At 67.4% G+C, this 57,671-nt stretch carries 43 protein-coding genes and 11 pseudogenes (1 of these 54 running past the window's edge); 29 read left to right on the top strand and 25 right to left on the bottom strand.

The annotated features are described in order from the left end of the window. Positions 1–597 carry the final stretch of a PLP-dependent aminotransferase family protein gene (locus OR16_RS36005; RefSeq protein WP_006163926.1) on the top strand. 723 nt of this gene lie to the left of the window's left edge, so only the last 597 of its 1,320 coding nucleotides appear in the window; the start codon falls outside the window, past its left edge; the stop codon is at positions 595–597. A gap of 234 nt (positions 598–831) precedes the next feature. Here the strand turns inward: OR16_RS36005 and OR16_RS36000 are convergent, their stop codons facing one another. After that, on the bottom strand, positions 832–1,269 hold the full coding sequence (locus tag OR16_RS36000; RefSeq protein WP_006163925.1) for a helix-turn-helix domain-containing protein: 438 nt from the start codon (positions 1,267–1,269) through the stop codon (positions 832–834). 74 nt (positions 1,270–1,343) lie between these two features. On the opposite strand from OR16_RS36000, the gene OR16_RS35995 reads away from it, so the two are divergent. The 3 genes from OR16_RS35995 to OR16_RS35985 all read left to right on the top strand — a co-directional run bounded on the left by OR16_RS35995 (position 1,344) and on the right by OR16_RS35985 (position 5,011). Further along, a complete protein-coding gene (locus OR16_RS35995; protein WP_006163923.1) occupies positions 1,344–2,225 on the top strand; it encodes a class I SAM-dependent methyltransferase in 882 nt (293 codons plus the stop codon). Then, positions 2,218–2,739 carry a DUF2938 domain-containing protein gene (locus OR16_RS35990; protein WP_006163921.1) on the top strand — a complete coding sequence of 174 codons (522 nt, stop codon included), beginning with the start codon at positions 2,218–2,220 and terminating at the stop codon, positions 2,737–2,739. Before OR16_RS35995 ends, OR16_RS35990 begins: the two co-directional genes overlap by 8 nt. 169 nt (positions 2,740–2,908) lie before the next feature. After that, complete coding sequence (locus OR16_RS35985; RefSeq protein ID WP_006163920.1) at positions 2,909–5,011, top strand: alpha/beta hydrolase domain-containing protein; 2,103 nt, start codon at positions 2,909–2,911, stop codon at positions 5,009–5,011. A 59-nt stretch (positions 5,012–5,070) separates the two neighbouring features. Here the strand turns inward: OR16_RS35985 and OR16_RS35980 are convergent, their stop codons facing one another. Then, positions 5,071–5,997 carry a LysR family transcriptional regulator gene (locus tag OR16_RS35980; RefSeq protein ID WP_006163918.1) on the bottom strand — a complete coding sequence of 309 codons (927 nt, stop codon included), beginning with the start codon at positions 5,995–5,997 and terminating at the stop codon, positions 5,071–5,073. Between the two features lie 216 nt (positions 5,998–6,213). Between OR16_RS35980 and OR16_RS46825 the strand changes: the two are divergent. The 3 genes and pseudogenes from OR16_RS46825 to OR16_RS35965 all read left to right on the top strand — a co-directional run. Beyond that, a pseudogene (locus tag OR16_RS46825) lies at positions 6,214–6,312 on the top strand (DsbA family protein); the annotation flags it as partial. A 338-nt stretch (positions 6,313–6,650) separates the two neighbouring features. After that, positions 6,651–8,747: a putative bifunctional diguanylate cyclase/phosphodiesterase gene (locus OR16_RS35970; RefSeq protein WP_006163914.1), complete on the top strand. Its 2,097-nt coding sequence runs from the start codon at positions 6,651–6,653 to the stop codon at positions 8,745–8,747. A 285-nt stretch (positions 8,748–9,032) separates the two neighbouring features. Continuing rightward, positions 9,033–10,443 (top strand): annotated as a pseudogene (locus OR16_RS35965) (trehalase family glycosidase). 1 nt (position 10,444) lies between these two features. Here the strand turns inward: OR16_RS35965 and OR16_RS35960 are convergent. From OR16_RS35960 to OR16_RS35925, 9 genes and pseudogenes are all read right to left on the bottom strand, one after another. Further along, positions 10,445–11,212 carry an alpha/beta fold hydrolase gene (locus OR16_RS35960; RefSeq protein WP_006163912.1) on the bottom strand — a complete coding sequence of 256 codons (768 nt, stop codon included), beginning with the start codon at positions 11,210–11,212 and terminating at the stop codon, positions 10,445–10,447. Next, positions 11,209–12,240, bottom strand: a pseudogene (locus OR16_RS35955) (M14 family zinc carboxypeptidase). The gene OR16_RS35960 and the pseudogene OR16_RS35955 overlap by 4 nt, the downstream one beginning before the upstream one ends. A 148-nt stretch (positions 12,241–12,388) precedes the next feature. Further along, on the bottom strand, positions 12,389–13,099 hold the full coding sequence (locus tag OR16_RS35950; RefSeq protein ID WP_006163910.1) for an HAD family hydrolase: 711 nt from the start codon (positions 13,097–13,099) through the stop codon (positions 12,389–12,391). A 137-nt stretch (positions 13,100–13,236) separates the two neighbouring features. Then, the gene (locus OR16_RS35945) at positions 13,237–14,106 is read right to left on the bottom strand and encodes a LysR substrate-binding domain-containing protein (RefSeq protein ID WP_006163909.1); all 870 of its coding nucleotides are present in this window, start codon (positions 14,104–14,106) and stop codon (positions 13,237–13,239) included. 148 nt (positions 14,107–14,254) lie between these two features. Next, a complete protein-coding gene (locus OR16_RS35940; RefSeq protein ID WP_043422477.1) occupies positions 14,255–16,423 on the bottom strand; it encodes a phosphocholine-specific phospholipase C in 2,169 nt (722 codons plus the stop codon). A gap of 79 nt (positions 16,424–16,502) precedes the next feature. Then, positions 16,503–16,679, bottom strand: a complete 177-nt coding sequence (locus OR16_RS44725; RefSeq protein WP_006163907.1) for a hypothetical protein — start codon at positions 16,677–16,679, stop codon at positions 16,503–16,505. Positions 16,680–16,709: 30 nt separating this feature from the next. After that, the gene (locus OR16_RS35935) at positions 16,710–18,725 is read right to left on the bottom strand and encodes a LamG-like jellyroll fold domain-containing protein (RefSeq protein WP_043422476.1); all 2,016 of its coding nucleotides are present in this window, start codon (positions 18,723–18,725) and stop codon (positions 16,710–16,712) included. A gap of 396 nt (positions 18,726–19,121) precedes the next feature. Beyond that, a complete protein-coding gene (locus OR16_RS35930; protein WP_006163905.1) occupies positions 19,122–20,438 on the bottom strand; it encodes an MFS transporter in 1,317 nt (438 codons plus the stop codon). Positions 20,439–20,488: 50 nt separating this feature from the next. Beyond that, positions 20,489–21,085: a TetR/AcrR family transcriptional regulator gene (locus OR16_RS35925; RefSeq protein WP_006163904.1), complete on the bottom strand. Its 597-nt coding sequence runs from the start codon at positions 21,083–21,085 to the stop codon at positions 20,489–20,491. Positions 21,086–21,237: 152 nt separating this feature from the next. On the opposite strand from OR16_RS35925, the gene OR16_RS35920 reads away from it, so the two are divergent. Then, positions 21,238–22,002 carry an SDR family NAD(P)-dependent oxidoreductase gene (locus tag OR16_RS35920; protein ID WP_006163903.1) on the top strand — a complete coding sequence of 255 codons (765 nt, stop codon included), beginning with the start codon at positions 21,238–21,240 and terminating at the stop codon, positions 22,000–22,002. 76 nt (positions 22,003–22,078) lie between these two features. On the opposite strand, the gene OR16_RS42225 is transcribed toward OR16_RS35920, so the two are convergent. The 7 genes and pseudogenes from OR16_RS42225 to OR16_RS35890 all read right to left on the bottom strand — a co-directional run bounded on the left by OR16_RS42225 (position 22,079) and on the right by OR16_RS35890 (position 29,648). Next, the gene (locus OR16_RS42225; RefSeq protein ID WP_006163902.1) at positions 22,079–22,243 is read right to left on the bottom strand and encodes a DUF2474 family protein; all 165 of its coding nucleotides are present in this window, start codon (positions 22,241–22,243) and stop codon (positions 22,079–22,081) included. Continuing rightward, a pseudogene (locus OR16_RS35915) lies at positions 22,243–22,838 on the bottom strand (cytochrome d ubiquinol oxidase subunit II). The gene OR16_RS42225 and the pseudogene OR16_RS35915 overlap by 1 nt, the downstream one beginning before the upstream one ends. 5 nt (positions 22,839–22,843) lie before the next feature. Continuing rightward, a complete protein-coding gene (locus OR16_RS35910; RefSeq protein ID WP_006163901.1) occupies positions 22,844–24,298 on the bottom strand; it encodes a cytochrome ubiquinol oxidase subunit I in 1,455 nt (484 codons plus the stop codon). Between the two features lie 417 nt (positions 24,299–24,715). Further along, a complete protein-coding gene (locus tag OR16_RS35905; RefSeq protein ID WP_006163900.1) occupies positions 24,716–26,257 on the bottom strand; it encodes an amidase in 1,542 nt (513 codons plus the stop codon). 75 nt (positions 26,258–26,332) lie between these two features. After that, on the bottom strand, positions 26,333–27,418 hold the full coding sequence (locus OR16_RS35900) for a DSD1 family PLP-dependent enzyme (RefSeq protein WP_006163899.1): 1,086 nt from the start codon (positions 27,416–27,418) through the stop codon (positions 26,333–26,335). A 214-nt stretch (positions 27,419–27,632) separates the two neighbouring features. Further along, positions 27,633–28,220, bottom strand: coding sequence for a Bug family tripartite tricarboxylate transporter substrate binding protein (locus tag OR16_RS35895; protein ID WP_006163898.1), 588 nt, complete (start codon positions 28,218–28,220; stop codon positions 27,633–27,635). Positions 28,221–28,271: 51 nt separating this feature from the next. Then, positions 28,272–29,648 (bottom strand): D-serine ammonia-lyase, encoded by a 1,377-nt coding sequence (locus OR16_RS35890; protein WP_006163897.1) that lies wholly within the window; start codon positions 29,646–29,648, stop codon positions 28,272–28,274. Between the two features lie 149 nt (positions 29,649–29,797). Between OR16_RS35890 and OR16_RS35885 the strand changes: the two are divergent. Both OR16_RS35885 and OR16_RS35880 read left to right on the top strand, forming a co-directional pair. Next, positions 29,798–30,771: pseudogene (locus tag OR16_RS35885) on the top strand (LysR family transcriptional regulator). A 74-nt stretch (positions 30,772–30,845) separates the two neighbouring features. Further along, positions 30,846–31,544: pseudogene (locus OR16_RS35880) on the top strand (sulfite exporter TauE/SafE family protein); the annotation flags it as partial. On the opposite strand, the pseudogene OR16_RS42220 reads toward OR16_RS35880, so the two are convergent. After that, positions 31,529–31,954 (bottom strand): annotated as a pseudogene (locus OR16_RS42220) (YhjD/YihY/BrkB family envelope integrity protein); the annotation flags it as partial. The pseudogenes OR16_RS35880 and OR16_RS42220 overlap by 16 nt on opposite strands. 369 nt (positions 31,955–32,323) lie before the next feature. Between OR16_RS42220 and OR16_RS35875 the strand changes: the two are divergent. Continuing rightward, positions 32,324–33,589 (top strand): AI-2E family transporter, encoded by a 1,266-nt coding sequence (locus OR16_RS35875; protein WP_237717354.1) that lies wholly within the window; start codon positions 32,324–32,326, stop codon positions 33,587–33,589. Here the strand turns inward: OR16_RS35875 and OR16_RS35870 are convergent. Both OR16_RS35870 and OR16_RS35865 read right to left on the bottom strand, forming a co-directional pair. Continuing rightward, positions 33,508–33,912 carry a 2-hydroxychromene-2-carboxylate isomerase gene (locus OR16_RS35870; protein WP_006163893.1) on the bottom strand — a complete coding sequence of 135 codons (405 nt, stop codon included), beginning with the start codon at positions 33,910–33,912 and terminating at the stop codon, positions 33,508–33,510. The genes OR16_RS35875 and OR16_RS35870 overlap by 82 nt on opposite strands. Positions 33,913–34,002: 90 nt before the next feature. Then, a complete protein-coding gene (locus tag OR16_RS35865) occupies positions 34,003–34,731 on the bottom strand; it encodes an SDR family oxidoreductase (protein ID WP_006163892.1) in 729 nt (242 codons plus the stop codon). A 194-nt stretch (positions 34,732–34,925) separates the two neighbouring features. Here OR16_RS35865 and OR16_RS35860 point away from each other — a divergent pair, with 194 nt between their 5' ends. Together OR16_RS35860 and OR16_RS35855 are read left to right on the top strand one after the other, a co-directional pair. Then, a complete protein-coding gene (locus OR16_RS35860) occupies positions 34,926–35,492 on the top strand; it encodes a TetR/AcrR family transcriptional regulator (RefSeq protein WP_006163891.1) in 567 nt (188 codons plus the stop codon). Positions 35,493–35,577: 85 nt separating this feature from the next. Beyond that, positions 35,578–36,210, top strand: a complete 633-nt coding sequence (locus OR16_RS35855) for an MlaC/ttg2D family ABC transporter substrate-binding protein (RefSeq protein WP_006163890.1) — start codon at positions 35,578–35,580, stop codon at positions 36,208–36,210. A gap of 22 nt (positions 36,211–36,232) precedes the next feature. Here OR16_RS35855 and OR16_RS35850 read toward each other — a convergent pair whose 3' ends face one another. Then, a complete protein-coding gene (locus tag OR16_RS35850; RefSeq protein ID WP_006163889.1) occupies positions 36,233–36,880 on the bottom strand; it encodes a LysE family translocator in 648 nt (215 codons plus the stop codon). 101 nt (positions 36,881–36,981) lie between these two features. On the opposite strand from OR16_RS35850, the gene OR16_RS35845 reads away from it, so the two are divergent. Next, a complete protein-coding gene (locus tag OR16_RS35845) occupies positions 36,982–37,848 on the top strand; it encodes a LysR substrate-binding domain-containing protein (RefSeq protein WP_006163888.1) in 867 nt (288 codons plus the stop codon). Between the two features lie 42 nt (positions 37,849–37,890). On the opposite strand, the gene OR16_RS35840 is transcribed toward OR16_RS35845, so the two are convergent. Next, entirely contained in the window at positions 37,891–38,283 is a 393-nt protein-coding gene (locus OR16_RS35840) for a hypothetical protein (protein WP_006163887.1), read from the bottom strand. A gap of 396 nt (positions 38,284–38,679) precedes the next feature. Between OR16_RS35840 and OR16_RS35835 the strand changes: the two genes are divergently transcribed. Beyond that, positions 38,680–39,270, top strand: a complete 591-nt coding sequence (locus OR16_RS35835; protein WP_237717353.1) for a hypothetical protein — start codon at positions 38,680–38,682, stop codon at positions 39,268–39,270. Positions 39,271–39,353: 83 nt separating this feature from the next. On the opposite strand, the pseudogene OR16_RS35830 reads toward OR16_RS35835, so the two are convergent. Continuing rightward, positions 39,354–41,623, bottom strand: a pseudogene (locus OR16_RS35830) (carbohydrate-binding family V/XII). 76 nt (positions 41,624–41,699) lie between these two features. Beyond that, the gene (locus OR16_RS35825; RefSeq protein WP_141639962.1) at positions 41,700–42,884 is read right to left on the bottom strand and encodes a BamA/TamA family outer membrane protein; all 1,185 of its coding nucleotides are present in this window, start codon (positions 42,882–42,884) and stop codon (positions 41,700–41,702) included. A gap of 295 nt (positions 42,885–43,179) precedes the next feature. Here OR16_RS35825 and OR16_RS35820 point away from each other — a divergent pair, with 295 nt between their 5' ends. From OR16_RS35820 to OR16_RS48580, 14 genes and pseudogenes are all read left to right on the top strand, one after another. Continuing rightward, entirely contained in the window at positions 43,180–43,911 is a 732-nt protein-coding gene (locus OR16_RS35820; protein ID WP_237717352.1) for a hypothetical protein, read from the top strand. Between the two features lie 274 nt (positions 43,912–44,185). Continuing rightward, positions 44,186–45,090 (top strand): annotated as a pseudogene (locus OR16_RS35815) (formylglycine-generating enzyme family protein); the annotation flags it as partial. A 223-nt stretch (positions 45,091–45,313) separates the two neighbouring features. After that, positions 45,314–47,686: a hypothetical protein gene (locus tag OR16_RS35810; RefSeq protein ID WP_006163881.1), complete on the top strand. Its 2,373-nt coding sequence runs from the start codon at positions 45,314–45,316 to the stop codon at positions 47,684–47,686. A gap of 84 nt (positions 47,687–47,770) precedes the next feature. Beyond that, positions 47,771–49,228, top strand: a pseudogene (locus tag OR16_RS35805) (sulfatase-like hydrolase/transferase). 109 nt (positions 49,229–49,337) lie between these two features. Further along, entirely contained in the window at positions 49,338–50,039 is a 702-nt protein-coding gene (locus tag OR16_RS35800; RefSeq protein ID WP_006163880.1) for an AAA family ATPase, read from the top strand. A 29-nt stretch (positions 50,040–50,068) separates the two neighbouring features. Then, entirely contained in the window at positions 50,069–51,052 is a 984-nt protein-coding gene (locus OR16_RS35795) for a DUF58 domain-containing protein (protein ID WP_006163879.1), read from the top strand. A 19-nt stretch (positions 51,053–51,071) separates the two neighbouring features. Further along, positions 51,072–51,626, top strand: a complete 555-nt coding sequence (locus OR16_RS35790) for a DUF4381 domain-containing protein (protein ID WP_006163878.1) — start codon at positions 51,072–51,074, stop codon at positions 51,624–51,626. Next, positions 51,613–52,428 (top strand): annotated as a pseudogene (locus OR16_RS47960) (vWA domain-containing protein); the annotation flags it as partial. The gene OR16_RS35790 and the pseudogene OR16_RS47960, both read left to right, overlap by 14 nt. A 205-nt stretch (positions 52,429–52,633) precedes the next feature. Continuing rightward, positions 52,634–54,085, top strand: coding sequence for a VWA domain-containing protein (locus tag OR16_RS42210; protein ID WP_158001407.1), 1,452 nt, complete (start codon positions 52,634–52,636; stop codon positions 54,083–54,085). Continuing rightward, entirely contained in the window at positions 54,082–54,336 is a 255-nt protein-coding gene (locus OR16_RS43240; protein WP_006163875.1) for a hypothetical protein, read from the top strand. The genes OR16_RS42210 and OR16_RS43240 overlap by 4 nt, the downstream gene beginning before the upstream one ends. 17 nt (positions 54,337–54,353) lie before the next feature. After that, complete coding sequence (locus OR16_RS35770) at positions 54,354–55,427, top strand: BatD family protein (RefSeq protein WP_006163874.1); 1,074 nt, start codon at positions 54,354–54,356, stop codon at positions 55,425–55,427. Positions 55,428–55,556: 129 nt separating this feature from the next. Continuing rightward, positions 55,557–56,351, top strand: a complete 795-nt coding sequence (locus tag OR16_RS35765) for a MipA/OmpV family protein (protein ID WP_237717351.1) — start codon at positions 55,557–55,559, stop codon at positions 56,349–56,351. A 64-nt stretch (positions 56,352–56,415) separates the two neighbouring features. Further along, entirely contained in the window at positions 56,416–56,994 is a 579-nt protein-coding gene (locus OR16_RS48585) for a DUF2252 family protein (RefSeq protein ID WP_423739708.1), read from the top strand. Beyond that, on the top strand, positions 56,927–57,671 hold a 745-nt coding region (locus OR16_RS48580; RefSeq protein WP_423739707.1), incomplete at its 3' end, for a DUF2252 family protein. The genes OR16_RS48585 and OR16_RS48580, both read left to right, overlap by 68 nt.

Below are 57,671 nucleotides of genomic sequence, written 5' to 3'. Positions count from 1 at the left end.
TTCGCGCAGGCGCGTGGCGCCGTCATCGTCGAGGACGATTACGACGGCGAGTTCCGCCACGGCGAGCGCCCGCTCGACGCCTTGCAGACCCTGGATCGCGCCGAATCCGTGTGTTACGTGGGGACCTTCTCCAAAAGCCTGTTTCCCACGCTGCGGCTGGGCTTCGTGGTAGCCCCACCCTGGGCGCGTCAGGCGCTCACGCTGGCCAAGCAATGCAGTGACTGGCATTGCGCCGTCACCGCGCAGGATACGCTCGCCGCCTTCATCGCCGAAGGCCACCTCGCGCGCCACGTGCGCAAGATGCGCCGGCTCTATGGCGCGCGCCGGCAGCTTCTGCTCGATACGCTGCGCGCGGATTTCAGCGGCCGCCTCGATCCGGTGCCCTGCGCCGCTGGCCTGCACCTGGCGGCGCTGTGGGCTGGCCGCGCCGATCCCGAGCCGCTGGCGGCGCGCGCGAGGCAGCAGGGCATTGGTGTCTGGACCACGCAGGAGTACTACCTCGGCCCGCAGGATCGCGCGGGCTTGCTGTTCGGCTTCGGGGCGATCGACGAGGCGGACATCGCGGCAGGGCTTAAGGCGCTGCGCAAGCTTTGGTGAGGGCGGGCGCGGCCAAGGGTTCCATCAAGGACGCTAGCGTCGCCATTGGCACGCGTCCCGCATGGATTTCCCACGACAGTTTCGCGCAGCGTAAGGCGGGGGATCTACCCATCGGCCTGGCGCATTCCGGTCCACTTCGTTGAGCAACAAGCGGTTCTCGACATTGCACAGCTTGCAGTCAGCTCCGATCCGCGCCTGGGGCGGCGAGTCCGAAGGGCACGGAGGTTCCAGGAGCTATTTTCGCGGCGATCGTGGAGCCTTCTTCGGCGGCGCGCCAATGGCGCCGGACGCGGCGGCCCGCACGATGCGGCGGAAGGTGGGGCACTCCATGTGGCTCGGCGCGGGACAGGCGGCGGCGTGGCGCAGGCCATCGCGCATGGCGCTGAGCTTGCGGATCGCCCTGTCCAGTTCATCCGCCTTGGCCGCGAGCATCTGCCGGTCGATGCGCGGCTGCCCCTGCGGTGCGAACATGAGGGCAATCTCGTCGAGCGAGAAGCCGGCCGCGCGCCCCAGCGCGATCAGCGCCAGCCGTTCCAGCACGCTGGAACCGAACTGGCGGCGCAGCCCGCGCCTGCCGGTGGAGGCAATCAGCCCCTTTTCCTCATAGAACCGCAGCGTCGATGCCGGAACGCCGGATTGTTGCGCCACTTCGGCTATGTCCAGGTTGTTCACCCTCTTGACCTCAAGTCCACTTGAACAGGCACAGTGTAGCTTCCACGCCTTGAGCACTGCAAAGGAAAACAATCATGGATACCACCCAACAGACCGGTAGCGAGCAGTCGGCGCTTTGGCGGGGCCCCTCCGGGCGCGCCTGGGTCGAGGCTCAGGTGCCGCTCGACCAGATGTTCAAGCCCTTCGAGGACCTGCTCGTCGAAGCGGTCTGCGTGGGAGCCGCGCGCCATGTGCTGGATGTGGGCTGCGGTACGGGCAGCACCACGCTCGCCGTTGCGCGGCGGCTCGGCGCAAAGGGCCACTGCGTCGGCGCCGACATTTCGGATCCGATGATTGCGGCCGCGCGGGCACGCGCCGGACGGGAAGCCATCAAGGCAAGTTTCATCCGCACCGACGTGCAGAACCACGCTTTCGAACCGGCAAGTTTCGACATGATCATCTCGCGCTTCGGCGTCATGTTCTTCGATAACCCGGTCCTGGCCTTCAGCAACCTGCGGCGCGCCGCGAAGGACGGCGCCGAGTTCCGGTGCATCGCCTGGCGGAGTCCCGCGGAAAATCCGTTCATGACGACGGCCGAGCGCGCCGCGGCTGCGCTGCTGCCGAACATGCCCACCCGCCGGCCGGATGCGCCAGGACAGTTCTCCTTCGCGGACCGGCAGCGGGTCTCATCCTTGCTGGAAGAGAGCGGCTGGGCCGCGATCGAGATCCGGCCGATCGAGGTTGACTGCCTCCTGCCCGAGAAGGATCTGACCGGCTACCTCTCCCGGCTCGGTCCCGTTGGCCTGATCCTTCAAGAGGCGGATGAGCGCACGCGCACGCAGGTCATCGACACGGTCCGCGCCGCCTTCGATCCCTATGTGCGCGGCGCTGAAGTTCACTTCACCGCGGCCTGCTGGATGGTCAGCGCCCGAGCGCCGTCTGCGTCAGGCGGGCTGAAGGGGGCCCCCAATGCCTGAAGCCGTGAGCTACCTGAAGTGTGCTTTCCTGATCGGGGCGGGCGCGACCTTGGTGATGGACATCTGGGCCACGGCTCGAAAGCGGCTGCTCGGCATTTCGCCACTGGACTATGCCCTGGTTGGCCGCTGGCTCGCCTATCTGGCGCGAGGGCGCTTTCGCCATGATCCCATTGGCGCCTCGGCACCCGTGAAGGGCGAGCGCCTGAGCGGCTGGATCGCTCACTATCTGATCGGCATCGTATTCGCGGCTGCGCTGCTCGCACTCTGGGGCCTCGACTGGGCCCGTCATCCGACTCTCGGCCCCGCGCTGCTGGTCGGCATCGGCAGCGTGGCGGCTCCCTTCTTCGTGATGCAGCCAGGCATGGGCGCTGGCGTTGCTGCCAGCCGCACTCCGCATCCCGCCGCCGCGCGGCTCCATAGCCTCGTCACCCATGGGATCTTCGGCTTAGGTCTTTACGGGGCCGGCTGGGTGACAAGTTGGCTGGACACGTTTCAATGGCGGAGCTTCTGGTAGCGGCGCCAAGTGCGTTGTTCCCGCTCGATCCGTACGCGCCCCAAAAAAACGATTCAGCTGCTTATCCGCTTAATCCATCGAAACTATCCATTTACCTTATATTGCCACGCTCCCTACACTTTGCGCCAACGCCCCCTTTAGCAGGGCGTACGACAAGAGAGGAGCAAGTATGGAGACCACCTTGGCGCGCCGCACGGCGGCGCTGGCGCTAGCTTTGCCGTTGATTGCCTGCGGCGGAAACGACGACGGCGCAAACGCGGGCACCGCCGCGACGTCCACCCCGGCGGCCACCCCGGGCACGACGCTGACCATCACCGCACGGGAAGACATGGCCGGTTCCTACGGCAACGTGGGCCCCTATGAAAAACTCACCGGCACGCTCAAGGGCGAAGTCGATCCCGCCGATGCGCATAACGCGATCATTCAGGACCTGGCGCTGGCGCCGGTGAATGGCCGCGGCCTGGTCGAGTACACCACCGAGTTCGTCATGCTCAAGCCCAAGGACATGAGCAAGGCAGGCGGCGTACTGCGATATGACGCGCCCAATCGCGGCAACATCCTGACCATGCCGAACCCTACCGCGGTGCCCGGCGATTCGCTCTACTTCGAGCGCGGCTATGTGCTGCTGTACTCGGCCTGGCAAGGTGATGTGCCGAAGAGCTCGGCGGCACGGCTGACGCTGACGGTGCCGGTGGCAAAGAACAAGGATGGCAGCAGCATTACCGGCCCCTACGCCGCAGAGCTGATCCCGAGCGTGGCCAGCCCGTCGATGAGCCTGCCGGGCGGCGTGTTCAACAGCACGATGATTCCCTATGCGCCGGCCAGCCTCGACAATACCTTGCCGGGCTATACGCTGACGCGGCGCGTGAACGAGACCGACCCGCGCGTGGCGATTCCCGCAACGGACTGGAAGTTCGCCACCTGCGATAACGCAAGCAATCCGTTCCCGGGCAAGGCCGACGCCGCCAACATCTGCCTCAAGGGCGGTTTCGCGCCGGGCTACCTTTACGAGATTACCTACGTGGCGAAAGACCCGAAGGTGATGGGCGTGGGGCTGGCGGCGCTGCGCGATACCATCACGTTCTTCCGGCACCAGGCCGCGGATTCGGCTGGCACGCCCAATCCGGTGGCGGGCGCGGTGCGCTTTGCCATCGGGCAGGGCACCTCGCAATCGGGCAATGCGATGAAGACCTTCCTGCATCTTGGCTTTAACCAGGCGCTGGATGGCAGCAAGGTGTTCGACGGCATCTATGCCCATGTGGCCGCGCGCCAGACCAACATCAACACGCGCTTCGCCGTGCCCGGCGGCGGCGGTGGCTTGCGCACCGACCATCGCGCCTTTGGCCAGACCGCGCCGCGCGGGCTGGCCGCAGACTACCAGGACACGCTGGCTGGCCGCAGCGGCGGTGTCATGCAGCGCTGCACCGCTACGCAAACCTGCCCGAAGTTCTTCCTCGGCCTGTCGGGCACGGAGTTCTGGCAGCTGCAGGGCTCGCCGGTGCTGACCGATCCCTACGGCTTTGCCGACCTGAAGCAGCCTGACAACGCGCGCATCTACTACTACGCGAGCACCCAGCACGGCGGCAAGTCGCCACTGATCAGCTACGCGCCTGCCGCCACGGTGTACCCGGCTGGCTCCATGGTCGACTTTGCCGATACCTTCCGCGCGCTGTTCGTCGCGCTGGAGGACTGGGTGGCGCGCGATGTCGCGCCGCCGGCCAGCCAGGTTCCGGCCATCGCCGATGGCACGCTGGTACGGCCCGACCAGCTGACCTTCCCCGTCGCCAAGGGCATTACCTGGGCCGGTGCGGGCAGCAATGCCGCGATTCCCACGCTGCAGTATCTGGCGCGCTACAACGGCTTCCCGTTGCTCGACTACGGCCCGACATACCGGCCGCAAGATGAGTCCGGCATCCCGACCCTGTTGCCGCCGTCGTACATGGGGCGGGACTACGCCATCATGGTGCCGCAGGTGGATGCGCAGACCGGGCTGACCAAGGCCGGGATCCACTCCGTTGACGTGGACGCACCGCCGGGCATTGTGGATCTGGTCAACCTGAGCGGTAGCTATATTCCCTTCCACAAGACCGAGGCCGCGCGCATTGCGGCTGGCGATGCTCGGCCCTCGCTGGAGTCGCTCTACACCGAGCAGGCCGGCTATGTGGCCAAGGTGCAGAGCGTGGCGGCCGGGCTGGTGGCCAGGCGCTTCTTGCTGCAGGCGGATGCGGATCGGCGCGTGGCGAGCGCGCAGGCGAATCCAGTGTTGCCCTGAGTGAGCGGATTATGAGGGGGCTGTGATGCGGCGAAGCGGGGCGCTCCGCCCCGCTTCGCCTAGCCCGGCAGCCTCTGCGCAGTCCCTGCGTGTTGCCAGCCGGGATCCGCGGCGAAGCGCTCCGCGAGGAAATCCAGCATGGTGCGCAGGATCGCCGGCATTTGCCGGCGCGATGCGTATACGCCGTGGATGCCCAGCGCCTGCGGCCGCCACCCGGGCAGCAGGGCCACCAGTTGGCCGTTGCGCAGTAGCGGCGCGGCAGAGTAGAGCGGCTGCATGGCGATGCCGGCGCCAGCCACCGCAGCGGCCAGCAGCACGGCCGATTCATTGGCGCTGAGGTTGCCCTGCACCGGCACCGCCAGCGTTTCCCCCGCGCGTTCCAGTTGCCACAGGCTCTTGCCGAAGTACGAGTAAGTGAGGCAGTTGTGCATGGCGAGGTCCTGCGCCTTGCGTGGCATGCCGTGGGCGGCAATATAGGCGGGCGCGGCGCAGATCACCGAGGCGCAACTTGCCAGCGGGCGCGCGATCAGGTTGGGATCGAGGTCGTTGGTGATGCGGATCGCCAGGTCAATGCGTGCCTCCACCAGGTTGACCGCCTGGCTGCCGATATGCAGGTCGACGGCGGTCTCCGGATAACGCTTCAGGTAGGCCGCCACGGCCGCGGCCAGCACGGACTCGGCCAGCGATTGCGCGCAACTGATCCGCAGCATGCCGCGCGGCATGCCCGCGCGTTCATGCTCGGGCCGTGCCATCTGCGCGGTGATCTCCAGCATCTGGCGGCAGCGCGCCAGCGCTTGCTCTCCCGCGGGCGTCAGGCTCAGGCTGCGCGTGGAGCGGTGCAGCAGGCGCTGCTCGGCCCAGGTTTCCATCTGCGCGAGATAGCGGGTGACCATGGCGCGCGACATGTCCAGCGCCTCGGCGGCGGCCGTCATGCTGCCACGTTCGGCAATGGCGACGAAGACTTCGGCGGCGGTGATGCGGTCCATGGGATGGGTCGACGGGTGACGTTGGCGTAGCTTGTCACCCTATATGGTCGATTAATGCAACAAAGATGTTTATTTTATGGGGTTTTTGTATCGATCCGTGCAAATTAAGCTGGTGACTTCCTTGATCCCCCGCCATGTGAGGAAGTAACGGCCGTGAGCCAAGTCACGATCCACAATGCGCGCGACGCCACCAACCAATCCCAGGAAGCACTGATCATGTCCGGCCTCACCCTGCATTACATCTACGACCCTCTGTGCGGTTGGTGCTACGGCGCTGCGCCGATGTTGCGCGCCGCGCGCGCCGTCCAACCTTTGCCCTGCAAAGCGAAGCCGATCGTTTCGCCGTGCTCGACGTGGGCCCGTTCCTCGGCGAGGCGGCGGCGTGGCAGGAGAGCCTGGCGCGGGCGGTTGCGCAGGCGGGTGGACCCATCGAAGCGGGCGGCCCGGATCGCGTGGACGGCCCGGTGTGCGACGCGCAGGGCTGCGCTTTGCCCGCGCGAGGGTAAATTTCGGGCCCGCAATGCCGTTATACCAATCGACGTCCCGGCACACAGGCCGCGCCGGTTCCGTCGATTGTCGTGCATGTGCGGCTTGTCCTCTTCATCGGGGCAGGCGCTGCACGAGACGGCATCGACCCTATCTTCGTACCCTACATGCCGCACATCCAAGGCCCTCCCGGCGAGACCGAACTTTTTCGCACGCTTGTACTGGGCGTGACCGATTACGCGATCTACGCACTGGATCCTGCGGGGCGCGTGAGCAGTTGGAATGCTGGCGCCCAGCGGGCCAAGGGATACACCCGGGATGAAATCCTGGGCGCGCATTTTTCATGCTTCTACACTCCGGAGGATCGCATCGCGGGGCTTACGCGCTTCTGGGCCCACGTGCTCATCACGCCGATCTTCGATCGCGCCGGCAAGCAGCTTGGCTATGCCAAGGTCACGCGCGACATGACGAAGCAGAAAGCCGATGCCGAACGCCTCGCCGAGGTGACGCACACGCTTGACCTGGCACTGGAGAACATGTCGCAGGGCTTGTGCCTGTTCGATCCGGCCGGCACGATCATCCTGACCAATCGGCGCATGGAAGAGATCTTCCGCGGCGCGGGCGCGGCGCTGGCGCCAGGCGCGGATTTTCTGGCCCTTTGCCGCACCATGGCCGGCGTGCGCGAGAGCGAAATGGCGGCGCCGAACGCGCTGGCCGGCCGCCTTGGCGGCGATGCGCAGGCCGAGCCGGGCCACCCCGACGGCCGCGCCGAGCAATACGCGCAGGCGCTCTTCGATCGGCACCGCGAGATCCTGCGCCGCCACAAGCAGTGGCGCAGCGTGGAAGCCCTGCCCGACGGCCGCGCCATTGCGTTGTCGCACAGTGCCATGGCCGACGGCTCGTGGGTGACCACCTGCGAGGACGTGACCGAGCAGCGCCGCATCGAAGCCAAGATCCAGCACATGGCGCGTCACGACGGGCTGACCGGCCTGCCCAACCGCAGCTACTTCAACGACTACCTGGATGAGGAGCTGCTGCGCGCGCAAAAGCAGGGCAGCCGGGTGGCAACGCTCGGCATCGACCTGGATCGCTTCAAGGAAATCAATGACCTGCATGGGCATGCGGCCGGTGACACGGTGCTGCGGGCCGTGTCCCAGCGCATCGCCGGCCAGCTGGAGCCGGGCGAGTTCATTGCCCGTATCGGCGGCGATGAGTTCATTGCCGTGAAACGTTTCGAGCGGCAGGCCGAGCTAAGCGACTTCAGCGCGCGCCTGGTCACTTGCCTGAGCGAGCCGGTGCGGCTCGAGGGCTTCGACCTGACCACGGGCGCGAGCATCGGGATTGCGATCTATCCCGGCGACGGCGCGCATCGCGACCAGCTGGTCAGCAATACCGACCTGGCGATGTACCGCGCCAAGGGCAGCTTGTCCGAATCGATCTGCTTCTATGAAAGCCGCATGGACGAGGCCGAGCGCGAGCGGCGCGCGCTGGCCGGCGAGCTGTGGACCGCCATTGCCGCCAACCAGTTCGTGCTGGACTACCAGGTGCAGACCGCCATTGCCAGCGGCGAGGCGATCGGCTGCGAGGTGCTGTTGCGCTGGCTGCACCCCGAGCGCGGCCTGATCCCGCCCGACAACTTCATCCCCCTGGCCGAAGAATGCGGCGCCATCCTGCCGATCGGCGAGTGGGTGCTGCGCACGGCGTGCCGGGAAGCTGCGCAGTGGACGTTCCCGCGCAAGATCTCTGTCAACCTGTCGCCGGTGCAGATCACGCACGGCAACCTGGTCACGCTGGTGGCGCAAGTGCTGGAGGAAACCGGGCTGGCGGCGGGCAGGCTGGAGCTCGAAATCACCGAGTCGACCATCATCGGCGACAAGGAGCGGGCGCTGGATATATTGCGCCGCATCAAGGCGCTGGGCGTGACCATTGCCATCGACGATTTCGGCACGGGCTACTCTTCGCTCGACACCTTGCGCGCCTTTCCGTTCGACAAGATCAAGCTGGACCGCACCTTTATCGCGGAGATCTCCGACAGCCAGCAGGCCAAGGCCATCATCCGCGCCATCCTGGCCCTGGGCCAGAGCCTGGCAATCCCGGTGCTGGCCGAGGGCGTGGAGACCGACGAGCAACTGAGCCTGCTGCAGGCCGAGGGCTGCGACGAAGCGCAGGGATTCCTGCTTGGCCGCCCGCAGCCGCTTGAGCATTTTCGTCGCGCCCATGCCGTGATCGGGCCGGGTCTGGTGAGGGAGACGCTGGCACCTTAGGTGGAGCATCCGCCATGCTTGTTCGCCGCGGTGGAACTCGCCTGCGTGCCAGCCACTCTCACCCCCATGCGGCGGCGTCCAGCGCCGCCGCATGGATAAGAAGGGGCGGCAGTGGCATCACGCACCACCATCGAGGAAGGCGGCTCGGCCAGCTCGCCCCATGTGCGCGAAGTGGACGATCCCACCGGCGGCCAGGCACTCGCCCCGCACCGCTTGCCGGGCTGCGCGCACGCCGACCCCCTCACGCCCGCCGATCGCTACCAGGAGCTGTTCGTGGCGGTGCAGATGGGCCGCGTCTTCCCCGACAGCAAGACCTTCACCGACGCCATGCCCCGCCAGGATCCGGCAACCATCCTGGCCGCCTATCGCGCTCGCGCCGGCGAGACCGGCTTTGACCTTGCCGCCTTCGTGCATGCGCACTTCGTGCTGCCGGAGGTGCCGCGCCGTTGCTACGAATCCGACCCCGACCAGCCGCTGGCCGACCACATCGACGGGCTATGGGCGGTGCTGACCCGGCATCCCGCGCGGCACCCGCCGCAATGCTCGCTATTGCCGCTGCCGCATGCCTACGTGGTGCCGGGCGGCCGTTTCTCCGAGCTCTACTACTGGGATTCCTACTTCACCATGCTCGGCCTGACCGGCAGCGGGCAGGCCGGCCTGCTACGCGGCATGGCGGATAATTTCTCCTACCTGCTCGACACCTATGGCGTGATCCCCAATGGCACGCGCACCTACTACCTGAGCCGTTCGCAGCCGCCGGTGTTCGCGCTGATGGTGGAGCTGTTCGAGGACCATGGCGTGCAGCCGGAACTCGCCTATCTGCCGCAGTTGCGCAAGGAGTACGCATTCTGGATGCGCGGCGCCGGGCATCTTGCGCCCGGGCAGGCTTGCCGGCGGGTGGTCCGGCTGGCCGACGGCAGCCTGCTGAACCGGTACTGGGACGAGCGCGCCACCCCGCGCGAGGAAGCCTATATCGAGGACGTCAGCACGGCCGCGTTGTCCACGCGGCCCGCGGCCGAGGTATTCCGCGACCTGCGTGCCGCGGCCGAATCGGGCTGGGATTTCAGCTCGCGCTGGCAGGAACCCGGCGGCGGGCTGCAGAGCGTTCGCACCACGGCAATCCTGCCGGTGGACCTCAATTGCCTGTTGTTCAAGCTGGAACACAAGCTCGCCGAACTGGCGCAGGCTGCTGGCGACGCCGACGCACCGGTCTTCCTGCAGCGCGCGCAGGCGCGCTCGCGCCAGCCTGACGGCGGCCACGGTGGTGCCGCTCTACGTCGGCGCAGCCAATGCCGCGCAGGCGGCCCGCGTGGCGCAAACCGTGGCAGCACGGCTGCTGCAGCCGGGCGGGCTCGCCACCACCGAGCACATCAGCGGCGAGCAGTGGGACCAGCCCAACGGCTGGGCGCCGCTGCAGTGGCTGGCGATCGGCGGGTTTGCGCGTTACGGGCAAGGCGCGCTTGCGCACGAGATCGCGCATCGCTGGCTGCTGACCGTTGCGAGCTTTTACCAGCGTGAATACAAGCTGGTGGAGAAGTACGCCCTGTATGCCGCGGAAGATGGCGCGCTGGGCGGCGGGGGCGGGGAGTATCCGTTGCAGGACGGCTTTGGCTGGACCAACGGTGTGGTGCGCAGGCTGCTGCAGGAGCACCCCGCGCATGCGGCTTGCCGCTGCCGTGCGGGTGTGAAGCCGTAGCCTATCGTTGGCGCTGGCCGGGGGCCGCCAGCCATCGCGCTACCGTCGCGGCCAGCCAGGCCGGATCGTCGTGCGGCAGATCATGCCCCGCCCAGGGATGGCGGCGATGCTGTGCGCCCCATGCCTGGGCAAGGTGCGCGGAGCACACCGGGTCGACCAGATGATCCGCCGCCGACGACAGTACCAGGGTCGGGCAGGCCGGCGGCGTGCGCGGCGCGTGATAGCGCGCCGCGGCCCATAGCTGGCGCAGGGCATTGGCCCGGCTCACCGGCGCGCTGCCGCGAATCGCGCGCCATGCGGCGACATCGGTCTCGATGGCCGCGCTGGCGTTGCAGGTCAGCCGGTAGACGATGCGCTCGCAGTAAGGGGCGTTGTGCCAGCACAGCGCCATGCCGAGCAGTGCCGGCCAGTTGCGCGGCGGCAGCCGCTCGGCCACGCTGCAGAAGGGCCGCATGCTGGTGTTGACCAGCACCAGCGCGCCGATCTCCTCCGGGTGCCGCTGCGCCCATTCCGCCGCCACCATGGCGCCCAGCGACATCGCCAGCAGCCGGTACGGCCGCGCCAGCCCCTGCCTGGCGGCCCGCTCGCGCAGGAACGCCACCATCGCAGGCACGCCGGACGGCGCGCGCCCGGCCACCTCCACGCCGTTGCCAGGCAGGTCCAGCATGGTGACGGGCCCGATGCCGGCGCTGGTTTGCAGCACCCCCGGCAAGACGCCCCAGTGCCGCGCTTCGCGCGTCAGGCCGCGCAGCAGGATCCAGTCGCTCATCCGGGCGGTCCCCAGGGCCACTGCGCGTTGGCGCGGTCGAGCAGTTCCTGGCGGCGTTGCCCGCGTGGCAGCCAGCGCTCGGGCGCGTAGGCCACGCGGGCCAGGAAATCCAGCAGGTTGGCATGCCGGCGCAGCACGCGCGCGGTGCGATGCGCCTTGACCGGATTGAAGAAGCCCTGGCGCGAGAACAACTGGCGGGGATTCTTCTTGATCCACAGCCAGGAACCCAGTTCCAGCGTCATCGGCAGGAAGATGTTGCCGGGCGGCGTGTGGTCGTAGGCCCAGTCCCACAGGTCGCCGTGCAGCAGGTACTGGCGGCTCTGCGGCTCGAAGGCGTAGCCGTGGTGTGGATGCGCCTGCTCGAACATGGTCTTGAGGGCATACATCTCGGGCAGGTGCGGCATGGGAGCGGCGGTGCGCGCGTAGGGAAACCAGATACTGTCGCCCCAGCCGTAGCCGGAGTGGCAATCCAGCGCGAAGCTCAAGGGCCGCCCCTGCAACTGCTGCTCCACCACTTGCAGCATGACCGCGCTTTCCACCTCCATGGGCGCGCCGAGCTTGCCGCGGTACCACGGCAGCCAGGCCCCCACGCGCTGGCCGCCCGCCAGTGGCGGCACCCGGCCAATCGCGTCCTGCGGTGCGTTGCGCATCAGGTCCACGCCATTGGGGTTGGCGCGCGCGCCGGCCCACATGCCGCCCGGGTTGACGATCGGCATGAACACGAGCCGCACCGATTGCAACTGGCGTTCCAGCAGCTCGTCCCACTCCAGGCGCCACAGCAGCATGCGCATATAGTCGAGCAGCAGATGCGTGCCGATGCGCTCCAGGCCATGGATGCCGGCAAAAAAAACCGATGGCGGGCGCGCGTGGATCGTTCGCCCCGATGCTGGCGGTGTAGAGGGGAAAGCGCTGGCCGCCGCGTGCACCTCGCCGACGCGGCAGGCATCCAGGCGGCTGGCGCCGGCTTCCAGGATGCTCTCCAGTTGCTGCATTTCAGCGAAACTGCCTGCGTTGGGTGGCTGCGCCATGGGCGAGGGCGGCTCCTTGGGGGGGCGATGCGATAGTCGATTGTCAGGGCGTCAACGTCAATATAGGCGCTGGCGGCCAGTCGGGTTACAAAAGCGTGCCCGCCATCATCCCCCCGTTTTGTGAAAGCCCCGTGACTGGCGCGCAGCGTCAGGCCGTGGCTAGTGCCGGCGCGGGCTCGGCCGTGGGTGAAGCAAACAGCATCAGCAGCGGCCAGCCGCGCGTGTCCGCCAGCGCGCGCAGCGCGGCATCCGGGTTGGTGGCCACCGGATGGCTGACGGCTTCGAGCAGCGGTATATCGTTGCGCGAGTCGCTATAGAACACAGTGCGCTCGAACTGCGCCCACGCCATGCCGAGCGAATCCAGCCAATGCGTCACGCGCTCGATCTTGCCCGCCCCGAAGCTCGGCACGCCTTCCAGGGCGCCCGTGAAATTGCCCGACGCATCGCATCCGGCCTCTACCGCCAGCAGGTGCGCGACGCCGAGTGCCTCGGCGATCGGCTCGGTGACGAAGCGGCAGGTGGCGGTGACGATGCAGCAAAGATCGCCGGCGTCCTGGTGCGTGGCCAGCAGCGCGCGCGCTTCCGGGCGGATGGCCGGCACGATCACGTCGCGCATGAAGCCGCTGCGCAAGGCCTCCAGGTGCGCGCGCGGATGGCGTGCCAGCAGGCCTAGCGCAAACGCGGCATGGCGGTGGAAGTCCAGGCGTCCGGCGGTGTATTCGGCTAGCCATAGCGCGTTGTTGGCTTCGACCTCGCTGGCATCGGCCGCGCCGGCGTCCACCAGGTAGCGTGCCCATTCATATTCGCTATCCAGCGGTAGCAAGGTGTGGTCAAGGTCAAACAAGGCAAGGCAGGACATGCGCCGTCTCCGGTCGGAAAAGCGGCAAGCATGCCTACCCGCAATGACCCACGGATGAAGCGCGGCGCAAGAATCCCAATACGGTTATCAGGGATTTTTGCCGGCGTTGCGCCGCTTGCTCACGCCGCCGATGGCACTTACGCCGCCTTGCGCGGCGCGAGGCATTCCAGGAAGGCGCCAATCAGCCGCGTATGCGTGCGGCCCTGCAAGCAATAGAGGTATTCGTGCAGCACTGGCGGCTGGCTGGCAAACGGCACCACGCACAGCGCCGGGTCGCGCGGCACTTCCCCCAGGGGCACCACACTCGCGCCAAGCCCCTGGCGAATGGCTTCGTAGATGGCTTCGCGGCTGCCGATCACGGTGCTGGACGGCAGCGGCAGGCCGGCGTCGTCCAGCGCGGTCTCGGTGGCCTTGCGCGTCATCGAGCCGTGCTCGCGGATCAGCAGGTGGCAGGTTGCCAGCTGCGCCAGGCTGACGCTGGGCGCGCGCGCCAGCGGGTGGGCGGGGTTGACCACCAGCACCATCGGGTCGGAGGCCAGGGTGATGCGGGCCAGGCGATCGTCGTCGACGGCATGCGAGGATACGGCGACGTCGATGCGGTACTCGATCAGCGCATCCAGCATCTGCTGCGAATTGCCGATATCGATGCTGATCTCGATGGCGGGATAGCGCTCGCGAAACGCGGCCACGCTCTTCAGGATGTAATAGGGCCCGGTAGCGCCGATGCGCAGGTGGCCGAGATGCAGGTTGCCGGCATTGCGCAGCAGGAAATCCGCGCTGCCTTCGTGCTGCATCAACTGCTCCACCACCGGCATCAGGGCCACGCCGACGTCGCTCAGGTCGACGCGGCCGGCGCGCCGGTAGAACAGCTCCACACCGTAGTTCTCTTCCAGCTGGCGGATGCGGCCCGTGACCGTGGGCTGGCTTACGCGCAGTTGCTTGGCGGCGGTGGTGATGCTGCCTTGCCTGGCCACTTCATAGAACGTCGTCAGCAGGTCGCCGAGCATGGGGGGTTTCCGTGGGGATTACGAGAAGCGCGCCAGTCTAGCGGCGATTTATGACAGTTCTTCGCCGCGCGGCCACGGGCGCGGCGGCGCGGCGAAGAAGCAGGGATGGCAGGCAAGCCCGGGCCGGCGCGTGCGGCCCGGGCTGCGTTCAGGGCACTGCCCGTGCGGGCTTGCCCTGGGCGGGGTCGGAGACGCCGTCGGCGCCTGTCTCCAGCCGGCCGGCGAAGCGGCGCCGGAAGCTGCCCTGGGTGGTGGTCACGACGAAGTCGTACCAGTTGCCTTGCAGCCCCACGGGCCAGTGCTGGTCGAGCTGCTTGCCCGCCGGGATGTCGAAGGTCCAGGGGCCGTCGTCGCGGTAGGCGGCGGGCGTGACGGTGAAGGTGCAGGCCGTGGCGCCGGTATTGATCATGGTCAGGTAGACCGCGGCATTGGCGATGTCGTAGCACACCCGGATTTCCGGCGCGGTGCCGCCGGCTGCAGTCACGGTGCTGACGTCGCCCTGGAAGGCGCGATGGAAGCCATTCGGGCCCAGCACCCACAGGTCGTATTTGCCGTTGTCAGCGGCGAAGACGTCCCAAACGCCGTTAAGCTGCTTGCCCGGTTCGACCGCATAGCGGCGCGGCACGCGGTCCAGGTGCAGGCGGTCATAAACGTGGAAGACCGCGGTGGCGGTGCCGGTGTTGCTGAACAGCAGCCACATGCCCTTGCTGTTGGGATCCTGGCGGCCCGGATCCTCGCGGCCGCTGACATGCAGCTCGTAAGGCAGCGCGCGCGAGGGCCGCGTGCCCACCGGCTGGGTGGCCGGGTTGGCGGTCTGGAAGGCCACGGTGGGCAGCGCTACCTGTGCCTTGGCTTCCTGCGCGGTGCGCACGCCGTCGGCAACGGTCTTGGTGCGGTTGGGGATCGCAGGCAGGGCCGCGCTGTTCGGGCTGACGAAGTTGAATGCCGACAGCATGTCGCCGCAGATGGCGCGGAGGTACGGGCTGATATTGATCTCGGCGACGCCGAAGCGCGCCTCCAGGAAACGCAGCACCGAGGTGTGGTCGAACACCTGGGAGTTGACCCAGCCACCACGGCTCCACGGCGAGACCACGTACATCGGCACGCGGGGGCCAGGGCCGTAGGGATGCAAGTCGGTGTGGTACTCACCGTCGGTGGCGACGGTGGACTTGCCGGCGAGCACGCCGTTGGCGTCATAGGCAGGCGCGCAGGGCGGCGGCACATGGTCGAAGAAACCGTCGTTCTCGTCGAAGTTGATCAGGAGCACGGTCTTGCTCCAGATGTCCGGGTTGGCCGTCAGCGCATTGAGCACTTCCTGCGTGTACCAGGCGCCTTGCACCGGGCTGGACGGCCCCGGGTGCTCGGAGTAGGTCGCCGGCGCCACGATCCACGACACCTGCGGCAGGCTGCCCGCGGCGATGTCATCCTTCAGCGCTTGCAGGAAGCCGCCGTCCGGCATGGTGTTGCCGATGCCCTTGATGAGCGGGTTGATGACGTCGTCGGCGATGGTGTAGGGCGGGTAGGGGCTGCCATTGGACGTATTGCCCCGCGCCTCGTTGGCCTTGCGGTACTGCACGAAGCCAGCCAGCGGATTGTCGGTGAAGTTGTCCGGCATGTTCTGGTACAGCTTCCAGCTCACGCCCGCCGCCTGCAGGCGTTCCGGGTACGTGGTCCAGCGGTAGCCGCCGGTGGAGGCGCCCATGGAGTCGCCGCTGTTGTCGATCACCGGGCCGCCATTGGCGCCGGTGGGGTCGTTGGTGCCGGTCCAGTGGAACAGGCGGTTGGTGTTGGTGCCGCCATGGAAGCCGCAGTGGTAGGCGTCGCACAGCGTGAAGGCATCGGCAAGTGCGAACTGGAAGTCCAGCTCGGTCTGGGTGTAGTAGCCCATCGACTGGGTGTTCTTGTAGGTGGGCCACTTGTTCATGCGGCCCAGGTCCCAGGCGTTCTGGGCGTCGGGGTAGCTGTGCGGCGTGCCGCTGACGCGTTGCGCATTGCCGGTGGTGCTGTCCAGATGGTAGGGCTGCACGATGCGGTTGGTGAAGGTCTGCTGCCAGACGTTCAGGCCGCCGGCCAACGGGATCGTAAAGCGATCGCTAAAGCCGCGCACGCCCTGCAGCGTGCCGAAGTAATTGTCGAAGGAGCGGTTTTCCTGCATCAGGATCACCACGTGCTCCACATCGCGGATGGTGCCGGTGGCGTTGTTGGCGGGAATCGCCAGCGCGCGCCGGATCGACGGCGGGAAGGCGGCCAGCGCTGCGGTGGCGGCGGCGCTGCCACCGGCCATCTTGAGGAATTTGCGTCTGCTGTGAAGGCTCATCTTTGTGTTTTGCTGGACTGTTCGGTTCGTGCGGGGCATAGGGCATGCCCTGCGGTGCGCTACTGTTAGCGGCTGTTCGTTATGGCGCGCAACGCAACTGCGGCGTGACCGCGGGCGGCTGCCCGGGCTGCCCGGGCTGCGCCGGATCGGCGGGCTTGCTGTCGTTGGAGTCGCCGCCGCAAGCTGTCAGCGTGGCGCACAGCACCAGTGCCGCCAGCCAGCCCGGCTGCGCGAAGAAAGAGATCGAAGGCTTCATGGTCACGTTTGCTCTCGGGGGAAGTGGGTATCAGGGGTTGAGCGTGGACAGCGGCTGGCGCGAGCCGGCAATGGTCTGCAGCTCGGCCAGGCTGAGCTGGCGTGTCCACATGGCCAGGTCGTTGAACTCCATCACGCCCTTGAGCGCGCCGCTGTTGTTCGGCACATAGGCATGCGTGGCATCGTCGTTGATGCCCCAGACCTTGGTGGCGAGGCCGTTGAGCTTGGTCACATCGGTGTTGGCGATGGCCTTGTTCTCGGTTTTTTGCAGGCCGAGCGCCGGGTCGATGATGTAGGCGCTGAAGGTCTTGGCCGTGGCGTTGACCGACAAGGCCACGTAGGCCCACTGGTTGGCGCTGAACTTCATGCCCTGGATGTCATCGCGCTTGCCGCCACTGCCGATGTTGAAGCGGATCTCGCAGCTGCCGAACAGGCCAAGGGCGATGCCGGGGTTGCTACCCGAGACATAGTTCTTGTTGGACAGGATCGGCTCTCCGGTGCCGTTGCCCTGGGTGCAGTCGGACTTGAACCAGAAACCGATCGTGAACTGCGGGCTGAGCGCGATATCGGCGCCGCTCTGCGTGAGCTGGTAGGCATCGATTCTCGAGTCGACCTTCAGCGACTTGCCGCCGAAGTTGTCGCTGCCGAGCGAGCCGCCGTCGGTGCCGGCTACCCACGGGCCGATGGTGGTGGTGCCTTTGGCGTCCACCGCCGGCAGGGTCTCGAAGCTGTAGTAGGCCGCGAGGTTGTTGCGCAGCGTGTCGGCCAGCACAATCGGCTTGACGTAGTTGATCTGCGCCAGCAGCGAGGTGGGCACGCCATTGCGCACCAGCGTGTAGTTGAAGCGGTACACGCCGCTGGCCGGCGCGGTGATCGACTTGTCCTCATAGGTGGACGTGCTGCCCGGCAGCGTGGCGACCTGCACGCCGTCGCGCAGCAGGGTCATGTCGCCGGTGGCGGTGGTGGGGTTTTGCCATGACAGCACCACCGAGGTGTTGCTGCTGCCCACGACAGACTGCATGGCCCGCGCGCCTGCGTTGCCGGCCAAGGCCGAGCCATCGATCTGGTAAGTGGCGGCGGGCAGGGCCGCGCCGACATGCGCGAGCACGGTCGGCAGCAGGTCGGCCTCGGTTGGCAGCGCCGCCAGGGTGTCCGCGCTAGCGGGCGCGGCCGGGAGGTTGCTGGCCACCGCTGCGTTGAAGGGCTTGTTGAGCGCGATGAAGGTGGTGCGGTTTTGCACCGTCGGCAGCGTGGTGGTGGAACCCGTCGCGTCCAGGCCGTGGCTGGTGGTCACGGCTACCAGCCAGTCTTCATTCGCATTGGCCTGGCGGCTCGCCTGCACGGCGGCCAGCAGCTTGCCGAGTGCCTGGTCGAAGGCGGACAGCGCGGTGGCGTAGCTGCCACCCTGGAAGCCTTGGGCGGCGGCGGCCAGGCCGGGAGCGCTGAACTGGGTGAAGACCACGTCGTAGCCGGACTGCACCAGCTTCACGCCCTCTTGTGCCACGCAGTTGTCGTCAGCGGTGCAGTCGCGCATCGAATCGAGATTGCCCGCGGCCACGTCGGCCTTGAGCAGTGCTGGCAGCACGGGCGCGCTGGAAGCGACGCCACGGCGCAGCTGGCTCGAGCCGGCGTTGGCGCGCAAGTACTGAAACAGGCTCGGCGTGCGCATGCCGGTGGCCACGGCAACGTCGTCGCTGACGCCGTGGCGGTTCGCCCAGTTGCCGGCGAGGACCGTGGCCCAGCTCGGGCCGGCAAGCGGAACCTGCTCGGTGGTGGTGCCGAGCCGGCCGCCGGTCGATGCTGGCGTGATCGACAGCGTGGCCAGGTTAGGCAACGTGCGCTGGGCGATGCCGCTCTGCAGCTGGCTATAGGTGGCGCCATCCACGCCGACCAGCAGCACCTTCTTCTTGCTGCCGACGCCTGCGCCGCTCACGTTGTTCTGATCGGGTGTCACCACTGCCGGCGAGTCGCTGCCGCCGCCGCATGCCGCTACCGTGCCCGCCAGGGCCAGGCCACATGCCATGCGCGCCCGCTGTTTCCATGCCATATCCGGTTCCTCTTTTCTGTTGTCCAACGTGGCGCGCCGCTCTGGCGGCGCGTCCAATCACACTCCCCGTGACGCGTTGGCAGAGTAAGAAAAGGGGTTGTCATGCGGGTGACAGGGAGGCAAAGAATGCTGATGCGCCCATTTGTATTCTTGATGGGACAGGCATGCGGAGGCACACGCCCTGCCAGGATGGCGCGCTGGAGGAAGACGAAAACGCGGAGAACGTGGAAAAATGCGCGGCTGCGGGAATGGCCGCGGAAGACGACGAAAGGTGGGGAAGCGGCGGGGAAGTGGCGGGGGAACGGGGAGGTAAGGCAGCGATCAGGCCGGGATCAGGTGTGCCGCGTTGCCCCGGTCATGACGGGGCAACGCGGGCGGCAGCGAGCGCCGCGGACGTCAGGCCTTGGCCGCCTGCGGGGCCGTGCCGCTGGCCTGCGTGTTCGGGCGCCGGACCATCAATGCCAGCAGCGCGGCCACCACGCACGCCGCGCCGGCGGCGTACAGCGCCGGTGTATAGGTCAGCAGCAGGGTGCGGGTCAGGCCGGCGCCAAACGCGGCCGTGGCGGCGCCGACCTGGTGGGCGGCAAAGATCCAGCCGAACACCATCGGGGCACGCTCCTTGCCGAACACCGAGCCAGCCAGCTTCACCGTGGGCGGCACCGTGGCGATCCAGTCCAGGCCGTAGAACATCGCGAAGATGGACAAGCCGTACAGCGTGAATGTGGAGTGCGGCAGCCAGAACAGCGACAGGCCGCGCAGGCCGTAATACCAGAACAGCAGCTTGCGGCAGTCATAGCGGTCCGACAGCCAGCCCGAAAGGATGGTGCCGACGAAGTCGAATGCGCCCATCATCGCCAGCGCGCCGGCGGCCGGCACGGCGGCCATGCCGAAGTCCGCGCACAGCGAGATGAAGTGCGTCTGGATCAGGCCGTTGGTGCTCAGCCCGCAGATAAAGAAGGTGCCGGCCAGGATCCAGAAGGTCTGGTTGCGGGCGGCGTCGCGCAGCACCACGAACGGGCCGCGCAGGGTCAGCGGTGCGGGTGCACTGGGTGGTGCCGGTGCGGCGTGCACATGCACCGGCACCTCGCCAAACGCGGCCAGCCCCACGTCGGCGGGACGGTTGCGCATGAAGCAGAACACCAGCACGGCCAGCAACGCGCACGCGAACAGCACCGGCAGCACCGCGGTGCGCCAGCCCATATGCTCGATCAGCCAGGCGGCCACGGGCAGGAACGCCAGCTGGCCGGTCGCCGAGCTCGCGGTCAGGATGCCGATCACCAGCCCGCGCCGCGCGCTGAACCAGCGGCTGGCGACCACGGCCGCGAGCACCAGCGCGGTCAGGCCGGAGCCAACGCCGAGCATCAGGCCCCAGGCAATGAACAACTGCCACAGCTCGGTGGCCACGGTGGCCAGCGCCATGCCGCCGGCAATCAGCGCCAGGGCAGCCCAAACCACATTGCGTACGCCGAAACGCTCCATCAGGATCGCCGAGAACGGGGCCATCAGGCCGAACAGCGCAAAGCGGAAGGCGAGGATGGACGAGATCTGATCCGTGTCCCAACCCATCTCGCGCGTCAGCGGCTTGAGAAAGGCGCCGGGCAGGCCGAGCGCGGCCGACGTAGTTAGCATCACACAAAAGGTGATGGCAGCGATCAGCCACGCATAGTGGATGCCGCGCCGGTCGAGCCGGCTGGAAAGCGCTTGAGCGAACATGGATGGAGGTCCAGGGGGAGTGGGTTTGTCGTCGGCGTTGGCCGTTGTTGTTACCGCGAATTCGAGCCCAGCAACATGTCCCGCGCCGCAGCCAGAATGTCCTCGGAAAGGGCATCGCCCTCGGTGGCGCGCGCGAGTGTCATGGCGCCCACCAGCGTGGCCAGTTGGCCCAGCGCCAGCTTGCGGCGCTCGGCCGGGTCGGCATGCTCGATCGTCTTCATCCAGTCCTCGACCATGACCTTGAAGCCATCGACGTAGACCTGGCGTACCGGCTTGTCCGCGGGCTCGCGGGCAACGTCGCCCGCCAGCGCCACCGCCGCGCAGCCGTCGCCGGGGCTGGCGCAATGCGCCTGGGTCAGGTAGGGCCCGACCAGGTTGGCGCGCATGGCCTGCTTGTCGCCCTCGGCGCGCTCGATGCGGCGCGACCAGCGCCGCGCGGATTCCTCGAAGGCGCGCTTGCTCGCCAGGGCGGCCAGTGCGTCCTTGGACGAGAAGTGCCCATAGAAGCCCCCGTGCGTGAGCCCGGCGCCGGCCATCAGCTCGGCCACGCTCACGCCATTGAGCCCGCGTTCGCGGAATAGCCTGGAGGAGGCCTGTTCGATGGCCTCCCTATGCTTGTCTGCCTGCTCTCGTGATGCGCGCGCCATATCGAACTCTCCTGCTGAAACTTTGCTTGACCGGATTTTAGATGACGGCCATAATTTATTCAATAGATGTTGCTCATCATTTAAGCGAACGCCGCCATGGCATCACCGATGCAGGCGGCGTTGCCTTCCTTCCCTCACCAGGAGATTCCGTCATGCTGAACTTGTTCGATCTCACCGGCCGCGTTGCCGTCATCACCGGCTCCACCAAGGGCATGGGCCTGGAAATGGCCCGGGCGCTGGGCGCCAGCGGCGCCGCTGTCGTCGTTTCCGGCCGTGACCAGGCCACTGCCGAAGCGGTAGCGGCCGAGCTGGAAGGCGAGGGCTTCAAGGCCAAAGGCATTGCTTGCGATATCGGCAACGTGCAGAGCATCCAGGCATTTGCCCGGCTAGCGCTGGACGCCTACGGCCGGGTGGACGCGCTGGTGCTGAACGCGGCCGGCAGCGGCACGGCCGGCGCGTTGCTGAGCCAGGGCCCGGAGGCGTTCGAGCAGGCCATGGCGGGCAATGTGCGGGGCAATCTGGTGCTGGTCAATGCGCTGGCGCCGCAAATGATCGAGCGTGGCGATGGTGCTGTCATCTTCATGTCGAGCATCGCTGCCAAGCGCGGCTCGGCCATGCTCGGCATGTACAGCATCACCAAGGCCGCCACCGACGGCGCGGTGCGCAGCCTGGCGCTGGAGCTCGGGCCGAAGGGGATCAACGTGAATGCGATCAACCCCGGGCCGGTGCGCACGGAATTCTCGCGCGAGGCGCTATGGGGCAACCCGGAACAGGAGGCGCGCCTGGCCGCCGGGATTCCGATGCGCCGGATTGGCGAGGCGAAGGATGTGGCGGGGCTGGCCGTGTTGCTGGCATCGCCCGCCGGGCGGTTTATCCACGGGCAGAGTATCGGGGTGGATGGGGGGCTGTCGGCGTAAGCTGGCGCGTAGTTTCCGGCTGTGCCGGTTTGGTGATTGCTTCAATGCACCAAACCGGCACACGATCACGAGCACCTCAGCTATGCATCCCGGCTAGCCGCATCAGCAAGCGTAGCGCCAACGCCGCCACACCCAGGGCCGCCACGCTGGCCACCCATATCAGCACCATCCACCCGACCCGTTTCAGCCACGGCTTGGGCGCATCATCCTGCGCTCGCCTGCGATGTTGCGTCGCAGCCATCAGTGATACCCCTCGCCGTGTTTCACCTTGCCTCGGAACACGTAGTACGCCCACACCGTGTACATCAGGATGAAGGGAATGATGAACAGCGCCCCCACCAGCGCAAAGCCCTGGCTTTGCGGCGGCGAGGAGGCGGCCCAGATCGAGATATCCGGCGGCACGATGTTCGGCCACACGCTGATCGCCAGCCCGCTATAGCCCAGGAAGACCAGCGCCAGCGTGTACATGAACGGCGCCAGGTGCGCATGCTGCTGCAACGAGCGGATCAGCCGGAACATGGCAAACGCCACCAGCAGCGGCACCGGCGAGAACCAGAACAGGTTGGGCAGGCTGAACCAGCGCTCGGCAATGCGCGGCTGCGACAGCGGCGTCCAGATGCTGATTGCCACGATGACCGCCAGGCGCCCAGCACCAGCCAGGTCTCGTTGCCGTCCCACACCGGTGCCACGGTGTTCATCATCACATCGCGGTCATGGCGGTCCGGCACGAACGGATACAGCATGCCGATGCCCAGGTCGAAACCGTCCATCACCACATACATCATCACGCCAAAAAAGATGATGACGGCCCAGATCAGAGAGAGGTCGATGCCCATGATGATCAGCTCCTGCTATCGGCCAGACGGTTAGTGGAGGCGACCGCGTTCGGTACATCGCCAGGATCGTCCACGGCCGACAATGGTCTGGCAGGCGTACCTTCGACGCCGTGGCCACCGTCGGGTTGCGGATCGCCCTCATGCTCGACCGGGCCCTTGCGCACCAGCCGCATCATGTAGGCGATGCCCACGCCGAACACGAAGAAATAAGCCACCACGAACAGCGCGAGCGAGAACGCCAGCTCCGGCACGCCGTGCGGCGAGACCGCGTCTGCGGTGCGCATCACGCCGTAGACGATCCATGGCTGGCGCCCGATCTCGGTGGTGAACCAGCCGGCCAGGATCGCGATCAGCCCGGCCGGGCCCATCCATAGCGCCATGCGCAGGAACGCGCGCGAGTGGAACAGCGTGCCGCCTCGGCGCAGCAGCAGGCTCCAGAGGCCGAGCAGGATCATCAGCATGCCCAAGCCCACCATCACACGGAAGCTCCAGAAGATGATGGTGGAGTTGGGCCGGTCCTGCGGTGCGAACTCTTTCAGGCCCTGGATCTGGCCATCCAGGCTATGGGTGAGGATAAGGCTGCCCAGGCGCGGGATCTCTACCGCAAAGCGGGTTTCCTCGCGCGCCATGTCGGGCCAGCCGAACACGATCAGCGGCAGCGGTTCGTCGCCGTGGTTTTCCCAGTGGCCTTCAAGCGCGGCGATCTTGGCCGGCTGGTGCTTGAGCGTGTTGATGCCGTGCATGTCGCCAATGACGGCCTGGATCGGCGCCACGATCAGCAGCATCCACATCGCCATCGACAGCATCTTGCGGATGGCCGGGTTGTCGCGCCGGCGCAGCAGGTGCCAGGCCGCGGATGCGCCCACGAACAGCGCGGTGGCGAGGAAGGCCGCCACGCTCATATGCACGAGGCGGTACGGGAATGACGGGTTGAAGATGACCGCCAGCCAGTCCACGGGCACCACGCGGCCATCGACGATCTCGAAGCCCTGCGGGGTTTGCATCCAGCTATTGGAAGCCAGGATCCACGTGGCCGAGATCAGCGTGCCGAGGGCCACCATCAGCGTGGCGAAGAAATGCAGGCCAGGGCCGACCCGGCTCCAGCCAAACAGCATCACGCCCAGGAAGCCCGCCTCCAGGAAGAATGCGGTCAGCACCTCATAGGCCAGCAAGGGGCCGGTCACGCTGCCGGCGAAGTCCGAGAAGAAGCTCCAGTTGGTGCCGAACTGGTACGCCATGACCAGCCCCGACACCACGCCCATGCCGAAGTTGACGGCAAAGATCTTGGACCAGAAGTGATAGAGGTCGCGGTAGACCGTGTTTTGCGTGCGCAGCCAGCAGCCCTCCAGCACGGCCAGGTAGCTCGCCATGCCGATGGTGATGGCCGGGAAGATGATATGGAAGGAAATCGTGAAACCGAACTGGATCCGTGCCAGGTCGAGTGCGCTCAAACCAAACATAGCTTGATCTCCGTGGGGCATTGGGAACGGGCCCGGCCGGCCAGCTCGGGCGCGGTCCATGCACGTTGCGTTGCAGGCGCAAGCGTACGCGCACGTAGAGTAGACCACAGGCGGAGCGTCCAGAGGTGCGCTTTTTCGTGGGCTGGGTGGCGGAGCAAGTGGCCGGGGGATGTGGCAGGCAGAAGGAGATGCGCCGCCGAGGCGGCTGGGCTTGAAGCAGGGATGTCCATGGGTGGGGTCAGCCGTGAGGCTGGGAGGTTGGCGGTATGCCATGGACAACATGCTACCGGTAGCTTGCGATGGATAACAGAAGCAACGACGAAGAAAAAGACCGGATCAGTTCCGTGCCAACGACGCCTTGTGCAGAAGACGCCGCAGCGTTGATTGGCAATGCCGTGTAGCGCGGCAGGGGCCGCGCTACACGGCCGATACCGAAGCGGAACCGCCCGACGAGCCGTCCAGCACTGGCGGCGCGGTGACGATCGATTTCAGGTCCGGCACCGCGGCGCGCAACTGGTCCAGGCGCGGCAGCGGACGGCGCAGTGCGTCCGACCCCGCAAAGGCTTGCTCCATGGCGTGCGCCACGCCCAGCGTGTGGTGATCGGCGCGGAAGCGTCCCACCACCTGCAGGCCGAACGGCATGCCGGCATGGTCCAGGCCGCAGGGCAGGCTGATGGCGGGGTGGGTGGTGAGCGTCACCACATAGGTTGGCGCCAGCCAGCGGTAGTAGTTCTCCTGCGGTTCACCATTGATGGTCTCGGCGTAGAGGCTGGTCCACGGGAACGGCGAGACCGGCGTGGTCGGGGACAGGATCACGTCGTAGTCTTCAAAGGCGGCCTGGAAACGGCCCAGGATGCGGGTCTGCTCGGCCTGCGCCCAGGCGCTGTCGCCCAGCGACATGGCCGCGCCCATCACGTAATTGGCGCGGGTGTTCGGGCCCAGGCTCTGCGGATCGCGCTGGTAGGCCTCGTGCATGCCAGCGACAAAGCTCTCGGCGCGCAGCACGTCGAAGCAGCGGTGCGCCTCGCCCAGGTCGAAGCGGATTTCGTCGCAACGGCGGAACAGGTGCCGCATGGCCGCGATCTTGTCGCGCATGACCTGGCGGATCTGGTTGTCGACCGCGCAGACGCCGAAATCCTCGGTCCATCCCACCCGCAGCGAGCCCAGGTCGACATTGGCCGGCAGCAGGAAGGACATCGGGTCGAGCGCATAGGTGAGCGGGTCGCTGGCCGAGACGCCGGCCGAGGCCGCCAGTTGCAGGCAGGCGTCGGCCACGGTGCGGCCCATCGGGCCCACCACGGAGATTGGCGTCCAGCCGAGCAGCTTGCGGGAGCTGGGCACTACGCCGGGCGACGGGCGGAAGCCCACCACGCCGCATTTGGCCGCAGGGATGCGCAGCGAGCCGCCGGTGTCCGAGCCGGTGCACACCGGCAGCATGTCGGTTGCCAGCGCGGCAGCGGAGCCGCCCGAGGATCCCCCTGCATTCAGGTTGGGGTTGAAGGGGTTGCCGGTGGCGCCCCACACCGCGTTGCGCGAATTGGCGCCCGCACCCATCTCCGGGATGTTGGTCTTGCCGGTGACGATGGCGCCGGCCGCGCGCAGTCGGGCGACCAGCACGTTGTCGGCGCTGGGCACGTTGTCGCGGTACAGCGGCGAGCCGTAGGTGGTGAGCAGGCCTGCCGTGGCTTCCAGATCCGTGGCTTCCAGATCCTTCACGCCCAGCGGCAGGCCGTGCAGCAGGCCCAGCGGCGCGCCGTCGAGCACGGCGCGCTCGGCCGCGCGGGCTTCTTCGCGGGCGCGGCCGTAGCAGGTGGCGGTGATGGCGTTGATGAAGGGGTTGACCGCCTCGATGCGGGCGATGCACGCCTCCAGCAGCTCAACGGGCGAGATCTCCTTGCTGCCGATCATGCGGCGCAGCGCCACGGCGGATTGGGCGAGCAAGCTATCGTTCTGGGTCATGGTGACACTCTCTGGCATGGGGGGTGAAGCACCGCGCCGGCATGGCAGGCGCGGAGCCATTGCATTCGGATCGTGCTAGCGGCTCAGCCCGCGCGCCGACACCGGCCACAAGCAGGCCACGGACTGCCCGCGCACGCCCACGATCTCGTCGTACAGGTTGAGGGTGGGGTCGCAATGGCCAGGCACCAGCAGCACCTGGCTGCCGAGGTCCGGCAGGTCCGCCGCGCTGGTCCCCGGGAGGGGCTCGACAATGCCGTGCTCGTCGTTGGCCGCCACATAGGCCAGCGCGCGGTCTTGGCCATTGGCGCCCCACACCAGTGGCAGGCCGGAATCCACTGCCATCGATTTCAGGCCCGCATCCAGCACAACGCGGGGAGAGGGCTGCGTCGCCGCCGCCACGCTCATCACGGTGGTGGCGATAAACAGGCTGTGCTCGAAGCGCAGCGCGCCGCTGTAGTCGTTGCGGCCGTAGTCGGCGTCCATGAAGACATACGAGCCAGGCTGGATCTCGGTATAGACGCCGCTCTTCAGGTCGAACTCCACGCTGCCGCTGCCGCCACCGGTCACCGTTGCGCAAGCCACGCCGGCCTCGGCCAGTTCGGCGACGATGGCGGCGGTGCGTGCCGCGGCATCGGCCGCTGCCTGCCGGCGCGCAGCGTAGTCGCGCACATGCTGGATGCCGCCGTGATACGCCTGCAAGCCGCGGAACGCGAGTTGCTTGTGCGCCGCGATGGATTGCACCAGCCGCAATGCGCCAGGCGCGTCGGCCACGCCGCAGCGTCCCTGGCCCACGTCAATCTCCACGAACACGCCGATGGTGCTCCCGGCTTGTGCCGCGGCCTGCGCCAGCGCGGCAACCTGCCGCGCGTCGTCAACGCACACGCTCATCCGCGCATGCCGCGCCAGGCGGGCCAGCAGCGCGGCCTTGGGCGCACCGGCAATCTCGTTGCTGATATGGATGTCCGTGACGCCGGCCTGCACGAACGGCGGCGCCTCGCTGACCTTCTGGCAGCAGATGCCGGCCGCGCCGCGCGCGATCTGTGCCAGCGCTATCTCCGGGCATTTGTGCGCCTTGGCATGCGGGCGCAGTTGCACGCCAGCCTTGTCTGCGGCTTGCTGCATCTGCGCCAGGTTGCGCTCGAACGCGTCGAGGTCGAGCATCAGCGCCGGCGTGTCGATGGCGGCCGCGGGCTGGCCGACGACGGCGCAGGCGTCAAGCTGCAGGGGGCGGAAGTGGAATCGGGGAGCGTCATGGGTCGGGCCTGTCGGGCTGTCACGGGCTGTCTCGGATTGTTCTGGGCGGTGGTGCTTGCGATGATGTGGGCTGGAGGCGGGCGCTGTCAAACCGCGCCCACCCCGATACATTGGCGTGCGTTCAGTCCGCCGTGATATTGGCACGTTGCGCAATGGCGCGCATGCGTGGCAGCTCCTTGGTGATCAGCGCGGTCACCTCCGCGCCCGTGCCGTAGGACGGCTCGAAGCCATTGTCCAGCAGCTTCTTGCGGGTGTCCGGATCGGCCATGGTCTCGGCCAGTGCCTTTTCCAGCTTGGCTTTCACCTCGGGCGGCAGGCCGCGCGGCGCCACCACGGCCAGCCAGGTATCCATATCGGTACCCGGGTATCCGCTTTCCGCGACAGTGGGCACGTCGGGCAGCAGGGACGAACGCTTGGCGGTGGTGACCGCGATCGCCGTGTAGCCATCCGGCGCGGCCTTGGCCACCATGCCGGCACCGACAATGGTGCCGGCGCCCGGCCGGTTGTCAATCACCACGGTCTGGCCCAGGTGGTCGCCGAGCTTCTTCGCCAGCAGCCGGCCGATCACATCGGTGGCGCCGCCGGGCGGAAAGGGGATCACCATCTGGATCGGGTGCGTGGGGTAGGCCTGGGCCAGCGCGCTGCCGGCAGGCACCGCCAGGCAACAGGCGGCCAGGCATGCAAGCTTGAAGGTGTGGACGGGTTTCATGCAGACTCTCCTGCGTTTGGCAATCAGGGGTGGGGGATGGCGGTGCGCGGATCAGTTTGCGAGCGCGGCCGCCTTGTCCAGGAAACCTTGGTGCTCCGTTTGTGGCACGAACAGCCCGCCGGTGGTCCACACCAGGTGCGTGGCTTGCGGCATGGCGGCTTCGAGCTGGTGCCGGGCCAGGTAATCGCGCCCCGCAGCACTCTCGCACAGCAGGCGTGGCCCGCTGAAACCGGCCGCGGCCGACGGCTCGATGCGCAGCCCTTCGGTGCGCCATGCCAGCGCCAGGTGCGCGAACAAGGTGTCGTCCGCCACCGTGAACACGCCGGACAGCAGCGGGCGCATGACGGCGGCGGCCAGCTCGGAAGCGCGCGGCACGGCCAGGCCATCGGCCTCCGTACGGTTGCTAAGGCCAAAGTCATAGACAGACGGGTTGCCAGCGCCCGCCATCATCTGCACCAGGAAGCAGGGCGACTGGGTCGGCTCGGCAAACAGGCAATGCACGTGCGGCCCAAACAGTTGCCGTATGCCGAAGGTAATGCCGGCGGGCGCGCCGCCCACGCCGCAAGGCAGGTAGACAAAGAGCGGGTGCGCGGCATCCACGCGGATGCCATGCGCGGCGAGTTGCTGGCGCAGGTGCAGCGCCGCGGCGCCATAGCCCAGCAGCAGCGACAACGAGCGCTCGTCGTCGACGAAGTAGGTGAACTCGTCCTGCTGCGCCTGGCGCCGGCCTGCGGCGACGGCCTCCTCATAGTCGCCAGCGTGCTCCACGACCTCCACGCCTCGGTTGCGCAGCCGTGCCTTCTTCCACGCCTTGGCGTCCGACGACATATGCACGGCCGCGCGAAAACCCAGCGCGGAGGCCATCACGCCAATGCTCAGGCCAAGGTTGCCGGTGGAACCCACCGCCACCTGGTAGCGCGCGAACAAGGCGCGCGCAGCGGGCTCCTTCAACGCCAGGTAATGCGCCGGCCCGTCGCGGCCGGGGCCGAGAAGGCCGTGGCGCAGCGCCAGGTTTTCGGCGAATTCCAGCACCTCGTGGATGCCGCCGCGCGCCTTGATGGAACCCGCGACCGGCAGGCTGTGGTCGGCCTTGACCCAGAGCCGGCCCTGGCTTTGCGGCAGCCCGAGGGCCGCCTGCATGGACGCCACGGGCTGCAGGGGCGACTCGATGACGCCGTTCGTCTCGCTCAGTTCAGGGAACAGCACCGGCAGCAGCGGGGCAAAGCGGGCAAAGCGCGCCTGTGCGGCCTCGACATCAGCTAGACTAATGCTTCGTTTACCCGCGGCCTGGGCGTGAGGCGGCGTCCCGGTGCGCGCCGGATTGCACCAGAGCAATGGGGTGGCTGCGGCCAGGCTGGCGCGCAGTGCCGCTGCATGATCGGGGTCGCCGACGGTAGGTCGGTTCTTGGCTGAAGGCTGGTGGTTCATCGGAAAGGGATAGGCTGCTGCGGGTTCCAGGGTGATTGCATTGTTGGCCCGGACGGTACCGGTGGCAATCCATTTATACTTGGTAAAACATTAGTATTACTAATGACAATCCGGGGGCGGATATCGGATATGCGTATCGGCGGCCACTTATGAACACCTTGTTATCGTCTTCCCTGCTGAGCTGGCTGCGCTGTTTCGAGGCGTCGGCGCGCCATTGCAACTTCACTCACGCGGCCACGGAGCTGTGCGTGACGCAAGGCGCGGTCAGCCAGCAAGTGAAGCAGCTGGAGCAGTGGCTGGACCGGCCCTTGTTCCTGCGCACGCCGCGCGCACTGGTGCTGACGCCTGAAGGCGAGCGGTTGCGCTTTGTGCTGCGTGAATCCTTCCAGGCCATCGAAGGCACGCTCACCCAACTGCGCAAGCCGCGCGAGGCCGGCCCCATAGCGCTGAGCTGCGCGCCGTCATTTGCCATGCGCTGGCTAACCCCGCGGCTGGGCGATTTTTTTCGTGATCACCCCGAGGTGGGCCTGCGCGTCTATGGTGAGTTCCACGCGCTGGACCGCACCCGGATGGTGCGCGATGGGATCGATGCTGCCGTGCGCTTCGACCTGGGCGGCTATGACGACCTCAAGGCCCGGCCGAATGGCTGCTGCCGGTGGCCAGCCCCGCCTTCCTGGCCGCGCACCCCGGTTTGCGTACGCCGCGGGACCTGAAGGGCGCCTGGCTGCTGCACGATGCGAGCCCGTGGGATGGTGCGCAAGCGTTCGACGAGTGGCGGCACTGGCTGCGGGTGGCGGGCGTGGAGGGGGAGGTGGGCCATCTCGACGCGGGCCAGCGCTTCAACCTGTCGCAGCTCGCCGTGGGTGCGGCGCTGGCCGGGCAGGGCATCGCCATGGGGCGCTCGGCGCTGGTGCTGGAAGATATCGAGGCCGGCCGCCTGGTCGACCTGTTCGGCATCCATGCGCGTTCGCAGGCGTCGTACTTCTTCGTCTGCGCGCATGGGCAGACGCCGCATATCGCCATGGTGGAGGACTGGCTGGCGGCCGAGGGCGCGCGTTTCGACGCGGCGCGGGCCAAGGCGCTCGCCGTGCCGGCACGCGGCGCGAAGGCCACCGGAAGGTGACAAAGCGCGCAATCCCCGGCATAGTTTGCGGCTTTCGCGCGGCATAGCGCGGCTTTCGGGCAATCGACCTACCGATGGATTTTCCTGTCCTGATCCTGGCGCTGGGCGCCATCGTGGCCGGCTTCGTGCAAGGCTTGTCCGGCTTTGCCTTTGGCATGGTAGCCATGTCCTTCTGGGTCTGGACCGTGGAGCCGCGCCTGGCCGCGACGATGGCCGTGTTTGGCTCGCTGACCGGGCAGGTGGTGGCGGCGGTGGCGGTGCGGCGCAGCTTTTCGCCGCGGCAGTTGCTGCCCTTCTTGGCCGGCGGCATCCTGGGCATTCCCATCGGCGTGGCGATCCTGCCGGCGCTCAACCCCGACGTGTTCAAGGCTTGCCTGGGCGGGCTGCTGGCCATCTGGTGCCCGCTCATGCTGATGTCCAGGCAACTGCCGCAGATCCGGGCCGGCGGACGGCTGGCCGATGGCGTGATCGGCGCGGCCGGCGGCATCATGGGCGGCATCGGCGGCTTTACCGGCGTCATCCCCACGCTGTGGTGCACCCTGCGCGGGCTGGCCAAGGACGAGCAGCGCGCCATCATCCAGAACTTCAACCTGGCCACGCTGGCCGTGACCATGGCCACCTATGTCGGCACCGGCATCGTCACGCGTGACATGCTGCCGATGTTCCTGGTGGTGGGCCCGGCCATGCTGGTGCCCAGCGTCCTCGGCGCACGGCTGTACATCGGCATCAGCGAGATCGCATTTCGCAGGATCGTGCTGAGCCTGCTGACCGCAAAGTGCCGGCGCCGGATCGCCACCCGGTGCACAAAGATCACCGACATGGCGTTCTCCAGCACCGTGAACGCCAGCGAGCTGAAAAAGACCATGCTCGCCAGCAGCACCCAGCCGATCACCCCGCGGTTCGCCAGGAAGCTGGCCAGCTCGCTGACCAGCGCGCGCGATTGCCCTGGCAGCAGCCACTCCAGGTAACGCGACAGGGTAGCCAGCAGCGAAGCCGGCTCGATGACATGCGACAGCGCGATCACCATCAGGATCAGCAGCGGCACGATCGACAGCAAGGCGTAATACGCCACGGCCCCCGCCAGCAGCAAGCCCTGGTTGGCACGGAAATGCCGGAGCGTGCGCAGCACGAAGCGGCCTGGGTGCTTGAGCACCAGTCGGGCGCGTGCGTCGAGTATCGGCATGGCGGAGGATGGGTTAGTTTGTCATTGCAGCGATGGCGGAAGAAAGCGCAGGTCAGGGCGCATCGTGGCATGGGAGGCCACTTTTACGCCGCATCCGTGTTCTCTCAATGTGGCGCATCGCGTGCCGCGCGACAAGCCGTGCTTATCCTACATGGCTTGCGTCATTGTCTGACAGACATGCCGGCTGGCACGGCTATGCTTGGAAGAAGCATGGCGCGCGCAGCGCGCGCACACCCATTGCCGCGCTGGCATTCCCGCGATACGTACGCGACCTTCACGACAGGAGCCGCAATCCCATGGCTGATCTGAACGCCGGCCCCGTGGCGGCCAGCCCGTCGTCTGTCCCAGCCGATGCCGATGGCGATGCGGATGCCTTCTCCGGCGCCGGCGCCGGCGCCGGTCGCGGTGCTCGCTTCGCTCTACACGCTGCATCTGGCCAGCGCCTTCGTGATCCCCGTGGTGTTGGCGGTGGTCGTCGCCTATGTGCTCGATCCGCTGGTCACCATACTGTGCGGCCGCCGCATCCCGCGCGTGGTCGGCGCCTCGTTGGTGTTGCTGGCGCTGGTGGCCGGCGTGGTCTGCTGCGCGTACCTGCTGCAAGGTCAAGTAGCCGGCCTGGTCGACCGTCTGCCGGACGTGGCCACCAAGTTGTCGCGCTCAGTGGGTGCCTTGCTCAGCGGCGACGATTCGATGGTGCAGAAGATCCGGCGGGCGGCCACCGTGCTGGGTGGCACCGGGCAAGGCCCGCCCCTGCGTGGCTCCCGGATTGTCGTGGAGCGCGCCGGGGATTCACTCAACAATATCCTGCTGGCAGGTTCCGTCGGCATCTTTGCCGTCGCCGGCCAGGCTGCGGTGGTCTTGTTCCTCGCCTTCTTCATGCTGGTGTCCGGCGACATGTTCAAGCGCAAGTTCATCAAGATGGCGGGTACCACGCTGTCGCAAAAGAAGATCAGCGTGCACATGCTCGACGAGATCAACCGGCAGATCCAGCGCTACATGGTGATGCTGCTGGTCACCAACGCCATGATTGGCGCGCTGACCTGGCTCTTGCTGAAATGGCTGCAAGTGGACAACGCCGGCACCTGGGCGCTGGCCGCTGCCGCCTTGCACCTGGTGCCTTACTTCGGCGCGGTCCTGATCGCGGTGTGCATCGGGCTGGCCGCCTTCATGCAGTCGGGCGACTTCGGCTTGGCGGCGATGGCGGCGGGCGGCTCGCTGATGGTCGCCACGCTGATCGGCGCGCTGGTGACCACCTGGATGACGGGGCGCATGGCCAAGATGAACGCTGTCGCCGTGTTCGTCGTGCTGCTGTTGTTCACCTGGCTATGGGTGTGGAGGGGATGGCTGTGGTGGCGGAGTTCCTGGGGGAGTGAGCGCGGCTCAGTCCGCGGCCACGTAGCGCGCCACGCGCGCAGCCGCATCCGGCGGCAACGCGTCCCGTGGGCAAGCCTTCAAATGCGCGGTCTCGCTTGCATGCATAGTCCATTGCGCGTCTTGCTCTGCGAAGCGCAGCGTGCCTTCGGCAAACACGCGTTCCTGGCATTTTTCCTGGCTCATCGAGACAAAGCGCAGCGGGCGGGGTCGTTCAGGTTGCGCTGCTGCTCCCACATGGCGGCGAATATCGCCTCCACATAGCGGTGGAACGCGGCCTCGTCCTGCAGCTGGAAGCCGACCGCGGCACGCATCAGCGCCAGCGTGTTGACCGGGAAATGCGGATTCTGCTGCAGGCTCGCCCCGTAGCGCCGTGACCAGCGCGCGGTGTCGGTCTTTGACCAGCGGCCCTTGGCGGGGATCTCCGCGGGGCTGTGGTTGCCGGTGGCCTTGAACACGCCGCCCAACAGGATGGGCCGCCAGACGATCTGCGCGCCGGTGCGCTGCGCCACGCGCGGCAATTCCTTGTAGGCCAGGTAGGAATAGGGGCTGCCGAAGTCAAAATAGAACTCTACTTGCCTGCTCATGCCGTTGTCTCCGCTTGGTATCGTGATCCGGTATCTTGGTGCGTTATTGATACGTTCTTGATGCTGCTTTTCGTTCATTGCCCCGCGCGCTTACCAAGGCTCGATCCACGGACGGATATCCAGCTCGTGCGTCCATGCGTCGCGTGGCTGCTGGTGCAGCATCCAGTAGGTGTCGGCGATGTGCTCCGGATTGACGATGCCGTCGTCCTGCTTGGTGGCGTAGCGGTCGGGGAAGGTCGTGCGGATAAAGTCAGTGTCGATGGCGGCGTCCACCACCAGGTGCGCCACGTGGATATTCTTCGGGCCCAACTCGCGCGCCATGCTTTGGGCCAGCGCGCGCAAGGCATGCTTGGCCCCCGCGAAGGCGCTCATGCCATCGCGCCCGCGCAGGCTGGCGGTAGCACCGGTGAAGAAGATCGAGCCGTGCCCGCGCGGCAGCATCACGCGCGCAGCCTCGCGCCCCATCAGGAAGCCGCCGAAGCAGGCCATCTCCCAAACCTTGAAATACACGCGGGATGTGGTCTCCAGCACGGAAAACCGCACATTGGCGCCGATATTGAAGATCGCCACCTCCAGCGGCGCGATCTCGCGCTCGATGCGCTCGATCAACGCCACCGTCTCGTCCTCCTTGCGGGCATCGCAGGCAAAGCCGTAGGCCTCGCCGCCCTCGGCGCGGATCTGCTCGACCAGCGGCGTGAGCTTGTCGGCACTGCGGCGCGTCACGCAGGCGATATAGCCCTCGCGGGCAAAACGGCGCGCAATGGCGCCGCCAGTGGCGTCGCCGGCACCCACCACGAGGATGGCTTTCTTGTTGGACATGGCTTGTCTCCAGTCTTGGAATGTTCCGCCGGGCAGGGCGCCAGACGGGTTTTCTGCGTTCCTGGCCACCGATGGCCGCTTCCCCTGGGAGCGGATCCGGCGTAAGCTGAACGATCGTTTAATAAACGAACGTTATGGTATGAATGCGGGTCGCGTCAAGCGGCATCTGCCCCAGGACAATCTCAGGAAATGCAATGCGTTATTCCGCAACTCACAAAGCTGCCACCCGCGAGCGAGTGCTGGAGGCCAGCGGCGCGCTGGTCAAGCGCGAAGGCTTTGCGTCGACCGGCGTTGACCAGTTGATGGGCGCCGCCGGCCTGACCGGCGGGGCGTTCTACAGCCATTTCGATTCCAAGCAGGCATTGCTGCGCGAGGTGGTCGAGCGCGAACTGCAGCGCAGCCGGGAGTTGTTGCTGCCCGAGGGGGAGGGCGACGACGGGGCCTGGCTGGCAAGGATGCTGGATTGCTACCTCACCATGGGGCATGTGCGGCATCCGGAGACGGGGTGCCCCTTGCCCAGCCTGGGCGCGGAGATCGCCCGGGCCGATGCGGATACGCGCCAGGCCTGCGAGGACGGCATGGTGGCCATGCAGCGGGAGCTGGCGGCCCGGCTGGGGAACGGGGAGGCGGCCTGGGGCTTGATCTCGCAGTGCGTCGGGGCCTTGATGCTGGCGCGCACGGTGGCTAATCAGGATGTGGCCAGGGAGATCCTGGCGGGGGCGAGAGCAATGCTGGAGCGTGCAGGCGCTTTGCGGGTGTAGCGCAATGGCGTTTGCTTTACCATGCCACCGGCATGTTGAAGCACCTTCATGCACCTTCAGGCACCTTCAGACAGGGCTCCCATCGATGCGCAACGTATTCCTGATTCCCGTTTTTTCGGCTTTGCTTTGCCTTGGCAGCGCAGCCCGCGCCCAGGTCGACGACCAGTCGAAGCCGCAGGCACTGATCCAGACCGTGACGCAGCAGTTGCTGCGCGAGGTGCGCACCCGCGCGGTCGCGCCGGGCGATATCCAGCGCATTACGACGATCGTGAACAAGGACATCCTCCCGTATACCGATCTGAACCGCACCACGCAGCTCGCCATGGGCCGCTACTGGCGCACCGCCACGCCGGCGCAGCAGCAGCAAGTGGTCGAGCAGTTCAAGCGGCTGCTCATCCACACCTATGCGGGCGCCATCGCGCAGCTGCGCCCTGACCAGCAGATCGAATATCCGCCGTCGCGCATCGAGCCGGCCGATACCGATGTGGTGGTGCGCACGGTTGCCACCAACATGAAAAGCGGCCAGCCTGTGCAGATCGACTACCGGCTGCACAAGACGCCGGAAGGCTGGCGCGTGTATGACCTGAACGTGCTGGGTGCCTGGCTGGTGCAGACCTACCGGCAGCAGTTCAACGAGAGGATTCAGCAAGGCGGTGTGGAGGGGCTGATCCAGTCGCTGACCGAGCGCAATGAGCGGCTTGCGCCGGGCAAGCAGTAACGCTGTAACCAGGCGGCAAACGTCAGGCAGCGCTGGCCAGGCGCCATGCTTCGACAGTCATGTTTGCGCCTAGCACAAGCAGGACCGCGCCCATGGCCCAGCGCTGGGCCAGCAGGAGTCCCGGGCGGCGGGACAGGAGCGTGGCCATGCTGCCAGAGCAGATTGCCACGGCGCCATTGACGGTGGCGAACGCGATGATCAGCGCGGAGCCGAGCGTGAGCGATTGCTCGAGGACGTTGCCGTTCCGGTAGTTGATGAATTGCGGCAACACTGACAGGAAGGTCATCGCCAGCTTGGGATTCAACAGGCTGGTGGTCGCGCCCATCGCGAACAGCCGCCGGGGGCGTTCGTGCGGCAGCTCGCGGACTTCGAGCGGGGAGCGGCCGCCAGGCTTCACGGCCTGCCACGCCAGATAGAACAGGTAGGCAGCGCCCACGGTGCCCAGGATGCTGCTGGCGTAAGGCACGCTCAGGAAAAATGCCGTGATGCCAAACGCCGCGCCGAACATGTAGAAAAGGTATCCGAGCATGACGCCAGCCAGGGACACGAGCCCGGCCTTGCGTCCTTGCGCAATGGAGCGTGACATCACGTAGACCATGTTCGGGCCCGGCGTCACGGCCAGCATGCCTCCAACCGCCAAAAATCCGTAGATCGATTCCGTACCGTGCATTTTCCGCGTTCCCCAGTGGACATCGACTGCAGTATCCGCCTGGCGAATGGTTCGAGTAAAACGGGTTAAACTGAAGTTTTTGTTCAGATTTTCTGATTAATATGAAAAAGCTCGATCTGGACGTCATTGAGATGGTGGTCGCGGTCGCCGACACCGTCGCGGTCGCCGACACCGGCTCGTTTGCCCGGGGGGCGGAGTCCGTACACCGGTCCGCGTCGGCGGTGAGCATGCAGATCAAGGCGCTTGAGGAGTCCCTTGGGAAACCGCTCTTCGTGCGGACCACGCGGCACGTGACGATTACCGCCGAGGGAAAGACGTTGCTGGACTATGGCCGCCGCATGCTCGCGATGCGGGAGGAGGCGTGGGCATCGATCGTGCGCCCGGAGATGAAGGGCCGCGTCACCATCGGCGTGCCTGACGACTACGCCTCATCGTTGCTGCCGTCGGTGCTGCGGCAGTTCGCGGTGGCTCACCCGCGTGTGGAGATCCGGGTGATCGGCATGCCAAGCAGCGCGCTCGCGCCGTTGCTCAAGGACAATACGCTCGACCTGGCCTGCCTGACGAAAGCCAAGGGCATCACGGGCGAATTCATCCGCTTCGAGCCGATGGTGTGGGTTGGCTCGGCGGTGCGCAAGGTGTGGAACGAGCGCCCGCTGCCGATCGCCGTTTTTGCCCATGGCAGCACGGCGCGCGCCAATGCCATCAGCGCGCTGCAGCGGGAGAACATCAAATATCGCATGTCCTACGAAAGCCCGAGCCTGCTAGGGCTTGTCAGCATGGTCGAAGCGGGGCTCGCGGTGGCCCCGCTGGCCAGATGCAGCGTACCGGGGCATCTTGTGCAGCTGTCGCAGAGCGACGGGTTGCCACCCTTGCCTGAACTCGAAGTCGTCCTTGCCCGCAGTGCGCAGTCCGCGCGCCCGCCCTGCGATTTTCTTGCCGAGCAGATTCTGGTTGAACTGAGAACCTGAGCCGGTTGGACTTGCGGTCCTTGCCTGGCGAGGCATGATGGCTCAATCGTCGGCCACCTTGCGCGAGCGCCAGCGGCCGTCGTTTTGCTTGCAGAACCAGCCGGTCCAGTTGTCTTCCTGGTCCGCCCGCTTGAGCTCCATCTTCAGTTGCCGGCACGCCTGGCCCTTGTCGGTCTTGCTGCGCAGCGGCGTCAACTGGCCTTCGATGGGCTTGCGCTTGCTTTCCGCCGGCGAGGTCCAGGACGCCATGGTGCCGTCGGTACCTTCATTGAGCACCTTGCCCACGCTCTGGACGAGCGAGGCCGATTCCTTCTGGCTCATGGTGCCGATGACGGTGCCGTGGATGAAGGTGTCGAGGTAGGCGAACGCTGGCGCGGCCGGGGCGAGCAGGGCGGCGCAGACTAGCGCGGTACGGAGCAACGGGTGCTGGGTCATGGCAGGGGGGCCTTGGCGGGACGTGGAAACGGCTGGGCGCAAAGCAGTGCCGCGGGCAACGATGTGCCGATAGCGCTGCATGCCGGCCCCCTTCACCGCAAGGGGCTGGCCTGCCACCTTGCCGCTAACTTAATCCACGCCAATGGCAAAAGGCAATACAGAGTTCTTGTGTTGCGAATTAAACGTTGTGGCGAAGGCGCCGCCGCGCCGCGCGGGGCCAGACAGTACCTTGAACAGATTTCACTTTCTCCCTATCCGATATGAAATCTTTCAACAGGCATGCCGCGTGGCATCATTGCGCGCTATGTTCAACCCCGAAGTACCGCTGTGTGCCGCGTGCCCCGGTGGCCTCCTAGTTAATTTCGTATCCACTCTTTTTCACTTGTCAGGACAGCCATGCCAAATCGTCGGTTGATTTCCCGTTCCCTGCACGCGCTGAGCCTTGGCGCGGCCGTGCTTTTCGCACCGCTCGTCCTCGCTGCGCCTCCGGGCGCTGTCGGCGTGGCGGAGGAAGCCGTGATCTCCGGGCGCATCGTTTCGATCGATCCGGAATCGCAGGCGGTGCTGGTGCAAGGCCCGCGCGGCAATGTCGTCGAACTGATCGGAGGCGACGAAGTCAAGAACTTCAAGCAGATCAAGAAGGGCGACATGGTCACGCTGACCCGTGCGGCGGCCGTGGTCACCGCGCTGGAGCCGGTCGATTCCAAGGACACGCCGCTGGCGGAGTCGGTGGAGCGCACCGCACGCGCAGGCGAGGGCGCCAAGCCCGGCTTCGCGCGCGAGATCACCACCACGGTCACGGCGCAGATCACCAAGGTCGATGCGAAGAAACGCACCGTGACCTTCCGTGGCCCGCGTGAGACGCTGCGCACGGTGAAGATCCAGGATCCCAATATCGACCTGAGCAAGATCACGGCGGGCCGCATGGCCAAGCTGGTCTATCGCGAGGTTGTCTCGATCGTGGTGACGTCGCCGCCGAAGGCGTAACACGCGCTGACGTCGCAAAAAACCTCCCGCGGCGCCGTATGGCCGCGGGAGGTTTTTGTTTGCCTTTTGTTTGCCTTCAGGGATTAGCGGTGGAAGCCGTGAAAGCCGCCCATGCGCCGGCCGCCCCCGCCGCCCCCGCCAAAACTGCGGCCACCCGCGGCGCCGCCGCTGCTCCACTGGTGGGACGCCTGCCCGGACCGTTCCTGCCCCAGGCCGCGCGCCTGGCGCTGCTGTTCCAGCCCGCCCGTGACGTCCGAATTGGGCTGCACCGGCTGCCAGCCGCCCTGGGTGTGCTTTTGCCAGCCGCCGTCCTGCGTGTGCTGGTAGACGTTGCCGTCATGTCCGGCATACACGTCGCCGTTGTTCCAGGCCACCGCATTGCCCTTGTCCCGGTTCACCACCACGCCCTTGCCCGCAGCCTCATGCTGGCCGGTTTGCGTGTTGCCGGCCACGCCAAACTCAGCCGCGCCGGCGCGGCCGGTCTGTGCGTTGTAGCCTGCTACCTGGCGTGCGCCAGCGTAGTTGCCGGTGTAGGCGTTGCCGGCAACGCTGCCACGCCCGGCGCCGCTGCGCCCGGTTGACGGATTGGAGAAGGCGCCTTGCCGTCCCGCCGCTGCGTTGCCGCTGTAGGGGTTGAAGGCGGCACCCTGGCTACCCTGGTAGCGTGCGCCGGTAGCCGGGTTGTAGCCGGCGCCTGCGGTGCCGCGCCATTGCGTGCCCGTCCAGGCGTACGCGTAGACTCGGCGGTGCCGAGCGCAAAGCCCGCGCCGTAGCCGTAGGTGGGCGGATAGCCGTAGTAGACCGTGCCGACGTACGCGGGGTAGGCGTAGCCCGTGCCATAGACCACCGTGCCGTCGGGGTTCACCACCACACCCATGTAGCCGGGGGTGTAGCCGACCACCACGGCCTGTGGCGTGACAGAGTAGATGCGCACATAGGTGACGTAATGCAGAGGCGAACTGGCAGGGATGGTGTAGATCACGCCCGGCACCTCGGTGGCGACGCGCCAGGGGCCGGTGGGTGTGGCGGCGGTGAACCACACGCCGTTGGACACCGCGTAGTAGTGCTCGGCGTCGACCTGCAGCACCGGCGTGGCGGCGTTTACGGCATAGCTCAGCGAGGTACCGGCAATGGGCGTGAAGCGCGGCGAGCCGTCGAAGGCGACCGTGATGGTGGCCTTGGCGCGCGACACCGATGCGGTCTGCGGGATGGTGGCCGCGATCTGCGCCTCGCGCGCCTGCGGCGTGCCGGGTACCGACACCAGCACGTTGGCCTTGGGATCTTGCGGCGGGATCTTGGCGAAGTCCGCCGGCAATTCGCTGCCCGGCACGAACTGCCACGGCCCATCGAAGCCCGGTGCGCGGAACCACCGGCCGGAGATCAGCACGTAGTACCGGTTGGAATTGGGATCGACGAACACCGCGCGATCCGTGTTGGTCACCGTCAGCAGGCCGACGCCGGTCACCGGCGCGAGCTTGGGCGTGCCGTCGATGACGATCAGCTCGGTCGGCACGGTGGACACCAGTACCGCCGGCGGGTTGGCGGCGCGCTTGCCGTCGGCAGGCAGCATCGGGTCAGCCTTGACGCCGGCCTGTGCCTTCGTCGCGGCGGCACTCAGCGCCTGCGGCGGGCTGGCCAGCACGGTCCAGGGGCCGGCAAGGCCCGCGGCGCTGTACCAGTAGCCACCGGCCTGCAGGTAGAGCTTGCCGCCGCTGTCGCGCAGCAGCAGCGCCCGGCTGTTGAGCGCATGCTGGTAGCGCGTGCCGCTCACCTGGCGCCAGGCCGGTTCGCCATCGACCAACGCCAGCAAGGTGGGCGTGGAGGCGAACACGATGCGCGGCGCGTCGTTCTTCACCGCCACGCCGGGCGCCTTGGCCTGCGCCTGTGCGACCGCGTAGCTGGCCTGCAGCTCATCGAGCGGCACCGTCATGCCGGCCTTGGGCACGCGGGCCAGCAGGGCCGCGCGCACCGCGTCGGCGGCATCGGGATTAGTGGGTACCTCGACGCTGGTGAACTCGATGTCGCGCAGCTGCACCAGGCTGGACGCCTTGTCGATATCGGCGCGCGCCGCGAAATGCGCTACGCCGTAAGTGGGCGAGCCATCCTTGGCCCCGATGGCTACCGCCGCGCGGCCAGATAGTTTGTCGCCATCCCATTGCTCGACCTGCGGCTGGTAGATCTCGATATGCTGCGTGGCGGCATCGAAATTGCGCGGCCAGGTCAGTGGCGCGACGGACTTGGGCGGGTTGGCCGCCTGCGCCTGGGGCAAGCCCAGCGCGAGGCAGCAGGCAACCAGCAGGATGCGCAGGCGTGGCGCCGGCTTGTGTGCGCGGCGGGGGATCGACTCGGACATAAGGCGGCTCCTTGTTGTTGGAAGCGGGTAGCCGGCTAGCCGGGTGGCCGGCGGCTGTGACGGTGGCGCGGCAGGCTTAGTGCCAGGCGCTGCCCACCTGCACGTAGAACGCGTTTTGATCCTTGCTATGGGCAACGTCGATACCGATCGATACGCCCAGCTTGCGCGCGATCAGGTAGCGAAAACCTGCGCCCACGCTGTATACGGTGGCCGCATCGGAGAAGCTGTGCCAGTTGCCGTAGGCCTTGCCGGCTCCGGTGAAGCCCAGCAGCGACCAGCGCGGCGTCATTTCCCAGCGCAGCTCCATTTCGGTGGCGAGCGCGTTGCGGTCCTGGTACCGGCCCTTGGACACGCCGCGCAGATCGACGAAGGGCTGGGCGTAGAACGGGATATCGCCGGTCGAGAAGCGCCCGTCGGCACGCAGCCCGAGGATCCATGTGCGGGCCAGCGGCAGCCAGGTAAAGCCGCGCGCGTTGTACATATTGAAGGCCTGCGTGCTGCCAAATCCGCCACGCGCGAATTGCGCCTCCAGCTCGGCGTAGCTGCCGCGGCTGGGATAGAAGATGTTGTCGCGCGAGTCGTAGTCGATCACCAGGCCGCCTTTGCCGATGCGCTGGTCGCGCTCGAAGCCGCCCAGTTCGGCGGCCGCCGGGCCCTTGAAGCTCGCCTTGGAATCGAACAGCACATAGCGCGGCCCCACGTACCAGTGGGTGTCGCCCAGGCGCACCATGAACTGCTGCACCAGCATCAGTCCCTCCAGCTCATAGGCGCGCGCCTGGTTCAGCAAGCCGTAGTATTTGAGCTGCGCGTCGACCTTGGCGATGGCGCCCAGGTAGCGGTAGCGGTCGCCGTCCCAGGTATGGAAGTGGGCCGCGCCCGCGCCCCAGGTGCCGTTGCCGGTGTAGGCGCCGCCCACTGCCGTGATGTTTGGCGGAGCGGGGCCTTTGCCGGTGGACTGCGCCTTTTCAGCGGCATCCTTCATTGATTCGGAGAAGAACACCAGGCCCAGGCCGGCGCCGAAGCCGATGGCAGGCTCGGTGATGATGGTCGGCACCGGCAGCGCGCCCTTGTGGTTCAGCAGGTAGTCGCTCGCGTCGAACTTGCCATCTTGCGCATCGGTGAAGCTGAGGGCTTTTGCCGCCTTCTCTGGCTTCTGGTCGCCGCCCGCCTCGGGTTGCGCACGCGCGGTGGCCGCGGTGAGCGCCAGGAGCGCGCAGGCAAGGATGGCCGGTGCGCAAGGAAAGCAGTTCGGTATTTGCATGGGCAAGCAGTAGGCAAGCAGTAGGCTTTGCGTGGCGGGAGCCGCCACGTCCCGCTACCTTATGCCATCGCCCTGCGGCGCGGACGCCATGCAAAAACTTTCAGATCACTGACGAAAAGGACTGAATATCGAATGCGCGTTGCCTGTGTCAGCATCGCCCCTGAGTGACTGATGCGCCAGCCAGCTCCATCACTGGCGGTGCGCGGCAATTTTCGGGGAGTGCAACGATGAAGACCATTTTGCCGCGGTGCGGTCAGGCTGCCATGCTGGCTTTGATACTTGGCGCGGCGCCGGGGTGCATGCGCAATCCGCCGCGGACGACGCCAACAAGAGTAACAACCCGCTCAACCCGGCACCTTCGCTGAACCTGCAGAACTACTACTCGCCGCGGGTGTACGACACCAACGTGCATACCAACGATTTCCTGCTGCGCGGCACGCTTCCGGTACTGCCCAACAAACTGGTGGGCGTGCCCCAGATCCTGCGCGTCACGGCGCCGATCAGCACGCGCCCCCAGGCCGATGGCAGCTACACCACCGGCCTTGGCGACATCAACGTCTTCGATATCTTCCTGCTCAAGGAGCATGGCACGCAGATCGGCGTGGGGCCGCTTTTGACCATGCCGACGGCGACGTCGCCGGAGCTCGGCACGGGCAAGTGGCAGGCCGGCCTGGCCGCCGTGGTGGTGGATCCCAGCCCGGCGCGGCTGCTTGGCGCGCTGGTGCAATGGCAGCATTCCTTTGCCGGCCAGAGCGCGCGCCCGACCGTGCAGACGCTGACTTTCCAGCCGTTCGGCATCTTCAATTATCCGGGCGGCTGGTATGTGCGCTCCACCGGGGTATGGACATTCAACCTGCAGAACGACGCGTACTACATCCCGGTGGGCCTGGGTTTCGGCAAGGCCTGGAAAGAGGGCAAGACCATCATGAACGCGTTTATCGAGCCGCAGTATTCGGTGGCGCACCACGGACCGGGGCAACCGCAATGGACGGTGTTTGCCGGGCTGAACATGACGTTCGGCAGGTAAGCAAGGACGCGGCGTGGTGATTGACGCAACCGGGGCCACGGCCACCAAATCCCTAATATCCGGCCCCAAAACTTTCAATTCTCATTCTGGCTTGCTCTGTCATGCTAGGAGTACGCGCCGATTTGGGGCGTGGCTTGCCTATTTTCGGAACGCAGAAATGAGTCGTCGTCGAGAGAAGGACAATCAATTCCGCCGCGTGGTGCCGGCCGGGCCTGCACCGGCGGCCAGCCGTACAGCCCCGGTGGCGGCAGCCCCCACGCGCTGGCGCCGCGCGTTGCTGATCGGCTCGGCCGTGCTGGCTTGCGCGGCAGTGGGCGGGGGCGCGGCGTGGTGGCAGGCGCGCGACGCCGCGCACGTACCGGCCAAGGCCGTGTTCGGCGATGGCAAGACTGGCCCGATGGACATGGCTTGGGTGCCGGGCGGCGAATTCCTGATGGGCAGCGTTCCGCGATGGTGGCCGGGGGCATGGTCTTCGTTGGCACCAACCGCCCGGTGCCGCTGCAGGACTACTCGCGCTGGTGGCGCTATGTGCCGGGTGCCGACTGGCGCCATCCAAACGGCCCCGACAGCAACATCACCGGCAAGGACGACCACCCCGTGGTGCAGGTGTCCTATGAGGACGCGCAGGCCTACGCCAAATGGGCCGGCAAGCGCCTGCCGACCGAAGCCGAGTGGGAATTCGCCGCGCGCGGCGGGCTGGAGCAGGCCACTTATGGGTGGGGCGACCAGTTCGCCCCGGACGGCCGGCAGATGGCCAATGTCTGGCAGGGCCAGCAGGTGCAGCCGTTTCCCGTGGTCAGCGCCAAGGCTGGCGGGGCGCTCGGCACCAGCCCGGTGGGCACCTTCCCGGCCAATGGCTACGGCCTGTCGGACATGACCGGCAACGCCTGGCAATGGGTGGCCGACTGGTATCGCGCCGACCAGTTCAAGCGCGAGGCCGTGTCCGCCAAGCTGATCGACAACCCCGCCGACCCCGGCGAATCGTGGGATCCCTCGGAGCCGGGCGTGCCGACGGCCGCGCCGCGCCGCGTCACCCGCGGCGGCTCCTTCCTTTGCAACGAGGACTACTGCCTGAGCTATCGCCCGAGCGCGCGGCGCGGCACGGACCCGTACAACAGCATGTCGCATCTCGGCTTCCGCCTGGTGGAAGACGACGCGCAGTGGCGGCAACAGGGCAAGGACGGCAAGGCAATCAAGCAGGCGACGGCGGCGGGGTGGGGCCCGGCTGACCGGGGTTCGCGTACCGCACGGCAACCACTGGCAATTTCAACCGGCGCTCGCAACGGCGCGGGGATGCGTTCGCCCTGCGTCCAGGGTGGAAGCGAGCAAGCAGTAGCACTGGAGATGCTTCGATGCCTTTGCGTATGACACCAGCAAGGCTGTGCTGTGGGAGCCAGCTGCAATGATCCGAAGCCGCGATACCGCCGCACCCATGCTGACGGTCACGCCGCCCGCATCGCGCCAGGCAGACCCGGCCGACAGGGTGACGCGGCCATTGCTGTTCTACGCCGCGCTGGAGCTGGGCATCGCCGTGCTGGGGCTTGGCGCCACGCTCGGGCTGGCACAGGCGGCGCCGTGGTTTGTCGCGATCGAGAGCCGCGCCGGGCTGCTGGCCTGGTGCCTGCCATTCGCGCTGATCGGCTTGCCGGCGTTGCTGATGGGCGGCACGCTGCCGGCGCTGATGGCGGCGTGCGCGCCGCCGGCCGGCAAGGTGGCGCGCACGGGCGGTGGGCTCTACGCCGCCAATACGCTAGGCGCCATGGCAGGTGCGTTGCTGACTACCTTCATGCTGGTGCCGTCGTTTGGCGTGCGCGGCGCGGCCATGGCCGCCGCGCTGGTCAACCTGGCGCTCGCGGCAGCGGCGCTGGGGCTGGGCCGCGCCAGCGCGCCTCGGGCCATCGCTGCCGCCACGGCGGCGCCCGCCGTCCTCGTTGCCGCGCCGCAGCCGCGGGCCAGGTTGGCGGTGGCGCTATACGCAGTCGCCGGCGGCATTGCGCTCGGCTACGAAGTCGTCTGGTCGCAGGCCATCGTGCAGTTCATGAGCACGCGCAGCTTTGCCTTCACCATCGTGCTGGCCACCTACCTTGGCGGTCTGGTGGTAGGCAGTGCCATTTACGCCCGCTTTGCCGATCGCGTGCGCGATCCGTGGGGCGTGTTTGGCGTGCTGGTGGGGCTGGCGGGCCTGGTCGCGCTGCTGCAGGTGGCAGGGCTTGGAACCTGGCTGGTCCAGTGGCAGGTGCGCCTCGCTGGCATGGTCATGGCTGTCACCGGCAGCGAGCTGGCGGCAATGTGCGCGCGCTTTGCGGTGGCGGGGCTGTGCGTGGTGTTTGCGCCCACGGTGCTGCTGGGCGCCGCGTTTCCCGCGGCATTGCGCCTGTGCGCCGAGCCCGGCCATATCGGGCGCGACGTGGGCGTTGTGCTGGCGCTCAATACCGTGGGTGGCATCGCCGGCACCTTCCTGGCCGGCTTCGTGCTGGTGCCGATGCTGGGCCTGGTTCATACCCTTGGGATACTCGCCGCTGCCGCGGCGACGGTGGGTACGGTGGCGGTACTGCGCGGCCCCGGCGCGCGGCCCGCCATGCGCGTGGCGGCCCTGGGCATCGGCGTATGCGTGGCAGTGGCCGGGGTGCAGACGCCGCCCGATCGCCTGGCGCGGCTGCTTGCCGAGGCCAAGGACGGCACCTTGGTTTCCTACGAGGAAAGCCCTGGCGGGACGGTCGCCGTGATCGAGCAGGGCAGGCCGGGCGCCAGCTTCCGCCGCTTGTATATCTCGGGCGTCTCCAACTCGGGAGACGCCATTGGCTCGTTGCGCTACATGCGGCTGCAAGCCTTGCTGCCGCTGCTGGTCCACACGCAGGAGCCGCGCTCGGCCCTGGTGGTCGCGCTCGGCACCGGCATTACCGCCGGCGCGCTGACGCAGTACCCGGGCCTGGAGCGCCGCGTCACGGCCGAGCTGCTGCCGGCGGTGGTGCGCGCGGTGCCGCAGTTCCGGGGCAACTACGACGTCAGCCGCAATCCTCGTTCTGATATCCGCGTGCGCGACGGCCGCCAAGAACTGCTGCGCAGCACCGAGCGCTACGACCTGATCACCCTGGAGCCGCCGCCGCCATCGGCTGCCGGCGTGGTGAACCTGTACTCGCGCGATTTTTATGCGCTGGCGCGCAGCCGCCTGCAACAGGGCGGGCTGTTCGCCCAGTGGCTGCCGCTCGCCACGCAGAACGATGAGGACTCCCGCGCGCTGGTGCGCAGCTTTCTCGACGTCTTCCCGCATGTCTCGCTGTGGACCACCGAGGTGCACGAGATGCTGCTGGTGGGCTCGGACGCCCCGCTGGACCTGGACGCCGAGCGCATCCAGGCGCGCTTCGCCCAGCCATCGGTGGCCGGCGCGCTGCGCGAGGTCGGCATTCATTCGCCTGCCGCGCTGCTCGCCACCTGGGTGACGGGGCGTGAAGGGCTGGAACGCTACGCCGCCGGCGCGCCGGCCGTGACGGATGACCGGCCGCTGATCGAGTACGCGGGCTGGGTGCGGCGCGACGAGATCTCGCGCGTGCTCCCGGCCTTGCTGGATCTGTACGCAGCCCCGCCGTTGCGCGGCGCCGATGCGGCCTTCGTGGCGGACATCGCGCAGGAGCGTGACAGGTTGATGCACTTCTACGCGGCCACGCTCGCCGCCTACGCCGGCGACCGCCAGCGCTGGCGCGAGGAGATCGGGCAAGCCGTGCAGGGGGGCGCGCCCAACCAGTACTTCCGCCGCATGCTGGGCATGCGGGACTAGCGCAACACAAGATCCGCGAACACGGATTTGGGAAACCGGGGCCGCCGGCAGCGGTCGGGTAAAAGAGGAGAAGCAGACATGCGAATGAATCGCTCATTAAAGCGAGCGGCGATCGCGCTCGCCGTGGCGGTGCCGATCGCGGCCGCCGGATGGCTGGCCTCCGCGCCAACCACCACCATGGCCGCCGACGCGCCCGCCAGCGCGTCTGGTGGCGGGTCCACCAAGAAGCCGAACATCCTTGTTATCTTCGGTGACGACATCGGGCAGACCAACATCAGCGCCTATAGCCAGGGCGTGGTCGGCTACAAGACGCCGAACATCGACCGCATCGCCAGAGAAGGCATGATGTTCACGGACTACTACGCCGAGAACAGCTGCACGGCAGGCCGCTCCTCCTTCATCACCGGGCAGACGCCGCTGCGCACCGGCCTGAGCAAGGTCGGCGCGCCGGGTGCGCCGGTAGGCCTGCAGAAGGGCGATATCACCATTGCGCAGGCGTTGAAGGCGCAGGGCTACGCCACCGGGCAGTTCGGCAAGAACCACCTTGGCGACAAGAACGAGTACCTGCCGACGGCGCATGGCTTCGATGAGTTCTACGGCAACCTCTACCACCTGAATGCGGAGGAGGAGCCGGAGCGCCCCTACTGGCCAAAGGACAAGAACGATCCGTTCGCGAAGAACTTCTCGCCACGCGGGGTGATCCATTCGTTCGCCGACGGCAAGATCCAGGACACCGGCCCGCTGACGACCAAGCGGATGGAGACCATCGACGACGAAACCACCGCCGCCGCGCAGGAGTTCATCAAGAAGCAGGCTAAGGACAACAAGCCGTTCTTTGTCTGGATGAACACCACCCGCATGCACTTGTTCACCCACGTGCGCGCCTCGATGAAGGGCCGCAGCGGCATGCCTGGCAACGATTAGACGCGGCTACCACGCCATTCCGCAGTGAGAAGGACACGAACTATCAAGCCGGGCGAAGTGTCCAACCAGATGTTCTCCGGGCTGGACTGGTTCCCGACGCTGCTGGCCGCGGTGGGCGACACCACCGTCAAGGATCGCTTGCTCAAAGGCTGGTCGCCAAAGTCCGGACAGAGCTTCAAGGTGCATCTGGATGGCTACAACCAGCTCGACTACCTGACCGGCAAGAGCCCGAAGGGCGCGCGGGACGAGTTCTATTACTTCAGTGACGATGGCGATCTGGTCGCAATGCGCTACAACGACTGGAAGGTCGTGTTCTGCGAGCAGCGCGCTCCGGGCGGCATGCAGGTCTGGGCCAACCCGTTTACCTGCCTGCGGTTCCCCAAGGTCTTCAACTTGCGCATGGACCCCTACGAGCGAGCGGATGTCGTCTCCGACCAGTATTACGACTGGGTCACGAAGAACGCCTACTTGACGGCAATCGCCACGATGAAGGCCACGGTATTCCTGGAGAGCTTCGTCGCGTATCCGCCAAGCCAGAAGCCGGCCAGCTTCAGCGTGGACCAGGTGCGCAAGTCCGTGGATGAGCGCATCGAGAAGCTGAGGCCGCCGAAGAAGTAGCCATCGACGCAGCGCAAGGAAGCAACGAACTGGCCGCCGGCGCCGCCGGCGCGGGCCATTCTCACGACAACCCCTGGCTTGCGGGCCAGGGCATCCAGAGACCCGCATCATGAGTCCACGAGAGGCTATCGCCGCGCTGCAGCAGCATGTGGAGCAGTCGATCAAAGGCCAGGGCAGCGTCATCCGCCAGATCGTCATCGGCCTGCTGGCCAACGGCCACCTGCTGCTGGAAAGCGTGCCGGGGCTGGCCAAGACGCGCATGGTCAAGAGCGTGGCCGCAAGCCTGGACGCGCAGATGCGCCGCATCCAGTTCACCCACCGCTTCCTGCTGAAGGTGCTGATCACCTATCCTGCCGCCGGCGATGAACGCGATGTGCTGCGGCTGGTGCGCGGCGAGGAGACGGGCAGCGCCGCCGCCGCCGCGAGGCCGCAGCAGGAACCGGCCAAGGTGCCGCAGGCCGCGATCTTTGCCGCGCGCGAGGAGATCCACGGGATCCACGTGGCCGACGCGATCGATCGCTACATCATCGACCTGGTCAACGCCAGCCGCACGCCAGCGCGTTACGACGCCGATCTGGCGAAATGGATCGCGCTCGGGGCCAGCCCGCGCGGGGGCATCGCACTGGACCGCGCCGCCCGTGCCAACGCCTGGCTGGAAGGGCGAGATCACGTGACCCCGGACGATGTGCGCGCCATGGCGCTGCCGACCCTGAGGCACCGGCTGATCCTGTCCTACGATGCCAGCGCCGACGGGCTGGACGCCGACGCGGTGGTGAACAAACTGGTCGAAGTCGTGGCCGTGCCGGCATAAAGGGCCGCGCGATGCCGGCGGGAACCGTCTTGGCCAACCCAGCGGCCACGCCTGCGCGCGCGGGCGAGCTGGGCACCGTGTGGGTCGACGTCGCGCACCTGGCGCGGCTGGAGCTGGCCGTGCGCGACCTGGGCTTTACCATGCGCCAGCCGCATGCCAGCGTGCTCTCGGGCAAGCACGGCTCGCGCATCCGCGGGCGTGGCCTGAACTTCGAGGCGCTGCGCGGCTACCAGCAGGGCGACGATATCCGCCATCTGGACTGGAAGGCCTCGCTGCGCACGGGCAAGCCACTGGTGCGCGTCTATACCGAGGAGCGTGACCTGCCGGTGCTGCTGGTGGTGGACCAGCGCATGCCGATGTTCTTCGGCTCGAAGCGGGCGATGAAATCCGTGCTGGCCGCGGAGTTCGCGGCGCTGTGCGCGTGGATGGCGCTGCAGGCGGGCGACCGCGTGGGCGCCGTGGTGTTCAACGACAGCGACGCCACGCTGATCCGCCCGCTGCGCAGCCGTGCCCGCGTGCAGGCCGTGCTGGGCGCCATTGCCGGCATGAACCAGGCGCTGCACGCCGCCAGCGAAGCACAGCCGGTCTACGGCCAGCTGGACCACGCGCTGGAACGCGCCTTGCAACTGGCCGGGCACGATCACCTGGTCTGCGTGGTCAGCGACTTCGCCGGCGCCGGCCAGCGTACCCAGGACCTGCTGCGCCAGCTGTCCAGCCACAACAGCGTGATCGCGGCGATGGTGTTCGATCCGCTGTTCCAGGCGGTGCCGCACCACACGGGGCGCATGGTGGTAACGCAAGGGCAGTTGCAGGTGGAGCTCGACATGGGCGACAGGACCACGCGCGAGCCGATCGAATCCTTTTTCACCGGCCGCCTGCACGATGTCACCGAGCTGCTCAAGCGCAGCGGCGTGCCGATGATGCCGATCGACACGCAAGGCGAGGCCCTGGCCCAGTTGCGGCATTTCCTGGGACGCCTGGCGCCGCGCGGCAAAGCGCCCCGCAGGCATTGACGGACCCGGCGGATACCCCATGGCAGACCTGACCCATTCCTACGCCGCCGATGCCGCGCAGCCGGTTGCCGGCACAGCGGATGCTGCCGGCGCATTGGCTAAACTGCAGGAAATCCCCTTGCCGCCACCCGTGTCCTACCTGCCACAGACCTGGGGCTGGGCCGTCCTGGGCGCCTTGCTGCTGGCGCTGGCCGGCCTGCTGGCCTGGCGTGCCTGGCGGCGCCATCAGGCCAACCGCTACCGGCGCGACGCGCTCGCGGAGCTGGCCCGCATCGAGGCCGGCATCGCGGCGGCGGCCGGCGACGAGAGCCGTCGCGACGCGCTTGCCGCCTTGCCGGCGCTGGTCAAGCGCGTGGTGCTGGCGTGCGCGCCGCGCACGCAGGTGGCCAGCCTGTCCGCACAGGCCTGGCTGGATTACCTCGATGGCACCTGGCGCGCCGGTGGCTTCGCCGAGGGTCCCGGCCGGCTGCTGCCCGAGCTGGCTTACGGCGTGCGCTCGCCACCCGCCGCCGAGGTGACGGCGCTGATCGCGCTGCTGCGCGACTGGATCGGACAGCACCATGCTCACCTTTGACCATCCGTGGGCCGCGCTGGCCTTGCTCCTGCCGATCCTGGCCTGGCTGTTGTTGCCGGCTTACCGGGAAACCATGCCCGCGGTGCGGGTGCCTTTCTTCGAGGAAATGGCCGAACGCTCCGGCCTGCGTCCGTCCGAGGGCGCAGTGGTGATGCGCCGCAATTGGGCGCAGCGCTTGCTGGCGCCGCTGTGCTGGGCGCTGCTGGTGGCGGCGCTGGCCAAGCCGGTATGGGTGGACCCGCCCATCGAGCGCACCGAGCCGGCGCGCGACCTGATGCTGGCCATCGACCTGTCGCAATCGATGGAAGCCAGGGATTTCGCGCAAGCCGACGGCCACCGCGTGGACCGGCTTACCGCGGTCAAGCAGGTGGTCAACACGTTCATCGACCGCCGCAAGGAGGACCGCATCGGCCTGATCGTGTTCGGCGCGGCGGCGTTCCCGCAGGCGCCGCTCACCATGGATCACGGCAGCGTCAAGGCGTTGCTCGCCGAGGTGCAGATCGGCATGGCCGGCCCGCAGACTGCCATTGGCGATGCCATCGGGGTGGGCGTGCGCATGACCGAGAAATCGCCCGCCCAGGAAAAGGTGCTGATCCTCCTGACCGATGGCAACGACACCGCCAGCAAGGTGCCGCCGGAGCAGGCCGCGCAGGTCGCCAAGGACAAGGGGCTGATCATCCATACCATTGGCATCGGCGACCCGAACGCCACCGGGGAGAACAAGGTCGACCTCGGCGCCTTGCAGAAGATCTCCAGCATGACCGGCGGCCGCTCCTTCCGTGGTGACGACCTCGCCGGGCTGGAGGCCATTTATGCAACGCTGGACCGCATCACGCCGGTCAAGGTAAAGCGCCAGTCGCGCCAGCCCAAGCGCGATCTGAGCCGCTGGTGGCGGCCACGCCCGCCGCCGTGCCGGAGCCGGGGCACGCCGGTGGCAAGGCGTGATCGCCCCCCATCTGCTGGAGCGGCTGATCGTGGACGGCGCGCGCCGCTGGCGCCTGCGGCCGGTGCACGGTACCTGCGCCGCGCTGGTCCTGATCGGTCTGGCCGCGGCCGGCCCGGCCTGGGAACGCGAGCCGCCGCCCTTCACCGAGGACAAGGCGCCGCTGGTGATCGCTATCGACCTTTCGCACAGCATGGACGCGGTGGACCTGGCGCCCACCCGGCTGGAGCGCGCCAAGCAAAAGGTGCGGGACCTGATGCAATTGCGCGCTGGCTCGCGCACCGGGCTGGTGGTGTATGCCGGCACCGCCCACATGGTGGTGCCCCCGACCGACGACCCGCAGTTCATGGCGCTGTACCTGGCCGCGCTGGATACCGGCATGATGCCGCGCGCCGGCAAGGACGCCGCCGCAGCGCTGGCGCTCGCCGACAGCCTGCTGGGCCGCGAGTCGGCGGCGGGCACCGTCCTGTTCATCACCGATGGCTTTGACCGCGCGCAAATCCCCGCCTTTGCCGCGCATGCCCGCAACAGCCAGGTACAAGTGCTGGTGCTGGCCGCGGGCACCACCCAGGGCGGGCCGATCCGCACCGCCGATGGCCGCGTGGCCACCGACCAGCAGGGCCGCCCGGTGCAGGGCAAGCTGGACCTGGCGGCGCTGAAGGCGCTCGCGTCCGACGCCGACATCCCGCTGGCCAGCCTGACGCTGGACGACGACGATGTGAGCTGGGTGCAGCGCCGCGCGGTGCGCAACATGGAGGCCGCGCAGGAGAAGAATGTCGAGGTGCGCTGGAAGGAGGCGGGCTACGTCCTCACCATCCCCATCGCGTTGCTGGCCGCCTTCTGGTTCCGGCGTGGCTGGGTGGTGCGCTGGCTGCCGGCGCTGCTGACGGCTTTCCTTGCGCAGGCGCCGCGCCCGGCGGTGGCGGCGCCGGTGGTGCCCACCATGGCGTCGGTCAAGACGGCATTCCTGGATGTCTTTCTCACACCCGACCAGCAGGGCCGCTGGCAGTTCGAGCACGGCGATTTCACCGTTGCCGCCGCGCATTTCGAGAACCCGATGTGGCGCGGCTGGGCCAGCTACCGCGCGGGCGACTACGCGGGCGCGCTGACCGCATTTGCCGGCCTCGCCACGCCGGACGCCTTCTTCATGATGGGCAATTGCCATGCGCAGCTGAAAGACTATCCGCGTGCGCTGTCGGCCTACGACAACGCCCTCAAGGGGCGCCCCCGGTTTGCGCAGGCTAGCGCCAACCGGGCGCTTGTGGCGGCGCTCATCGAACAGGAGAAAAAGAAGAAAAAGGACGACAGCGAGCAAGCGCCGGACATGCCGCCGGACCAGATCCAGTTCGACAAGAAGGACGATGGCGGCAAGAAAGGAAGGGTCGATATGAGCCGTCTGCGGCAACAGAACGCCGAACTATGGATGCGCAACCTGCAAATCTCCCCAGCGGATTTCCTGCGCCAGAAGTTCCAGGTCGAGGCGCGGCAGCCCGCGCCGGGCAAGGTGGCGCCATGAATCGCCTCCTGCTCTATGCCACCATCGCCGCCTTGCTCGGCTTGTTGATGGCGCTGCCGGCGCTAGGCGACGCGCCGGGATCGATGGCGCGCGCGCACCTGGAGCCGGGCGGCGCGGTGGCGCAGGGCCAGCCCGTCAAGCTGGTGGTGGACGCGCTGACCACCAACTGGTTCACCGAGGCGCCGCTCTTTCCGGCGCTGGAACTCCCCGGGCCATCGTCAGCCCGCCGGGGGACGATGCCACCAACCTGAGTGAAGAGATCCAGGGCGTGAAATGGTTCGGCGTATCGCGCACCTACATCGTCACGCCGCAGGCCGGCGGCGCCATCACCATTCCACCGCTGGAACTTACGCTGCAGGTCGGGCAGGTGAGCGGAACGGTGAAGGTGCGCACCCCTGCACTGACACTGACGGTCACAACGGTGCCGCGCCCCGCTGGCGCCGAGAACGCCATCGGCACCACGCGGCTTGACGTGACGCAGTCCATCGACCGCGACCTGCGTTCGCTCAAGGCGGGCGACGCCTTCACGCGGACCATCGAGATCAGCGCCGATGGCGTGCAGGCCATGCTGCTGCCGCCCACCACATTCGCGCCGGTGCCAGGGCTGGCGGTCTACCCCAAGGCGCCGCGCGTGCAGGACATCAGCCAGGAGCGGCAGGGTTTTCTTGGCGGGCGCCGGGTGGACGCCGCCACTTATGTGGTTCAGCGCGCCGGGCGCTACGCGCTGCCGGGGGTGGATGTGCCGTGGTGGGATATCCGTGCCGGCAAGCTGCGCACGGCCACGGCGCCGGCATTGCGGTTTTCCGCCGCCGCCAACCCCGGCTACCAGCCACCGGTTGGCATTCCCGGCGAGCCCCTGGCGGCGGTGCCGGGACACCGCGCGCGCATGGATCCGCGACAACTGGCCTATTGGGCCGCGGCACTGGCGGCGCTGGCCTTGGCGGCATGGCTGGTGCTGCCCCGGCTGATGCGCATGCTTGGCCGCCTGCGGGCCTGGCGCCGGCAGCGGCGGCTCGCTTACGCGGGCTCCGAGGCTGCCGCCTTTGCGCGGCTGCGCCGCGCGCGGCACCTGGACCGTGTGGCACGGCGCGCGCCTGCCATGCTTGAGCGCCCGGCGGCGCTGGGCAACGCCGAACGCGCTGCCGGCAGTGCGGCGTTTGCCAGCGCGGCCGAGCAACTGCTGTCCAGCCGCTATTGCCGGGCAACCAGGCACGACGATGCGCCGCCGGCCGCGCTGGGCCAGGCGCTGGAGGAGGCCCGCGCGGCCCTGGCGCGAGAGCCGGCCAGGTTGGGCCATCGCGCGGTGACGCCATTGCCGCCGCTCAATCCGGGCAGTGGCTAGCGGGCAGCCAATGCTGCATGGCTTGACCCGCCTGAACCCGATCCATCCGGAGCCAACCGAACAATGCACTCGTCGCCGTGGCAAACCTCTTTTTTTGCATCGCGTCAACGGCGCACCGCCGCGCTGCCATTGCCGGTCGCCTTCGCCTTCGCGCTGGCCTTGATGGCCGGCCGCGCCGGCGCCGCGCCGGTGGACTTGCCGAATTCCCTGCCCAACATGGTCGGCGGGGGCATCGGTTCCACCACGCAATACGCCGGCGGCAAGGACCGCATGATCGGCGTGGTGCCCGGCTTGCGCTACGTCACGCCGGGCGGCCATCTGTTCGAGTGGTACGGGCCCTACGCGCAGTACAACCTGGGTGGCGTCACCGGCTTCCAGTGGGGGCCGTCCGTTGCGCTCAGGCTGGGGCGCAAGGACGTGGACGATCCGGTAGTGTCCCAGATCCACGAGATCAAGACCACGGTGGAGGCGGGCGGCTTCATGGGCTACGAGTACCTGAACGAGGGGCGGGTGCCTTACCGCCTGCGCGTCAATGTTGCCGTGGTCACCAATGCGGGCGTGGTCTATACCGGCGCGCGGGCCTCCCTTAACGGCACCGCCTGGGTGCCGCTGCATCCGCGCGTCTATGCCGGCGCGGGACTGGGCGCCAGTTGGGTTAGCCACGGTTTCAACCAGACCTACTACGGGGTCACGCCGGACGATGCCGCCCGCAGCGGGCTGCCCGTCTATTCGCCCGGCGGCGGCCTGCAGCAATTCACCGGCTGGCTGGGGCTGATCTTCCAGATCGACAAGAGCTGGTACGCCGGCGCCATGGTCTACGGCCAGCGGCTGACCGGCAGCGCCGGCGATAGCCCGATCGTGACGCAGCGCGGCACGCGCAACCAGATCACCTATGGTGCGGGCCTCGCCTATGCCTGGAGATAGGCCAGCGTTGTTGTCCGTGCCAGCAAGCACAGTAGAGCACCAAGTCAGTTGCCAAGGAGCGCTTATGGAAACCCCTGCAGAAACCCCCGAAGACATCCTCTCGCGCCGCAAGGCCGGCAAGGTCACCCGCAAGCACGTTCCCCGCCGAGCGCATGCGGCGATCGGCAATGTCGACCGGGATCCCGTCGAGCTGCTCCAGGTCAACAGTGCCGGCCGGGTCGAGCGGCTGGTGCCGCTGCGCTACGGCCGCATGATCGAGTCGCCGTTTACCTTCTACCGCGGCAGTGCCATTGTGCAGGCGCACGACCTGGCCGGCACCCCGAACGCCGGCCTGGCCATCCAGATCTGCGGTGACGCGCACCTGGCCAACTTCGGCGGGTTCGCCAGCCCGGAGCGCTCGCTGCTGTTCGACCTCAACGATTTCGACGAGACCAGCGTTGGCCCGTGGGAATGGGACTTGAAACGGCTTGCCGCTAGCTTCACCGTCGCGGCGCGGCACCTGCGGCATAAGCGCGGCGTGGCCGACGACGTGGTCTATCGCGTGGTGCGCACCTATCAGGAGCGCATGGCCGAGTATGCGCAGATGGGCAGAGTATGCGCAGATGGGCATCCTGGATACCTGGTACGACGCCATCACCTTTGACCGCCTGATCGCCAACGCGGCCTCCCCGCAGATCCGCAAGCGCCTGGAGCGCGGCATGGAGCGCGCTGCCAGCCGCACCAGCGAGGCACTGCTGCCCAAGCTGTCAGCGCAGGTCGGCGAACGCTGGATGATCCGCGACGCACCGCCGGCCGTCTTCCACATCCACGGCGAGAACACGCTGTTTTCGCCCGAGGACAACTGGATGACGATCGGCAGCAGGGAGAAGGCGATCGACAAGGCGTTCAAGGCGTACCTGAACACCCTGGCGCCGGACCGGCGCCAACTGCTGAGCCATTTCACGCGGCACGATATGGCTTTCAAGGTGGTGGGGGTGGGCAGTGTCGGCACCCGTTGCCTGGTCATCCTGATGATCGACAACCACGGCAAGCCGCTCTTCCTGCAAAGCAAGCAGGCCAACCAGTCGGTGATTGCCCGCTACTTCAAGTCCGCTCCGGTGGCGCATGAGGGCCGGCGCGTAGTGGAAGGCCAACGGCTGATGCAGGCCGCCAGCGATGTGTTCCTGGGCTGGAACGACGGCCCCTTCGGCCGCCACTTCTACGTGCGGCAGTTGCGCGACATGAAGCTCTCGCCGGAGATCGAGTTGATGGACGCCGAGTTGCTGGGCGAATATGCGGCACTGTGCGGCTGGATACTGGCGCGCGCCCACGCCAAGGCCA

This window comes from Cupriavidus basilensis OR16, assembly GCF_000243095.1.
GTDB classification, from domain to species: domain Bacteria; phylum Pseudomonadota; class Gammaproteobacteria; order Burkholderiales; family Burkholderiaceae; genus Cupriavidus; species Cupriavidus basilensis_D.
Note: the sequence above shows the minus strand (reverse complement) of the source record. Positions and strands in the feature narration are given on the sequence as shown.

What these genes read in the sequence shown, in the direction of transcription:
- OR16_RS35995 (WP_006163923.1), top strand. Translation starts at nt 1,344, where the DNA reads ATGGATACCACCCAACAGACCGGTAGCGAGCAGTCGGCGCTTTGGCGG.
- OR16_RS35990 (WP_006163921.1), top strand. Translation starts at nt 2,218, where the DNA reads ATGCCTGAAGCCGTGAGCTACCTGAAGTGTGCTTTCCTGATCGGGGCG.
- OR16_RS35985 (WP_006163920.1), top strand. Translation starts at nt 2,909, where the DNA reads ATGGAGACCACCTTGGCGCGCCGCACGGCGGCGCTGGCGCTAGCTTTG.
- OR16_RS35980 (WP_006163918.1), bottom strand. Translation starts at nt 5,997, where the DNA reads ATGGACCGCATCACCGCCGCCGAAGTCTTCGTCGCCATTGCCGAACGT.
- OR16_RS35970 (WP_006163914.1), top strand. Translation starts at nt 6,651, where the DNA reads ATGCCGCACATCCAAGGCCCTCCCGGCGAGACCGAACTTTTTCGCACG.
- OR16_RS35960 (WP_006163912.1), bottom strand. Translation starts at nt 11,212, where the DNA reads ATGAGCGACTGGATCCTGCTGCGCGGCCTGACGCGCGAAGCGCGGCAC.
- OR16_RS35950 (WP_006163910.1), bottom strand. Translation starts at nt 13,099, where the DNA reads ATGTCCTGCCTTGCCTTGTTTGACCTTGACCACACCTTGCTACCGCTG.
- OR16_RS35945 (WP_006163909.1), bottom strand. Translation starts at nt 14,106, where the DNA reads ATGCTCGGCGACCTGCTGACGACGTTCTATGAAGTGGCCAGGCAAGGC.
- OR16_RS35940 (WP_043422477.1), bottom strand. Translation starts at nt 16,423, where the DNA reads ATGAGCCTTCACAGCAGACGCAAATTCCTCAAGATGGCCGGTGGCAGC.
- OR16_RS44725 (WP_006163907.1), bottom strand. Translation starts at nt 16,679, where the DNA reads ATGAAGCCTTCGATCTCTTTCTTCGCGCAGCCGGGCTGGCTGGCGGCA.
- OR16_RS35935 (WP_043422476.1), bottom strand. Translation starts at nt 18,725, where the DNA reads ATGGCATGGAAACAGCGGGCGCGCATGGCATGTGGCCTGGCCCTGGCG.
- OR16_RS35930 (WP_006163905.1), bottom strand. Translation starts at nt 20,438, where the DNA reads ATGTTCGCTCAAGCGCTTTCCAGCCGGCTCGACCGGCGCGGCATCCAC.
- OR16_RS35925 (WP_006163904.1), bottom strand. Translation starts at nt 21,085, where the DNA reads ATGGCGCGCGCATCACGAGAGCAGGCAGACAAGCATAGGGAGGCCATC.
- OR16_RS35920 (WP_006163903.1), top strand. Translation starts at nt 21,238, where the DNA reads ATGCTGAACTTGTTCGATCTCACCGGCCGCGTTGCCGTCATCACCGGC.
- OR16_RS42225 (WP_006163902.1), bottom strand. Translation starts at nt 22,243, where the DNA reads ATGGCTGCGACGCAACATCGCAGGCGAGCGCAGGATGATGCGCCCAAG.
- OR16_RS35910 (WP_006163901.1), bottom strand. Translation starts at nt 24,298, where the DNA reads ATGTTTGGTTTGAGCGCACTCGACCTGGCACGGATCCAGTTCGGTTTC.
- OR16_RS35905 (WP_006163900.1), bottom strand. Translation starts at nt 26,257, where the DNA reads ATGACCCAGAACGATAGCTTGCTCGCCCAATCCGCCGTGGCGCTGCGC.
- OR16_RS35900 (WP_006163899.1), bottom strand. Translation starts at nt 27,418, where the DNA reads ATGCTCGACCTCGACGCGTTCGAGCGCAACCTGGCGCAGATGCAGCAA.
- OR16_RS35895 (WP_006163898.1), bottom strand. Translation starts at nt 28,220, where the DNA reads ATGAAACCCGTCCACACCTTCAAGCTTGCATGCCTGGCCGCCTGTTGC.
- OR16_RS35890 (WP_006163897.1), bottom strand. Translation starts at nt 29,648, where the DNA reads ATGAACCACCAGCCTTCAGCCAAGAACCGACCTACCGTCGGCGACCCC.
- OR16_RS35875 (WP_237717354.1), top strand. Translation starts at nt 32,324, where the DNA reads ATGCCTTCTCCGGCGCCGGCGCCGGCGCCGGTCGCGGTGCTCGCTTCG.
- OR16_RS35870 (WP_006163893.1), bottom strand. Translation starts at nt 33,912, where the DNA reads ATGAGCAGGCAAGTAGAGTTCTATTTTGACTTCGGCAGCCCCTATTCC.
- OR16_RS35865 (WP_006163892.1), bottom strand. Translation starts at nt 34,731, where the DNA reads ATGTCCAACAAGAAAGCCATCCTCGTGGTGGGTGCCGGCGACGCCACT.
- OR16_RS35860 (WP_006163891.1), top strand. Translation starts at nt 34,926, where the DNA reads ATGCGTTATTCCGCAACTCACAAAGCTGCCACCCGCGAGCGAGTGCTG.
- OR16_RS35855 (WP_006163890.1), top strand. Translation starts at nt 35,578, where the DNA reads ATGCGCAACGTATTCCTGATTCCCGTTTTTTCGGCTTTGCTTTGCCTT.
- OR16_RS35850 (WP_006163889.1), bottom strand. Translation starts at nt 36,880, where the DNA reads ATGCACGGTACGGAATCGATCTACGGATTTTTGGCGGTTGGAGGCATG.
- OR16_RS35845 (WP_006163888.1), top strand. Translation starts at nt 36,982, where the DNA reads ATGAAAAAGCTCGATCTGGACGTCATTGAGATGGTGGTCGCGGTCGCC.
- OR16_RS35840 (WP_006163887.1), bottom strand. Translation starts at nt 38,283, where the DNA reads ATGACCCAGCACCCGTTGCTCCGTACCGCGCTAGTCTGCGCCGCCCTG.
- OR16_RS35835 (WP_237717353.1), top strand. Translation starts at nt 38,680, where the DNA reads ATGCCAAATCGTCGGTTGATTTCCCGTTCCCTGCACGCGCTGAGCCTT.
- OR16_RS35825 (WP_141639962.1), bottom strand. Translation starts at nt 42,884, where the DNA reads ATGCAAATACCGAACTGCTTTCCTTGCGCACCGGCCATCCTTGCCTGC.
- OR16_RS35810 (WP_006163881.1), top strand. Translation starts at nt 45,314, where the DNA reads ATGATCCGAAGCCGCGATACCGCCGCACCCATGCTGACGGTCACGCCG.
- OR16_RS35800 (WP_006163880.1), top strand. Translation starts at nt 49,338, where the DNA reads ATGAGTCCACGAGAGGCTATCGCCGCGCTGCAGCAGCATGTGGAGCAG.
- OR16_RS35790 (WP_006163878.1), top strand. Translation starts at nt 51,072, where the DNA reads ATGGCAGACCTGACCCATTCCTACGCCGCCGATGCCGCGCAGCCGGTT.
- OR16_RS43240 (WP_006163875.1), top strand. Translation starts at nt 54,082, where the DNA reads ATGAATCGCCTCCTGCTCTATGCCACCATCGCCGCCTTGCTCGGCTTG.
- OR16_RS48585 (WP_423739708.1), top strand. Translation starts at nt 56,416, where the DNA reads ATGGAAACCCCTGCAGAAACCCCCGAAGACATCCTCTCGCGCCGCAAG.